Below are 57,671 nucleotides of genomic sequence, written 5' to 3'. Positions count from 1 at the left end.
GTGGATCGGGTCAGCCAGGAGAAGGTCCTGAACCTCGGAGAATTCATTGAGCGTAAGACCAAAGCCGTCAGCAAGAGAAGCAGCATCAAAGCTGATCTCAACCTCTTCGGATGAACCGCTCTCTACGACGATTCCCTTTGCGATAAGCTCGTCAATAAAAGCCTTGAAAGCTGCGTCGATGTCAGCGGGGCACCCGTCAAGCGCCTTTATCGCAGCCAGCACCTTATCGGGATCGGCATTCTTCATAAGGAGATCCAGTACTGCGGATGCCAGGCTGCTGGTGCCGTAGTACATACCGGTCTCGAAATTAATGACGACGGCCTGACCGTCAGCCATGTCATAGAACATCTTCTCTTCATTGAGCTTATACATTTCAAAGTTCCTCACTTATAAATTTTCTTAACGCTTCGCGGTTCTTCTCGAGATCGCGCGAAAGAAGTATCTCATACACGGGAATACCGATAAGCCGCCGGGACATTATACGATAAGGTTCGGGATCACGGAAGACTCCGAGCTGGCTCGCCGTCGAATCGATAAGTTTCACGAGGACGGGCCCGGGAGAAGTCTTTCTGATCTCAGGCTCACCGATATCAGATACCCTGGGGCATATTATAGCATTGACGGGCAGTTCATTGGCATAGGAATATCCTGAAGCATCGAGCATAAGTTTGTCGTTTCTGTCGTGATCAACCCTTACGATGTCCATTCCGGGCTTTAAAAGAGCTGACATGTCCTGATTAAGGCTCACGGTCCTGTATAAAGGCAAAGCCTTCAGAGGTCCTTCGCTGTTAACGAGAACATAGTCGTCAGCAACAAAATCGAACCCGCCCAAGAGGCAGGATACCGCCAAAGTTGACTTTCCGCCGCCGCCCCTGGCCGACAGGAGCACGCCTTTGCCGTCAACACCTACGCATGCGCTGTGCAGGAGCATCAGTCCGTTGTGCTTTGCCCATTGCCCGAAAGCCACGATCATGGCATGTCCGTAGAGCATCGACTCGGGATTGCTCTTCGGCTCCCTGCAGAAATAATATGTGTTTCTCGTATAGTCGACGCCGACCATGCCGTATCCAGGTGTGACCCTTATATATCCTGTCTCATCCTTACTCTGCCAGACCGCAGTTTCCGAAGAAGCCTGAGGCGGTTCATAGACTTTTATGTCCTCAGTCCAGTAATAAAAGACCGCATCGGGCTCTGCATTCTCATCCGCAAGGATGCCGACCATGTATTTCATTACGCTTTCGGCATGTGCCTTAAGCGTGAATCTCTGCTCGATTATCTGTCCTGCGACCGAGATCTTAAAGGACGTCATGCCCTCTTCCCTCTGGTCCGCTATTCTCTTATCCACATAGCGGAAATAATCTGTCAGTGTATGCTTACCCATGAACTTCCCTGCTCTTTTCCATGAATCTCAATACCTTTTCCCTGGCGCTCTTTATCTGCGCCTTCTTAAGAAGCGCCGAAGGACTCTTCGAAGTTATCCTGCCGCCCGGCGCGGGACCGTCTTTTCTCACGTTGCAGAAATCAGTCATGAGGTTTAAGTATTCTTCGTAAGAATCGTCAGCTGCAAAATGCTCTGACCAAACCTCATCGGGTATCAGCCCCGGAACGCAAACATTGATAAGACATAAGTAATACCTTAACGTGTCGTAAGCGCCTGACATCGAAGCAACATTTGCCAGATATCCGTAATCAAAGTCTTTATCGGCCATCAGGATCGCGCAGGCATCGGTCACACGTCTCGTCCTGAGGTTGATATCCTCTTCCAAAACCCACGGACCGTAAGGCACGCACAAAAGGTATATGAGCATGTCTTCTTTTGACGGAACATAGACCTCGTGGCCGAGATATTCAAACTTGGAAGCCCTTGTCCAGAGCGAACGTTCTATAGTGAATCTCTTGTCGGGAACACCTTCAAAGAGCCTTATCACCGTGATGTCCTGCATCGTCCTGTCGAAATTGCTGTCTTTATCGGCATTCTTAACGGCATCCCTTAAAAGCACAAGCGCTTCGTCGTACTTCTCGGATACGACCGTCAGACCATATTGTGAGAACATTCTCGGATTATCGGGCGAATAGTAAGCCCTCATGGCGGTATCGCCTGTAAGCATTACGGGGATCCCGGCTTTTCCCAACCTGTCCAACTGGTTGCGGAACCAGGGCATACCTGCGCCGTTCCTGACCTGATAGTATCTATGAAGGCCCTGAAGCCGCGGCACGGCATTTTCTGGAAACATATCAAAACCCGTGCGGTAACCCAATAAGCTCAAAGAAAGCATGTATATGAGACTCTCGTTATCGGGATCAAGACCTTCCGTGAGCGCATCTATGTCTGTGACTCTGCCCGAACCCATTGAAGATATAAGAGCAAGATCCCTCCTGCCGAAGAGCATGTCCGTGAGTTTCTTTTCCGAAGCAGAGTGGTCCGTCATCTCAGATCCACCCGTTCGACCCACTCCTCGAGACCGAGCTTTTCCATCTCTTCGACATAGGCCCTGACCTGGTCGGGAGATTCTTTATATTCCTTCATGAAGACGTTCACGAGCTTGTGCTTGAAGAAAACGCCTTCAAAAGCCCTGTGTATCCAGCAGAAAGGCAGGAGCACGGGAGCTTTCCTCAGTACCGGATACTTGTACTTCATTATCAGCACCGGCGGAAAGAGCCTGTAAATAAGCGTCTTATTCTTAGATTTGGAACTTAATTCGGACCCGCCCTTGTTCATGCTCGCAGCGATGAAGAAATATTTTCTCTTCTCGTTGAACTCCGCGGAATTTGTGAGCGTGCGGTTTAAGATCATGAGACAGTTCTCATCGAAAGGCCTGTCATTAAGCAAGCAGTCAACTGCCTTTACAGCATATGAATAAAGCTTTTTAAGCCTCAGCCCGTCGAGCATCTCATCGAGCTTCTTCTGATCGACCTTCGGATCTTTGGAAAGGTAGTACATGTCCAAAAGGTTCCTGACATTAGGGCAGATCGACATGTAATGCTTGGTGAAATGCGCCGTCGCATAAACCAGCTGGTCCGTAGCGCCGAACCTGTAACGGTGGGTGTTCCCCACTCTTTCGGCCATCTCAAACCCGTCCTTAAATCTCGAAATGTATATCTGATAAGACGGATCTGTCATGACCTTGTGGAGCTCTAGCTTTAATACTCCCGGTTTTTCCCAGATGTATTCGTGATCTGACTCGCAGTCGAAGACGAAGCCCCTTGCTTCAAGTATCTTCGATATCTCCTGATACTGCTCTTTGCGGAAATATATGTCGGCGTCTGCCATCCACCTGTACTCGGGCTTCGGATAGAGAGCCTTGTAATCAATGCCCTTCAAAGGCAGATAATCAATTTCCTTTGCTTCGAACTCGCCGAACAGAGCATTTATCTCATTTATCTGAAGCCTGTCAGATCTTATAGTAGCAAGCGATTCCGCCTGAAATGTCCTGAGGATCTCTGAAGGCACTGAAATGCCTGACGACTTGATGGCGTTATAGACGACACACATCATGCCCTGATCCAAAGCAATCTGGTGTATCTGGCTCCAATCGGGATCAGCCGGCAACGTACATGCGTTACCGGTCAGGCCTGCCTTAAAAAGGGCAAGCGCAGCCTTTTGTACAGATGACAGCTCATTTCCCACCGGTCCGAAGCACTCCAGATCTTTAAGGCCCCACATAAAACAGAGCCTCGGATTTCCGCACTATATTATAATAATTTATGCTTTACCGCAAATGCGGGCGGTTAATTTTCCGATACGGGTGGTTAAACTTCCGATTCAGGCAGTCAATCGATTGGCGGTATAAAAGAAAGTCCCCAAACAACGTTCGGGGACAAATTCTCATTCATATCATCAATTCACATTATCACGGATTAGTGCATACGCCGTTCGAATCGAAGGTATATTCCCTGTTGCCGATCTTAGCAGTTATCGAACTTACCATTATGCCCGTTGCCGTGCTCAGGTAATACCAGTTGCCGTCTGACTTGACCCATCCGGTCTGCATCACGCCGGACTTGTCGAAATAGTACCATTTACCGCCGGTCTTGGCCCAGCCTGTAGCCATCTCGCCAGAGGACCTGAGGAAATACCACTTGCCGCCGTCTTTGAACCATCCGGTCTTCATGTCACCGTCTTTGGTGAAGTAATACCATTTTCCGGAGATCTCCTTCCAGCCCGTTACCATCGAACCCGAGTTTTCGAAGAAGTACCACTTGCCTGAAACCTTCTTCCAGCCTGTTACCATCGCACCGGAGTCTTCAAAGTAATACCACTTGCCTGAGATCTTCTTCCAGCCTGTACGCATCGAACCGACAGGTCTGATAAATAAGGCGTCACCATCAACATCGTATGACTCTTCTTCGTCAAAGTAGTACCATTTGCCGGAGATCTTCTGCCAGCCTGTTACGATCTGGCCATCCTCATCATAATACATCCAGACATAATCCCTGTTTATCCAGCCGGTCTGAAGCGTGCCGTCAGGTCTGATGTAATAATCTCTGCCGCCGGAAGAGATCCAGATATCCTTTTCCATCCAACCCGTTTCAAAGTAATACCAGTATTTACCGATCTTTAACCATCCGTCAGCAGCTTCTCCGGATTCCTTAAAGTAATACCATTCTCCGTCACGTTTTACCCATCCTGTCATCATCTTTCCGGATGCGGGATCAAAATAATAATGCTTTCCGCGTATATACTGAAAACCTAAGTAACATACGCCATATTTCAAATAGTAGTAGTCATTGCCGAAAAGATGCCATCCGTCCGTCATCTCCGAATTTGGCTTGAATTCGAATTCCACGACTACCTTACTCTTTTTGACAATAACACTGATATCATAAGTTTCAGATACATTTCTCGTTTCTATGAGATGCATCTGGCCATCAACTTTCCAATCGAACAATTTATAACCTTTATTCTGGATAACATCGATACCGAGATTTGTTCCGTACGGCACGGTAATTTTATCAGTACTTGTAAAACCCGGCATATAAACCATTTGACAAGTGGCCTGCGAGTGATCATATACGAGTTCAACTTCGCAGTCGACACCGATAAGCCCTATGTATATGACAACATCCTTGTCAGGCATAATGAACTTCGTATCAGTGGTCTCCACATCGTTTATAAGGATACCACGGACTTTATACCATTCATCCATCGTGATGAATATCTCGACCTCGTCACCATATCCGGCTTTATCCGTTGACAGTGTCGCAGTGCCGTGATCGAAATTCATGACCGTTATCGAGTGCAGGATCTTTTTAAAGGTCACTTCAACCGTTACATCCTCATCAGGCATTTCAAACGACATTCCTTCGATAACATTTCCGTTGACCTTAATGCAGTCAAGTTCATAGTACTTATCCTGTGTGCATGTGACAGTGATCAAATCACCTGTATTGGCATAGAGCGTATTGACTTCGAAAATGCCGTTTGCAGATTCTGCCAATGTTATCTTATGCTCTGCAGGTACGAAACTGACTTCCACGGTAACGTTACCGTTGGGCATGTTAAACTTATTACCTGTTATCTCCTCGCCGTTGACTTTGATATAGTCGAGTTTATACCAGTCATCGGGAACCGCCGTAATAGTGACTTCATCTCCAATACCGGCCGTATCAGCGGAAAAGGTTACGGTGCCGTTCTCGACATCCGCAAGTTCGATGGTATATTGGATCTTCAAAAATACGACCCTGACTACTGCAGCGCCCTTGGGCATTGCGAACGTGTTGCCGGTTATTGCCTGGCCGTTGACGGTGATGGCATTAAGTTCGTAACCTTCATTCGGTGTTGCTGTCACGGTCACTTCTTCGCCTTCATCGGCATACTTGTGCGAAAGCGTAGCGCTTCCGTTGTATACGCCTCCAAGTATGACCTCGTTCTTTCCTTCCGGATTCTCATAAACATAATCGGTTTCCGAAAGCGTCAGCGCTTCTTCACCGTAGAGTGCCGGCATATCGCTGCCGATCTCAAAAAGATGACCTCTTATCGTATATCCTTCGCTTACAGAGCCTGTGCCGCCTCTCAGGAAATAACCGGTGCCGAAATTTCCTTCGCCCTGCGGATCGCTGTTAGTGACATCGACTATATAGTTCTTGCCGTCATCCATATGAACGAAGTTCCACATGTGCGCGCCTTCGCAGCTGCCGCTCACCATGATGGAATAGATCGAATCGTCAGCAAAAGCGGTGTTGTCGCAGAGATAATTAAAGCCCTTTGCATAGCCTTCGCAAACCACTTTTGTCGAAGGATCGCCGTCGAAAAGCCAAACAATCTGCCAGGGATCTCCGTAGCTGATCGTTTCACCTTCGTAGATCTCGAAATTATAATCGGTCAGAAGACACATACGAATGTTGTATTCCAGGAGCTTATGATAATCGTCAAGCCCGGCACATTCGGCAACTATCGCTTTTGCATTTTCACCCGCTTTCTTAAGTCCCTGTCCGAAAGCAGGATCGACCGTAAAGTTGTCATTACCTTTCTGATATTCGTCAACAACGGAAAAATAAAGGCGATAATACTCAACAACGACTTTGTCGCCAACAACATCGTACTTAAAGTCGGGATAGTACCCCTGTGTCTTGTCGAACCAGTAGCATTCATAAGGACAGGCATAAAGTAACACTGTGACAATATTCCTGGGATTTATAGGCATATTTTTATATACGGCAGCATACAGATCCCAACTTGTTCTATCGAGTTCTTCAAGACCTAATTCTTCTGCCGTGAATTCAATCGATAAAATATCCGATGGTATCGAAATTATGGTACTGGTTCTTTCGCCGTCTGCTATCTCGCCGATTGCCGGAACAAGATATTCGAAGATCACCCTGTCTTTACCTTCAAGGCTGTCGGCAAAAGCAAAACTGCCGTAACTCGGCTCCTTGCCGAAAGACATCTTCCGGTCGACATACTTTTCAGCCATTACTTCGTTATCGAAATCGATATCCTCCAAAACGATGGGGTTATCGGCAGACGGAATTTCATCGGTATCTTCTGCTGAATTCTGCGCTTCAGTCTGGTCTTCATTCTGTTCTTCTGTCTGTTCTTCAGTCTGCTGCTCTTCATTCTGTTCTTCAGTCTGCTGCTCTTCTTCCGCACCTGCCTCATCAGTCACATCAGCAAAAACACACATGCCGTAAGACATTACAACAGACATGACTATGCCTGCACAAAGGAGTCTGGTAAAAAACTTTTTCATGATGATTCTCCCCTAATTAATCCCTATTGATCACCATTGATCGCTTTTCAGATTATAACATTAGAGAGTGACTTTAATTGTTTATATCGAAGGGGTTGTATCAAAATGCCGGTACAGCCACTTACTTTTGCTTTTTGGCTGGCATTTGCCCAATGCCTGCTTTTCTGCCGTGTAAAAACGGCGAAAAACTGACCCCTTGAAGTGGATGTGCTAATGACCAGCCATGTCTGCCGGAAGGCCAAAGTATCGAAATGTTTAAAAAACTTCCGTTTCCGATACCTGTCGAGAGTTCAACGTATCGAAATCCGGGGAAATCCTTTGTTTTCGATACCTCGGCTGAACCGCAGATATCGTTATTGAGATTTTTCTTCCGAAAACGATACCTTTGATCTTCCACTGATATCGTTTTAGAAGTTTTTTCCTAAAAACGATATCTTTGATCTCCCGCTGATATCGTTATTGAAGACTTTTTCCTGAAAACGATATCTTTGATCTCCCGCTGATATCGTTTTTGAAGACTTTTTCCTGAAAACGATATCGTAGCTTTCCTTGCAGGCGATTTTATCCCAAACCGTGAATTATTGCCTCCGTGGGATAATTTTCAGAGGTGAATTTATCCCAAAAGCTTAAAAATGCTTCACTTGGGATAATTTGCGGTCCGAATTTTATCCCAAATCGCAAGAAACCCTCATCTTGGGATAATTTCGAGCACAAATTTTATCCCAAATCACAAGAAAACCTCATCTTGGGATAATTTCGATCTCACCTTTCAAAAGTCGAGGTATCGAAACGCAGATAATCACTTCGATTTCGATACCTGTCGAAAAGACAGGTCAGAATTCTGCAATCAACTGCAACTGCCACACTTGCTGAAACAATAAAGGCTGTCTCATTATGTTTTGAGACAGCCCTTTCAAAATTACATAATTCGCGTTTTAGAACTTCTTTTTGCGAAAAAGCAGGTCTGAAATTCAAAAAAGCAGATTTTAAACCTACTTCATCAGATACAGTACACTGGTTACAGTTTGTGCCTCCATCACATGCAGTCCAAACATTTACTTTATCCACGCGCCGTCTTCTCCGAGCTTACACCCGTCAACCGTTGTATTCGAAGCCATCGCGCCTGATGAATAGAAGTAATACCACTTGCCGCTTATTTGGACCCAGCCCGTCTGCATGACGCCCGTGCCGTCCAGATAATACCATCTGTTTCCGAGCTTGAGCCAGCCTTTCTGCATCACGCCGGCCTTAGAAAGGTAATACCAGCTGCTGCCATCCTTGATCCAGCCGGTCGCCATCGAGCCGTTATCCTTAAGGAAATACCAGCTGCCGCCGTCCTTTACCCAGCCAGTCTTCATACTGCCGTACTTCAGGTCGAAGTAATACCATTTGCCGGAGATCTCTTTCCAGCCGGTGGCCATGGCACCTGATTCATCAAGATAATACCAGCTGCCGCCTAAGTCGAGCCAACCCGTGCACATTGTGCCGTCGGACTCGAAATAGTACCACTTGCCTGAAACGATCTGCCAGCCGGTGGCCATAAAGCCCATTTCATCGAGATAGTACCATTTGCCGCTCTGATTAAGCCAGCCGGTATACATTTCGCCAGAACTCTTGAAGTAGAACCAGGTCCCGTCGATCTTCTTCCAGCCGGTGACCATCTTACAGGTGTTGTAATCCATGTAATAAGTCTTATTGCCAAGCAGGAGCCATCCTTTGTGGTATGTATAGGCGCTGATGTAGTAATAGTCGTCGCCCTTCTTGATCCATCCGTTTTTCGCTTCGCTCTTGAGCTTAAACTCAAATTCGACCGTGATCTCGGGCTTATTTACATAAACGCTGAAAGAAAATGAATTCTGGTTGTGATCTATCTGGTAACGCTGCGAGACGCCGTCAACTCTCTGATCGAGGACGACATAACCATCTTTGGGGTTTACGCTTATCCCGAGAAGCGTGCCGTACGGAACCATAAGACTCTCGGTACTCGTCTCACCGGGGCCCAGAGTCAGTTCACAGAATGCCTTTGTCTTATCGTATACGAGATTCACCTTGCAGGGCTTGCCTTCGAACGTGACGGTAACGGTCGTGTCCTTGTTCGGCATTTTGAATGTCGTTCCGGTGATCTCGCTACCGTTTACGGATATGACGGCATAATGCATATCATCGGTCGTAACGGTGACTTCGATCTGATCCCTGTAATTTGCCGTAGTCTTTGACAGAGAAGCCTTTCCGGTACCCGAGGTCTTAAGTGTGATAGTATATTCTATCTTGCGGAACGTGGCCGTGACAGTAACATCCGAAGCGGGCATCACAAACGATTCACCGCTGATCTCTTTCCCGTTTACCATAAGGCTTTCCAGTTCATAACCCGTGTACGCGTAAACACTCAGATAGACCGTGTCGCCCTCATTCGCATAATCGAGATTAGCCATTAAAAATCCGTTCTGAGCATCTTCCACGGTGATCTTATAATCTGCCGGAATGAAGACGACCTCTACCGTAACGTCTTTGTTGGGCATCTCGAAAACAGTGTCGTTCAAAACTTCGCCGTCCAGCTTTATGCAGTCCAGGATATACCAGTCGTCAGCGGCAGCAGAAACATTTACAAAGTCGCCGATCCCTGCGGTTTGTTTGGATATGCTGACATAACCGTTACCCGTCTTTACAAGAGTTATCTTGTGCTGGATCTTCTTGAAGACGACCCTGACCATCGCATCCCTGTCGGGCATTACGAAAGATGTTCCCGTGATATCCTCGCCGTTCACCTTGATGACGTCGAGTTCATATCCCTCGTTCGGCGTAACGGTGATCTCTATCTCCTCGCCTTCAGCGGCTTTTGTCTTCGACAGAGACACTTTGCCGTTATAGAGCGTGCTGATCATGATATCATGCTCGCCGCCGGGCTTGCTGTTGTCGTAATCTTCTTCTGCAAGAGAGAGGACATCATTGCCGTAGAGAGTGATCATGTCCTCGTCGTATGAATAATAGATGTCAGATAATGTATAACCTTCGCTGACGCTTCCCGATGCGCCTCTCATGAAGAGAGCAAGACTGTAATTGCCTTCTCCCTGAGGATCGGAATTCGTGATGTCTACGTGATAGTTCTTGCCGTCATCCATGTGGACGATGTTCCACATGTGGGATTCCTGGCATATACCGCTTACTGATATTGCGTAGATCTCGTCGCTAGTGAATGCCGTGTTGTCGCAAAGGTACTTGAACGCCTTTGCATAACCCTCACAGACGACATTGGTCTCCGGATCTCCGTCAAACACCCACACCATCTGGAAAGGGTCGCCGTATTTATGTGATCCGTGGCCGAAAGCCTCAAAATTATAGTCAGTAAGAAGACATATCCCCTTATGGTATTCCATGAGCTTGTGATAGTCGTCCATGCCTGCGCATTCGCTTATGATGGCCTTTGCATTGGCCGCAGCCTTTTTTAGACCGCTGCCGAAATAAGGATTGATATTAAATTCATTCCCGTTGCGGAAATCCTCATAAACAACAAAGCCCAGTGTCAGACCGCTTACATGAACGTATCCGTTCTTAATTACAGCCTCAAGATGAACACTCAGACCCTGTGTCTTGTCAAACCAATAAAGCTCGTAAGGCGAAGAATGCATAAGCGCATATACGACCTGCATTACGTGTACCGGATTATGCGACATCGAAAGCACATAGAGCTCGAAATCACCCAGCCCGTCAAGGCTTTCTACTTCAAGATCCTCGGCCGCCAGGTCAGCACTGAATACGCTGTCCGGTATCGTGATGACCGTATCGGTCCTCTTTCCATCCGCGATCTCCGCCATTATCGGCATAAGATATTCGAAAACGGGACGGTCGTAACCTTCCAGGCACTCGGCATAATCAAAGCTCGAGTTGCTTACTTCCTTGCCAAGAGACATCTTCCTCGACACATAGCCTTCAGCGAGTTCCTCGTTGGTCTTATCGTCTTCGAAAGTAAACCAGCTGCCTTCTACGTTGTCGGTGTCGGTTACTGTTGCAGTATCAGTGTCGGCATCAGTAGTTGTGGCTGCTTCGGTGTCAGTATCAGCAACAGTTTCCTCTGCTTCATCAACATCAGAACCATCTTCAGTTTCAGTTACTTCAGTATCATTTGGCACTTCAGTCTCATCGTTTTCATCGGCAAATACGCACATACCGTACGAAAGGACGACAGACATGACAATACCTGTACACAAAAGCTTGGATAACAACTTTTTCATATCAGATTCTCCCTATTGAAATCCCTAAAATTCTTTTACAGTCCTGAATCAGTATAACATTAGCGTTTTTTCTATTTGTGGCTGAAAAGCGGAACTTGAACAATCGAGTAGGGGGAATTTAATCCCCCTCTCACACCACCGTACGTGCCGTTCGGCATACGGCGGTTCAACTTAACTTCAAAGCGTGGCGCTCATTGTAGTAATCAAGGCAACTGATAAGACCTGCCCCGCCAAGCACCTCTTTTGAGATTGCCCGTGATACGCAAGTCTTGGTCACGACCCATTGGTATCTGTCTCCACAATACGATGTCAGTCTTGCTAAGTCTTTGGATACTCCGAGTTTTTGGAGTCCCCATTGTCTCTTGCTCGGCACCTTCCATTGTTTCCAGATAATGGTTCTAATCCTTGTCCTTAAATGTGCGTCAATGTCAGATATTGTTGACTTCATATCCCCTAATGCAAAGTAGTTTATCCAACCTCTCGTTACTTGGTTAATCTTCTCAATTCTCAATCCAAATCTCATTGAATTCTTTCTTTGCGTCAAGGCTTTGAGTCTGCGTTTGAACTTGGCGACAGAGTCTTGGTGTGGTCTTGCTTTCCATTCAAGTGTCTTTGGGTCTTTGTAGAATCCGAACCCGAGGTATTTGACTTTCGTCGGTCTGACAATCTTAGTCTTTTCTGCGTTGACCTTGAGTCCGAGTTTCCTTTCTATCCAAGACGTGATGGAGTACATCACACGCTTTGCACTTGCTTCGCTCTTTACTGCGATTATGCAGTCGTCAGCATATCTTGCGAAGTGCAATCCTCTGTTTTCAAGTTCTTTGTCCAGTTCATTCAGCATTATATTGCTAAGTAATGGTGAGAGGTTGCCGCCCTGCGGTGTTCCCATTTCTGTTTGCTCGTATCCTTCCGGGGTCATTACACCTGCCTTGAGATATTTGCGTATCAGAGATTCCGTGTCTCCATCGTTAATCAGTATGTGAACGTAGCTCATTAGTCTGTCTTGTGGTACGTTGTCGAAGAATTTCTCCAAGTCTATATCCACAATCCACGTGTAGTCCTCATTTAAGTATTCAAGGACTTTTCTTATTGCCATCTCACAGCTTCTGTTCGGACGAAAGCCATAACTGAACTCCGAGAAATGCGGGTCACATATCGGTCCTATCACTTGTACTATTGCCTGCTGGATTACTCTGTCCATTGCTGTAGGGATTCCAAGTTTTCTCTTTCCGCCATTAGGTTTGGGTATTTCTACTCGTCTGACGGGTTGAGGCTTGTATTCCCTTCGTAGTATCTGCTCTTTTATCGTAGGCCAATTTGCCTTGATATACTCACCAAGTTCCTCTGTACTGACACCGTCAACTCCGCCTGCGCCCTTGTTGGCACAGACCCGTTTGTAGGCTTCGTTCATATTGTCCTTATGTAAGATTTTGTCGAGCAGTTCTGACATTGCCTTGTGTGCTCTTCTCCTTTCCGCTCCCTTGGTCTTAGCCTTATGTTGTGTGTTCAGATTTCATATACGTTTCATCCTACCACTGTCGGGCATATCCTCAGGACATACATTTGCGTCGCACGGTTAAATTGTTCCACCCTTCCCGATTACTCGGTACTATGGCTTCTGCTGACTTCTCACAGTTCGTTGTTACTACGGATCGTGCTCCGTCTGTGAGACCTCACGGGATAAGCCCCGAACCTTTCCCCGTTTACTCGCCTGATTTACGCATTGAGGTTACGGTTGCCTTTGGGACTTTGATGCCACTAGCCATCTCATCCGCTCAACACGCCTTAATATCAGGTTTCTGTCCGTCAAGCCACGGTTTCGCTATTGCTTCTTCTCGCCTGCACCTCACGGTACAAACCTTGCAAGTCGCTTTAAGGTTCGTCGGCAACTACGCCCCTCAGGACTTTCACCTGAGGTTCGGGACATGCCCGTCATACTAGTAAAGGCCTCCCGAAGGAGGCCTCTAACGTTAATCATTTATCAGATACTGCAGATCAGGGATTGAGACATACGCCGTTCGAATCGAAATTGTATGTCTTGCTGCCGATCTTCTTGGAACCTGTGACCATGACGCCGGAAGATTCAAGATAGTACCACTTACCGGAGAGCTGGAGCCAGCCGGTTGCCATGGAACCGTTGCTGTTCAGGTAATACCATGAGTTGCCGTCCTTAAACCAGCCGGTCTTCATCGCGCCGGAGCTCTCGAAATAGTACCACTTGCCCGAGATCTGCTTCCAGCCTGATACCATCGCACCGGAATTCTCGAAATAATACCACTTGCTTGAGATCTGCTTCCAGCCTGTTACCATTGCGCCGGAATTCTCGAAATAGTACCACTTGCCGGAGATCTGCTGCCAGCTTGTTACCATGACGCCGTTGGACTTCAGGTAATACCACTTGCCGGAAATCTGCTCCCAGCCTGTTGCCATGACACCGGATGTATCGAGATAGTACCAGGAAGAACCGACCTTTACCCAGCCGGTCTGCATTACGCCGCTGGTGCTGAAGTAATACCAGGAACCTTCGATCTTGGTCCAGCCTGTAGCAGCCTTGTCATCAACATAGTAGTACTTGTTGCTGCCTTCGGTTATCCAGCCGTTCTTAGGAACATATACCAAAGTGGCTTCGATAGCGATCTCGATATCTTCTTCAGGCTGAGTTACCGTATATTTTCCGCCAGCAGCGGATATCTCTGTACCGTTTACCTTGACGGAAGCTATCTCATACTTATCTGCAGCTGTTACGGTGAACTCATACTTCGTGCCGACCTTGGAGCTGCCTGTTGCGGAAATACCGCTTACTGTTACGAGATTAGAATCGTAAGTAAGAGTTACTGCGAACGTATCCTTCTTGAAAGTTACCTCGACAGTTGCATCTTCAGCGGGCATCTTAAATGTCAGGCCATCGATAGCCTCGCCGTTGACCTTAACGGTATCAAGCGTATAGCCGTCAGCAGGAGTTGCGGTAACGGTGATCTCATCGCCGTAATTTGCTGTCGTTGCCGAGACAGTTGCCGTACCGTTATTTGTCGACGCAAGAGTTACGTTATAAACGCTCTTCTTGAATGTAACTTCAACAGTCATCTCGCCTGCATCCATTACGAACGTATCGCCGTCTAAAACGGAACCGTTGACCTTGATGGTATCGACTTCGTAGCCAGTGTCAGGTGTAGTGACAACTGTGATCACGTCGTCAAAACCAGCTGTTTCAGGGAGTTCGACAGTACCGTTGACTGTCTCTGCTACAGTGATCGGGAACTGGATCTTAACGAAGTATACATCTACGACAACAGATCCTGCCGGCATTGTAAATGTATTGCCGTTGATCTTTTCGCCGTTTACGCGGATGTAATCGAACTCCGCATAAGCGTCAGGCACGAGTTTTACCGTGATCTTATCACCCATGTTTGCAGGAGATTTGGAGAATCTAGCCGTACCGTTTACAAGTTCGCCGAAGGAAAGCTTATAAGCGATCTTCTTGAATACTACTTCAACTTCAGCATTTGCTGCAGGCATCTGGAACTTCTTAGCATAGAACTTCACACCGTTGACCGAGATGTAGTCGAACTCATAACCGGTCTCAGGAGTTGCCGTGATGGTGATCTCGTCGCCTACATTTGCTGTGTTGACGGATGCTGCTGCAGTACCGCCATTGCCTGCGGTTACTGTGACCGTATAATCGATCTTTCTGCAGTAAACATTAACTGTAACGTTTGCTGCGGGCATCTGGAATGTCGTAGCCGTGTACTTTGTACCGTTTACTTCGATGTAATCGAACTCATAGCCTTCAACAGGCGTAACCGTTACCGTGATCTCGTCGCCGGCATTTGCGCCTGCAACGTTCGTCTCGGCGTCGCAGTCCTTGATGATGCCCATCGTGATCGTATAGTCGATCTTCTTGCAGTAGACGTTTACTATAACGTTCTCAGCGGGCATTACGAATACCTTGGACGTGATCTTCGTGCCGTTTACTTCGAGGTAATCGAATTCATAGCCTTCAACGGGTTCAACATTGATGGTGATCTCATCGCCTTCATTTGCAATCGTTGTGTTGGGAGCAGCTTCACAGTCCTTGATGATGTTCATCGTGATCGTGTAATCGATCTTCTTGCAGACAACATCTACAACAACATCTTTTGCGGGCATAATGAATGTGTAGCCATCGATTACTGTTCCGTTGACCTTAATGTAGTCGAGTTCATAACCTTCGACGGGGTCTACGGTTACAGTGATCTCATCGCCTACATTTGCCGTATCTGTATTCAATGAAGCGTCGCAGTTCTTAACAATGTCGAGCTTGACCGTGTAATCGATCTTCTTGCAGACAACATCTACTGCGACATCGTTTGCGGGCATTGTGAATGTGTAGCCGTCGATTACGGTTCCGTTGACCTTGATGTAGTCGAGCTCATAACCTTCTACGGGTTCAACTGTTACTGTGATCTCGTCACCTACATTTGCAGTATATGAATTAAGTGATGCGTCGCAGTTCTTGATCAGATCAAGCTTTAATCTGTAATCGATCTTCTTGCAGACAACGTCTACTGCGACATCCTTTGCGGGCATAACGAATGTGTAGCCGTCGATCACTTGGTCGTTGACCTTGATGTAGTCGAGTTCATAACCTTCTACGGGGTCTACGGTTACAGTAATCTCATCGCCTACATTTGCCGTATCTGTATTCAATGACGCGTCGCAGTTCTTGACCAGGTTGAGCTTGACCGTGTAATCGATCTTCTTGCAGACAACATCTACTGCGACATCGTTTGCGGGCATTGTGAATGTGTAGCTGTCGATTACGGTTCCGTTGACCTTGATGTAGTCGAGCTCATAACCTTCGACAGGATCGACGGTCACGGTGATCTCGTCTCCGAAGTTTGCAGTAGAAGCACTGAGAGAAGCATCACAGTTCTTTAACAGATCGAGCTTTACTCTGTAATCGGTCTTCTTGCAGAATACATTTATAGTGACGTCACCTAAAGGCATTTCGAACGTGCAACCGTTTATCATGTTTCCGTTGACAGTGATGTAATCGAGTTCGTAGCCTTCGAAAGGTTCCACGGTGACAGTGACATCTTCGAATGCATTAGCAGTATTTTTCTTCACAGACGCATTGCAATTCTCAACAGTATCGAACGTGATATTGTAATTGATCTTGTCGAATTCAACTTCAACAAAAACTTCCGTTGCAGGCATTGTGAAAGAATCATTTGTGACAGTGTAAAAATTGGATTTTTCATCATATACCGAGATTCTGGTGATCTCGTATCCAGCCGGGTAATCGTATGTCAGCGTAATCGTATCGCCATAGTGAGCAGTATTTGCAGAAGCATATGCTTTGCCGCCGCCGGCATAAAATACCCAGATGCGATAATCGCTCTGCTTAAAGAGGACTTCTACTTTGACGTTATAGTAAGGCATCTCGAAAGAATTGCCCGTTATCGCAACGCCGTCGACCTTGATGCAGTCGAGTTCATAACCTGTATCAGGTATAGCCGTGACGGTAACGGTATCACCCATCTGAGCGGTTGTGGCTGAAAGCGTCGCCGTACCGTTCTGAACATCAAGGAGAGTAACGGTAAAGTCCTGCTTTTTGAAAACGAACTCAACCGTAGTATCCTTGGCAGGCATCTTAAAACTGCCGCCTTCTATAAATTCACCGTTGACCTTTATACCATCCAATAAATAACCTTCATCCAGAATAAGCATAGAATTGATCGTCTGACCGGCTCTTGCCCTTGTAGGATCGACAAAACCTGTTCCACCAACATTATTGATTACCGTGATGTTGTATTCAGCCGGAGCAGTATAAGAGTAATCCGACTTAGCGAGCGTGAGAGCGCTCTCGGGGTAGAAATTCGTTACATCAGCATAATATTGGAATTTAGCGCCGTTTACGGTGAATCCGCTGCTTACGGAACCGGTGGAAGAACCTTTGAGAAAATACTTCTGACCGGTCCTTCCGTTTCCGCCCGGATCGGAATTCGTTACGTCGACAAGATAGTTCTTGCCGTCTTCCATGTGTACGATGTTCCACATGTGACCGCCTTCAGGAATGCTTCCGTATACGCAGATCGCATAAATGGAATCACTGTCGAAAGCGGTATTATCGCAAAGATACTGGAAAGCCTTGGAATAACCTTCACAGACAACCTTTGTGGAATCGTTGCCGTCGAAAACCCAGACGAGCTGCCATGGATTGCCGTAAGCCGCACCGTTATTAACAGCATCATGGTTGTAATCAGTCATGAGACAGATCATGTCGTTGTAATAAAGGAGCTTATTGTAGTCGTCATATCCGGCGCTGTCTCTGATTATGTTGCGCACGCTGGTTGCAGCGGCGGTAAGAGCCGTACCGAAAGTGGAATTGACTTTAAACCTATCGCCATCCTGATATTCGCTTGCAACGGAATACTTAAAATGGAAATTCGTGACTTTGATAAAACTACCGGCAGATGACGTTTCGCCCAGGATGCCGTATCCCATAGAACATCCCGCAGACTTATCGTACCAATAAAGCTCGTAAGGATGGGAGAAAAGCAATGCATCTACGAGAGCATCCTGATCGACCGGCATATGCTCTTTTACCTTCTCACGAATATTAGAGTCGCTGAAACCGGTTACACCGAGTTCATCAAATGTAAAAGTGAAACATAATGATTCTTTCGGAATAGTGATATCTGTAGATGTCTGTGTACCGGCAGCAATCTCGCAGATGACGGGACTGAGGTAATTGTATGCGGCAAGGGTGCCATCATCGAGCTGCCCCGCATAATCGTACGCATAAGTCACATCTTTGCCGAGCGACATCTTCTGCCTGATATAGCCCTCAGCCATCTCATCATTGTCGTACCCGGAATCGACTACGACATTCTCTTCTACGGTAGCGATCTCGAACGATTTAGAGTCACTTTCCGTCTTTTCCGTCTCGTCAGCGCAGACGAACATGCCGTACGACAACACGATCGCCCCGGTGACAGCTGTACTCAACAGCTTGGTAAATAACTGTTTCTTCATGTGGATCTCCTTCCAATGCCCGAATAAAAGGATAATGAAATTTTGATATTTAACATTATAACGCAGAAATGTCCAAGAAACTTTTAACAATGAGTTAAAGATTGTGGCAAGAGTGTATGCAGTAAATCTGTTCTGAAGATGACTGGTCGTCTGAATTTGCCGTAAAAACACTGCCTTCCAGTCCCTATTTGCGTGTCATATTTATCAGGGCATTTGTCGATTAATTGTGTGATTCCCTGCCGGTTTACGTAATACATTGTCGGTTTTGTGGATTTTTGTAAGGAAACTTTAGTGTTTTCATGTCGGTTCCTTGTCGTACTTTATCGCCGGGAAACAGAAAAATCTATTTGCAAGATCCGACAAGGCATCTTTGATGCAGGAGGCGGGTACCGACTCTTGCAATCCAATAAAGCACCTGCATAGGGCCCGGGCAGTCAAGGCTGGCGCAAGCCAAGGCGTCAAGCCGCGCCTTTACTGACAGGCCTGCAGGTGCTACCTCAAAGTTCACTTTTGCGGCCAATCCGTTTTTGTGTTTTATCAAAATGCGTAATTTTGTTTGTTCTAAATATGATAGTCCCATTATTGGAAGTGTTTCTATGATATGCTCTTGAAAATCAAATGTTTAAGGAGGTTTCTTTTATGACAGATTACAATGATCAGCACTACCAGGAGATCATGCAGAGGATCAGAGGTTTGAGGCTCATCGACGACGTCTTCATGACTGTCTGCTTCGACGGCAACATCGAGGGCGCGCAGCTCCTCTTGAGCATCATACTCGACAGGGACGACCTCACGGTTACTGAGGTTAAGGCTCAGAAGGTAATGAAGAACCTTAAGGGACGCGATGTTTGGCTTGACATACTTGCAACAGACAAAGAAGGCGCTCTTTACAACGTTGAAGTCCAGCGGGCTGACGCCGGAGCAGACAAAAAACGCGCACGATACCACTCGAGCATGCTCGATTCAAACATGCTGGCGCATGGCGAGGAATGGGCAGATATCAGGGAGAGTTATGTTATCTTCATAACAGAGAATGATGTCCTAGGGTTAAACAAGCCTATCTACCACATTGATAGATACATCTCCGAATGTGACTATTTGCCTTTCAACGACGGAGAGCATATCATATATGTGAACGGTGCAATGAAAGGATCTGACACGGCACTAGCCAAGCTCATGAGCGACTTCTTCTGCACGGAAGCAAAAGACATGAACTACAAGGCACTGTCTGAAAAAGTCAGATACTTCAAGGAGTCCGAGAAAGGAGTTGAGCGTATGTTTGATTCTTTGGAAGATATGAGAAACGAAGTTTGGAACGAATCAAAAAATGCGACTAGAATCGAGACAGCTCTTAAGATGCTCGCAGGTGGAAAACTTTCTTTGGAGGACATTGCTTCTTATTCCGGTCTCCCTCTCGATAAGGTAAGAGAGCTTGCAGAAGCCAAAACCGCATAAGCACTAACTGCAAATAAATGATTACATTCAAAGGATCTCATCAGAGGTCCTTTGTTTTTGAATCTGAACTGTCAAATTGCCTTTCATCGACGGAGAGCATATCATATATGTGAACGGTGCGATGAAAGGATCTGACACGGCACTAGCCAAGCTCATGAGCGACTTCTTCTGCACGGAAGCAAAAGACATGAACTATAAGGCATTGTCTGAAAAGGTCAGATACTTCAAGGAGTCTGAGAAAGGAGTTGAGCGTATGTTTGATTCTTTGGAAGATATGAGAAACGAAGCTATATATGGAAACAAGATAGAGACTGCTCTTAAGATGATTGCAAGAGGAAAACTTTCCCTAGAGGAAATTGCTGAAGATACCGGACTTCCAATTGATAAAGTAAAGGAACTTGCAGAAGCCAAAACCGCATAAGCAATACCTACAATTAACTGATTACTTTCAAAGGATCTCGTCAGAGGTCCTTTGTTTTTGAATCTGACTTCGAATTGCCTTTCAATGATGGAGAGCATATCATATATGTGAATGGTGCGATGAAAGGATCTGACACGGCACTAGCCAAGCTCATGAGCGACTTCTTCTGCACGGAAGCAAAAGACATGAACTACAAGGCACTGTCTGAAAAGGTCAGATACTTCAAGGAGTCCGAGAAAGGAGTTGAGCGTATGTTTGATTCTTTGGAAGATATGAGAAACGAAGTAAGAATCGAGACTGCTCTTAAGATGATTGAATGTGGCAAATTAACGCTTGAAGAGATTTCTCACATTTCCGGTCTCCCTCTCGATAAGGTAAGAGAACTTGCAGAAGCCAAAACCGCATAAGCAATACCTACAATTAACTGATTGCTTTCAAAGGATCTCGTCGGAGGTCCTTTGTTTTTGAATCTGACTTCGAATTGCCTTTCAATGATGGAGAGCATATCATATATGTGAATGGTGCGATGAAAGGATCTGACACGGCACTAGCCAAGCTCATGAGCGACTTCTTCTGCACGGAAGCAAAAGACATGAACTATGCGGCTTTATCTGAAAAGGTCAGATACTTCAAGGAGTCTGAGAAAGGAGTTGAGCGTATGTTTGATTCATTAGAAGATTTGAGAAACCAGGCTATACTAGAAGCAAATACTCAGACTGCTCTTAAGATGATCGCAGATGGTGTTACCCTGGAAAAGATTGCAGAGTACACCGGTCTCCCTCTCGATAAGGTAAGAGAACTTGCAGAAGCCAAAACCGCATAAGCACTAACTACAATTAACTGATTGCTTTCAAAGGATCTCGTTTGAAATCCTTTGTTTTTTTCATCAATATCAAATATTGTGTTTCAGCGCCTTTTTATTTGATCCAGGCTCCGTCGTTGCCAAGCTTATACCCGTCGATCGTGGTGTTTAAAGCCATCGCACCCGATGAATAGAAGTAATACCACTTCCCGCCTGTCTCAAGCCAGCCCGTTGCCATAGAGCCGTCAGATGTCAGGTAGTACCAGGTATTCCCTTCTTTATACCAACCGGTCTTCATGGCACCTGAAGTATCAAAGACATACCATTTGCCGCCGATCTTCTTCCAGCCAGTTACCATCGAACCCGAGACTTCGAAATAATACCACTTCCCTGATATCTGCTTCCATCCACTGACCATAGTGCCTGAAGATTCGAGATAATACCACTTGCCGGAGATCTTATTCCATCCGGTCGCCATGACACCGGAAGACTTTAAGTAGTACCACTTGCCATCCAGATCAAACCATCCCGTAGCCATAACACCCGAACCGTCGAGATAGTACCAGGAAGAGCCGTCCTTTACCCAGCCGGTCTGCATGATACCGTCAGCATTAAAGAAATACCATGAACCGGCGATCCTGTACCATCCCTTGACGGGGTTGTCGTCTTCGAAATAATACTTGTTACCGTCTTCCGTGATCCAGCCGGACTTAGGAACATAGATCTCAGACAACTCAATAACGATCTCAATGTCCTCATCAGGCTGCGTTACAGTATAGATATCATCAAACGCCGATATCTCAGCACCGTTCACCTTGACTGACAAAATCTCATAGCCTTCGACAGGAGTTACTTTGAACTCATATTTGTCGCCAAACCTGGAACTGTCTGTGGCAGCTATGCCCTCAACAGCGACCAATTCCGCGTCGTATGTCAGAGTAACAGTATAAGTTATCGCCTTGAAAGCAACTTCAACAGTTACATCTGCTGCAGGCATTGTAAATGAGTTACCGCTGATCTTCATACCATTGACTTTAATCGAATCAAGCTCATAGCCTATTGCGGGACTGACTATTACAGTGATGGCATCGCCCATATTCGCAACAGACGCCGACAGCGAAGCCGTTCCGTTCTGGACTGAGGCCAGAGTTACTTTGTATTCTGCCTTAACAAATGATGCGCTTACTTCAACGTTTTCCGCTGGCATACTGAACGATTTGCCTGAAATTGCAGTTCCATTCATCTTCAGAGTATTGAGCGTATAGCCTTCATTGGGAGTGACAGTGACAGTAATTACGTCACCGAAATTAGCCGATGTTTTTGATACTCCAATCGTTCCGCCAGATGACTGTACAACCGATATTGTATATAAGATCTTCTTGAACGTGACTTCAACAGATGTGTCGGCTGCAGGCATTGTAAATGATTTACCGCTGATCTTCGTACTATTGACCTTGATCGAATCAAGCTCATATCCGGTTGCCGGGCTGACAGTTACAGTAATAGTATCGCCCATATTGGCAACCAAAGCAGACAGTGTGGCTGTTCCGTTCTGAACTTCAGACAATGTTACGTTGTAATCAGCCTTAACGAACGTAGCGCTTACCTCAACATTATCTGCCGGCATACTGAACGAATTGCCTGAGATCGTCTCACCATTCACCTTGATGGCACTAAGCTTATAACCTTCTTCAGGTGTGGTCGTAACTGTGATCGTATCACCGTAATTTGCCGATGTCTTTGATACTCCGACAGTTCCGCCGTCTGCCTGAGCAACAGTTATCGCATAACTTATCTTTTTGAATGTGACTTCAACCGTAGTATCGGAAGCAGGCATGGTGAACGTCTTGCCACTGATCTTTGTTCCGTTTACCTTGATAGAATCAAGTTCATAACCGGTTGCAGGACTGGCGGTAACAGTAACGGTATCACCCATTTGAGCAACTGAAGCAGACAGCGTGGCTGTACCATTCTGAGCCTCAGCAAGAGTAACGTTGTAATCTGCCTTAACGAAAGTAGCATAAACAGTAACATCAGATTCAGGCATGGTAAAAGCATTATTCTTAACGCTGATCGGATTGTAGTCATGATCGTAGACTGAAATACTGTCCAGTTTATAACCTTCATCAGGAATTGACGTGATGGTGACAACATCACCGGGGTTGGCTTTGTTATCAGAGGTCTCTATAGAACCAGGACCTGTAATGCCAACGTATATACTATAAGACGCCTTTTTGAACGCAACATACACATTAACATCGTGTGCAGGCATCGTGAAAGTATTTCCCGTAATGATCTCGTCATCCACTTTAATATAGTCCAACACATACCCGTTTCTCGGGATAGCATTGATCGTAGCTGTGGCTCCCTCAGGCAACTTGCCCGGATACGATACTCCACCACCGTAAGGATCAAAGTCGACACTTATCCAATATCGGATCTTTGCACAAACGACATTAATAAAGACATTTTCAGAAGGCATCGTAAATGTGTTTCCATAAATAACCGTATCGTTTACGGTTATATAATTTAATTCATATCCTTCTTTAGGAGTTACTGTTACAGTTATCTCTTCACCTTCAAGAGCAGAATCCTTGGATAAGACCGCGCTCCCGTTACTTACGGAAGAAAGCACCACGCTGTGTTTTCCGTCAGGATCGACATACACATAATCTGATGACGCAAGAGAAACGGTATCTTCTCCGTAATAATCCACCAGAGCAGGATTATACTTATACAGTTTATTGTTAACTGTATATCCTGAACTGGCAGAACCTGAAGTTGCACCCTTCAAAAAATTCTTTATACCGAAATTTCCGTCTCCGCCGGGATCACTATGGGTAACGTCTACCAGGTAATTACTCCCGTCATCCATATGGACGAGATTCCACATGTGTCCTCCATCATTACAGGAACCATATAAAGAAAGAACATATAAGGAATCGTCACGGAAAGCGGAATTGTCGCACAGATATTGGAAAGCTTTCGCATAACCTTCGCAAACGACCTTGGTGGAATCATCTCCGTCAAAAACCCAGATTAACTGCCAGGGATTGCCATAAGGAGTATCTGTGTTCTCGTATGCCGGGTAATTATAGTCTGTCAAAAGACATATCTTATTGTTATAAGCCAGGAGTTTATGGTAATCGTCAAGACCGGCATATTCATTGATTATACTCCTGACATTAGCAGCAGCACTGTTAACCGCTTCTCCAAAAACTGAATTCACAGTCTTATCGTCACCGTCCTGATATTCTTCAGAAACACAAAAAGTAACTTTATAGTTATACAAATGTATATACGATGAGCCTTTCCGAGAAAGTTTATAAGCTGTAGAACAACCCTTTGTCTTATCATACCAATACATCTCATAAGGGCATGTTTCAATAAAAGAAAGCCAAAGCTTTGTTGTATCCACCGGGAAATGATTTTTTACTGCAGCAGTTATCTCCTGATTTGTAGCTGTAGTAAGATCTTCAAGTCCAAGATCTTCTGCAGTTAGATCAATAGACAAAACATCTTCCGGAATCGTAATTACAGTACTCGTGCGTTCCCCGTTGGCGATCTCTGAAATAAACGGCAAAAGATAGTTGTACACTACAAGTTCATAACCGGAAAGATTTGCCTCATAATCGAATTTGTTATAGCAGACTGGTTTACCTAGCGAAAGTTTCTGATATATGAACCCTTCAGCCAACTCGTAATCGTCATAATCGACATCGACCGAGACGGGATCTTCAACAACAATTATATCCGAATTTTCTTCTGCGAACTCCTGATCATCTGTCTCAACGGCAAATACACACATGCCATAGGACAACACAACCGATAAAGAAATCAATGAACTCAAGGATCTGAGCAAAAATCGTTTCTTCATAAGGATCCTCCTTCGAGCAAATAGTCAAAAAGGATAACTGAAAACATTTAATATGAGTATTTTACTCCTAGACAGAAGCATAAGAACAGACAAGAAAAGTGAACAATTCTTTACCTGGCAGTAAAACATCAGGGGTTGGGCATCACACAAAACATGTCAAAACACATAAGAAAAACCATATTCTCATTAAAATATTAAGAAAATAGTAAGGTTTAAGCGTTTGCGCCATAATAACAATAATGTTAATATCTCTTTATCCTAAATATAAGTCTTATGGAGGGTAATATAATGTTTTGTACTAATTGCGGATCACAGTTTGAAGACGGCAATGTTTTCTGCCCCAACTGCGGAACAAAGGTAGAATCCGTTGCTCAACCTATCGCAGAACCCGCTCCTGTAGCTCAGCCTATCGCAGAGCCCGTACCTGTTGCAGCTCCCGTCGAGGCAGCACCCGTTGCTGCTATTCCTGTTGCAGCAGCAGCTCCCGTTGAGCCTGCTTACCAGGCAGCACCCGCTCCCGCACCTGCTCCTCAGGCAGTTCCCGTAGCTCCGGTTCAGCCGGTTTATGCTCAGCCTGCTACACCCGTTGCACCTGTCGGCATGGGCATGGGAGCAAACAATCCCGAGCTTGCAAAGAACATCCTCATCCTCGGCATCGTAGCAGTAGCTCTTGCCTGCTCATTCTACTTCAGCATCGGCGGTATCATCTGCGGCGCTATCGGTCTTTCCAAGTCCAAGAAGTTCATTGAGGAATGCGGACAGCTCTTTGGTAAAGCAAAGATCGGTAAGTATCTCTCACTCGGCGGACTCATCGGTGGCTGCGTACTCGGAGCTATCGCCGTATTCTATATCGGATTGATCGTCCTCGCTGCAATTGCAGAGGGAATCGGTTAAGCAACAAGCAAGACAAGAAAAAGTTCGGGGCTGTTCCATACGGAGCAGCCCTTATTAATTTTATGCAATTTTCCTTCCGCGCTTCGCTTGGAGCGCCGGCCGCGTCCTGAAGAGACGTTACCCTTCATGCCGCGCCCGGCATGAAAAACATCCTGATCAAAGGGATCTTAAAGACTCAGCCTATTACTTCTCTAAGGATCTGAACAGTATGAGCCAGACCTTCTTCTGTCGTGAAACACGGTTCGAAGCCCAGTGCAAAAAGCTTTTCGCCATCAAGAGAGGAATTGTTCATGGGGTTATCCTGAGCCCGCTCTTCATCAGTCGGTTCCTGATAGGATAACGATGTGCCCGCCGCCTTTGTAACAATGGCAGCCATCTCTCTTATAGATGTCGTCTCTTTGCCGCAGACATTATATGCCTCGCCTGAATTACCCTTACCGAGTATCGTAAGGAGTGCCACAGCACAGTCGATGCTGTACATGTTGGATCTTATCTGGCTCCCGGAACTTGTTAAGATGAGGGATTTTCCCCTTGCAACCTCATATGGGAAGAACGAAGATACGCGCCTGTCCTTGACGGAAGCGCCGGGGCCGAATATGTGACCCGGACGTGCGATCATTGTCCTGACGCCGTATTCTTCGGCATATGAACAGCAAAGTGTCTCTGCTGCCCTCTTTGAATTTGAATACGAAGATCTTACCTTTAAAAGGTCGACAAACCCGTAATCTGTTTCTTTATAAGGCTTTGACGTCTCTTTTACGCCGTAGACTTCACTCGATGACAGATAAAGAACACCTGAAACTTCATGGTCCTTTGCATATGACAGAAGGTTATTGATACCTTCAAAATTCATAAGCATGGTCTCCACTGCCTTATTTACATAGAGTTCGGGGCTGGCGTTGCCCGCACAGTGGATGATGTAATCGACGGGAACGTCAAAAGATATAGGCTCAAGTGCATCGTAGTATAACCACTTCACATATTCGGAACCGCCGAAACGCTCAGTTACCTTGACTTCATCTCTTGATGCAACATAAATGACAGTACCGGCTGAATTGACCTCATTGTTCATGAGGATCAGGTCAACGACTGCAGAACCGATAAGGCCCGTGCCGCCCGTGATAAGCAGCTTTTTGCCGTTAAGGAAACTGAGATCAGCGGCAGATGCAGCCTTTTTCAGGTCTTCGATGTAGATGGACGATTCCAGGATCCTCATGTCAATCCTTGATCCATTCTTCGTTCTTGGCAGCGAGAAGCGCCTTGAAGATCTCTATGTCTTCCGTGGTCGTGATCTTGATGTTCTTCTCGGAACCTTTGGAGAAATAAGTCTTCTTGCCGAGCATTGCCATGAGCTGGCAGGAAGCAGCCATGTTGGTGATGCCTCGCTTCTTTGCTTCCTCATGAGCCGCGATAAGCTCGCCAAGACGGTATGTATGCGGCGTCTGTGTCCTCCAGAGTTCTTCTCTGGGGATCGTCTTGTCGGATTCGCTGCCGTCAGGTGATACGAAAACGACTTCCGTACAAGGGATCGCAGCGACGGCGGAACCGTATTCTTTGAACTTTACGAAACTGTCGGTGATGATGTCGAGTCCCAGCATCGGACGGTTGCCGTCGTGAACAAGGACGATATCGTCATCAGCAGAATTCTCTTTGATCGCCATAAGACCGTTATAGATGGATTCCTGACCGGAATCGCCGCCTACGGTGACATATTTGAGCTTGGTGATGTTGAACTGCTTGGCATATGCCCAGAGCACTTCTTCCCAGCCCTTTAAGATGACGACGCAGATCTCGTCGACATTAGGATGCTGCTGGAACACTTCCATCGTATATATGATGATAGGCTTGTTATTAACATGCAGAAACTGCTTCGGGATATCCTGATGAGTCCTTGAACCCACACCGCCGGCAGTAAGTAAAGCTACGCTCTTCATTAATTAAAGACCTCTCAAAAGGTAATTTCACAAAAAATCTTATATCAAAAGGGATAATCTTTCAAATCTGAGGGAATAGTTCGGGTCAGGCATGCATAACGCCTATTACAAATTCAAATTCTTCCTTGTTCATACGGCACCTACAGCCTTTGTTGCAACAACAGGAATACCAGTTTCCGCACAGTCTTCGATCAGCACGTCACCGATATTTACGGGTGCTGAACATGAAGCGGCATTAACGGCTGCCATCACTTCAAATATCTTATCCTTCGGAACGGGAGACTTTGTCTTGCAGCTGACTCTGTCAGATACACCGCCTGTAACCTTGATCGTTGTGGTAACAGTCCTTACGGGAGATGTCACTTCGGCACGGGCATATATTTCACCGCGCTTGCAGGTGTTGCCTTTAACCTCAACAACTTCGGTGCCTTCCATGGAAACGGTAATCCTGCAGCCCATCGGGCAGTTTATGCATGTAAGTTCTCTGATCTCCATATCAGTTCTCCGTTATCTCAACAAGGATCTCACCGGTCGACGCGCTGAGATCGGTCTTTTTCAGGATAACCTGTTCCATCTCTCCGGGAGTTATTATCTGTTTCTTTCTGTGAAGGATACGGTTACCGTCAACCACAACATCTATATATGAATCCTTATAGACATTGCCCGATCTGAACCTTATCGTCAGATTGTCTTCCAGAAGATCTGGCCTTACGAATGAAGGCACCGTATATCTGACGCCGTTTCCGTTTCTTATCTGTATGACGGCTCCTGACGGATCAACAGAAGATCTCACAAATCTAGCTGCACTCCGCCCTGCCCTTGCCGATTCTTCGGAAACGTAATCGACCAGGTCGTGAACGTGAAGGACATTGCCGCAGGCAAAGACTCCGGGAACGGAAGTCTCAAAGGATTCATTGACGACAGGGCCGTTCGTTGCGGGATTGATCTTTACGTCACAGGCACGTGACAGTTCATTCTCAGGTATGAGGCCGCACGAGAGGAGAAGCGTATCACAGGAGATCTCTTCTTCGCTCCCCGGTATCGGCTTCAGATCTGGACCGACTTCGGCTATGACGACCGAAGTCACTCTTTCTTTGCCTTTTATATCAACTACCGTATGTGACAAAAGGAGCGGTATGCCAAAATCATCAAGACACTGGACGATGTTGCGCTTTAAGCCGCCCGAATAAGGCATAAGCTCACAGACCGCCTTTACCTTTGCACCTTCCAATGTCATGCGGCGCGCCATGATGAGGCCAATGTCGCCCGAACCCAGGATAACGACTTCCTTACCGGGCATATAACCTTCGATGTTAACCAGACGCTGGGCAGTTCCTGCCGTAAACACGCCAGCCGGCCTTAGGCCAGGAATATTAAGAGCTCCTCTCGGACGCTCACGGCAGCCCATGCAGAGCACTATTGCTCCGCACTCCACATCAAAGACCCCTTCAGTGCTGTTAACCGCTGTAACAAGATCCGATGAAACGTTTAGGACCATGGTATCCAGCATATATCTGATGTTGAGTTCCGAAAGACGCGATTCGAATCTTGCGGCATATTCCGGACCTGTTAGTTCTTCCTTGAAAGTATGCAGGCCGAAGCCGTTATGTATGCACTGATTTAGGATGCCTCCTAATTCCCTGTCACGCTCAAGTATAAGGACATCAAGTGAACTGTCTGCTTCTGCAGCGGCTATCGCAGCCGCAAGACCAGCGGGACCGCCGCCGACGATTACTATATCAGCTTTCATCTTTAGTCCTCCCCGTTACGATCTTTGAAGAACCGCCGCTCTTGGTAAGCTTATCCAGAGGAGTACCGAGTTCACGGCTTAATATCTCCATTACTCTGGGCGAACAGAATCCGCCCTGGCATCTTCCCATTCCCGCTCTCGTTCTGCGTTTTACACCGTCCAATGACCGTGCGCCCAGCGGTCGGCGGATGGCATCTATTATCTCGCCTTCGGTTATGGTCTCGCATCTGCAAATTATGCGTCCGTACTCGGGATGAGCGCTGATAAGCGCGTCTCTTTCAGCATCAGGAAGTTCAAAAGGTTTTACAACATCACGGCAGGTTCCGTACCAGGAACTCTTCAATGACAGTCCTAGTTTGGCGGATACAAGTGATGCCATGTATTCACCTATGGCAGGACATGCGGTAAGTCCCGGTGATTCTATGCCTGCGCAGTCAAAGAACCCGGGACAGTCAGATACTTCTTCAAGTATGAATTCACCGCCGTCCTCATGTGCACGCAGACCTGAAAAGCCCGTGATAACCTGTTTAATCGGAAGACCCGTGACATTCTTCATGGCCCCTGCCATGACCTTGTCTATGCCTTCAGCGGTAACCGGAGCTTCATCCTTGCTGTAATTCTCAATGGCGGTAGGCCCTGCAAGTATATTGCCGTGAACGGTGGGCGTTACGAGTATTCCCTTTCCCAAAGCTGTCGGTTGCGGGAATATGACGTGGTTTACAAAACCGGAGCACGACCGGTCCAGAAGGACGTAGTCTCCTCTTCTAGGAGTTATATGGAGTTTTTCAGATGAGACCATGTTATGGATCTCGTCGGAATGACATCCTGCAGCGTTTATAACCGCAGAACATTCATATGTAGTAATCGAAGTCTCTATAGTAAAGCCTGAATCTGAAGGCTGAACTGAAAGAACGGGACTGTCAAAGACAAAATCGACTCCGTTCTGGCAGGCGCACTCCGCAAGAGCTATGTTGAGCCTGAACGGACAGATGATGCCTGCCGTAGGAGCATAGAGCGCACAGACAATAGAATCGGAGATATTGGGTTCCAATTCGATGACTTCCTCGCGGGAGAGTATCTTCATGTCCGGCACACCGTTGGCAAGTCCTCTTTGATACAGTTCTTCAATGCCTGATCTTTGAGATTCATCGGTACATACGACGAGAGAACCTATACGTTTAAATGGAATGTCCAGGTCGGAGCAAAGATCCGTCATGAGGTCATTTCCTCTTATGTTCATCTTTGCTTTGAGAGTACCGGGCTTTGCATCGTATCCGGCATGAACTATACCGCTGTTGGCTTTGGAAGTGCCGCAGCATACGTCTTCATCCTTCTCGATGACAAGGACCCTACAGTTGAACTTTGATAGTTCACGGGCGACCGCGCATCCTGTGACGCCGGCGCCGATGATTATGATGTCATAAGATGTATTCACGGTAAGCCACCTCTGAATACAAGTATAAACTTAAGTGAGCAGTATTTCTTACAAACTGCTTAAATAATTCATGAAGTTTTGCTTATTCTCCAGAGCGGTAGTCGTAGGTCTGCCGAGATCGTCCCTTGCTCCTATGGAGCACTTAACTTCGATAAGCGAGAGACATCCGCGTGTTTTGGCGGATTCAAGCTCAGCGTCAAGAGAATCAAAAGAGTCAACGGATACCGCATAAGGATAACCGCATGCCTTCGCAACGCCTACAATGTCTATCTGCCCTGCGACCGTCGGCATTCCGCCTACAGTCTCATGTGCGCTGTTGTTGATGACGACATGGATTAGATTTGAAGGCTTGTTGGCGCCTATGACCGCCATTGAGCCCATGTGCATGAGTGCGGCGCCGTCACCGTCCACACACCAGATGCGTGTATCAGGCTTGTTGAATGCAATGCCGAGAGCTATGGAAGATGAATGCCCCATTGATCCGACGGTAAGGAAATCGTACTGATGTCCCTGTCCGTTGGCTTCCCTGATCTCGAAAAGCTCTCTTGAAGCCTTTCCGGTCGTGGATACGATAGGGTCCGAACCGGAAGCAGAGACTATATGTCTTATGATCTCTTCACGGACCATCTTATTGTCATTGCTGTAATCTACAGAAGGAGCATCGGAAAGAGCGCCCTTGCGGATAACAAAAGCCACACTCTTGCCTGCTGCGAGAACACTACGGAAATCTTCCATTGCAGAAGAAAGCTCTTCTTCTGTCGTTTCCTTGCCAACGATAAAGCTCTTTATATCCATATCTTCAAGGAGCTTAACGGTGACTTCACCCTGATAGATGTGCTGCGGTTCATCGTGGATGCCGGGCTCGCCCCTCCAGCCAACGACGAAGATGACCGGGATCGCATAGACCTTGTCGTTTAAAAGGCTCGCAACGGGATTGATTATGTTGCCCTCGCCCGAGTTCTGCATATATACGACAGGGACCTTGCCCGTTGCCAGGTGATAGCCAGCTGCAAGAGCCGTGCAGTTTCCCTCATTTGCCGCGATAACGTGATGCGCGGAATCGATGCCGTACTCGGCCATGAGATAATTGCATAAAGCCTTGAGCTGGGAATCGGGTACTCCCGTATAAAAATCAGCGCCTAATATATCTACAAAACTTTTTACCTTCATATAAAAACTCCTATAGGTCAGACATTTAATATCTTACGGTAAAGATCCTTTATCTTATCTGTATCGAGCTTAACGGGGTGATTTTTAAGCCTTACGGGATTTACGCCCGAACAGAGAATATCGATCTCTTCGGGATTTGATTCGGGAATGGCAAGCTCGAGCTTATCGAATATCTCCTTGAGTTTATTGCACGCGTCTTCAACGCTCTTTTCACCCATAGCAGCTGCTATCTCTGAAAAGACTCCCTTCAGATATTCCGTGCCTCTTGGATCGATGCACTCGAGAGAATCAATGTTCTCGACCATCCACGGGAAGAGTATCCTGTCACACAATACGGCCGCATGTCCGTGCGCTACACCGTATAGGGATGTGATCTTATAACACATAGCGTGTCCTGCTGTAGTCTGTGTTATGTTTATTGCCTTGCCGGCATCGTAAGCGGCATTGAGCATACCGGCCATACATCCGATATCACCTTTTAAGTAACCGTCGAGATTCGTTATGACGCCTTCAATCGCGGCATCGGAATAGACCTTGCTCTCGTCATTGCTGTTGACGCTCCAGAAAGACTCTATCGCATGGCACAGAGCGTCCATCGCCGTTGCTTTCTTCTGATAAGCAGGCAGAGTCATGAGGCATGAAGGATCGTGCAGTATGAACGAAGGAATAATCGACTCGCTCGTAATGCTCTGCTTTGCACCTTTATAGTATATGACCGCATATCTCGTCGCTTCCGAACCCGTGCCTGCGGTGGTCGGCATCGCAAGGAAAGGAATATCATTCGGAACAATGGTCTGGTTCAGGAATGACCCGTCTTCCCCGTCGCCTTCCATGTTCGAATAGAGCTTGATGCACTTGGCAACGTCCATGGACGAGCCTCCGCCTATGGCGAAAATCGCATCACAGCCGTTGCCGCGGAAGGCCTTCACGCCTTCAACAACACTGTCGTATACGGGATTAGGGACGAAATCAGAGAAACGGACAAAGTTGACTCCGTTCTTCTCGAGCTCCGATATCTTGGCACTTATCGAAGGCAGATACTTGATGGAATCGTCGCACACCAAAAGGATGCAGGACTTATCCTTAACCCACTCTTCGAGTTCTGAATAGTTGTCTGCAGCTGAGATTATCTTCTGTGTCATATCAAAGTTCTTCCGGTATAAGATTGATTATCTCTTTGATGCTCATGCACTTCTCATCGCACTCTTTTGCACGGTGATTCTCAAGTATAGTCCTTGCCGCATCGAGCATTGCAGGGAAACCTGTTCTGGTGAGCTGATTGGCGTAGATGATGATGTTCGCGCCCATCTCCTTCCACTCTTCCTCATAGACCGTATTGAATGAAGTCGGAACAAGTACGATGGGGGTCTTCTGATCCTTTGCCCTAAACTCTCGGATGAACTCCATGATCTCGTCAGGCTCTTTCTTGCGGCTGTGGATCATGATGGCATCGGCTCCTGCCTCGACAAAGGCAAAAGCACGCGTAAGAGCGTCTTCCATGCCGCGCTCTAATATAAGGCTCTCGATACGTGCGCAGATCATGAAGTCCTTTGTCTTCTGCGCTGCCTTTCCGGCCCTGATCTTTGCAGAGAAATTCTCGATGGTATCCTGAGTCTGCTTGACCTCGGTACCAAACAGGGAATTCTTCTTAAGACCTGTCTTATCCTCGATGATTATCATCGAGACGCCCATTCTCTCAAGAGTCCTTACCGTATATACAAAGTGTTCTGTAAGTCCGCCGGTATCGCCGTCGAAGATGATGGGCTTGGTCGTAACTTCCATTATGTCGTCTATCGTGCGGAAACGTGATGTCATGTCGACCAGTTCGATATCGGGCTTACCCTTTGCGGTCGAATCACAAAGAGACGATAACCACATACCGTCGAACTGATGCATTCCGCCGTCGGCATATACACAAGTCTTCTCGACAATAAGTCCGGTAATGCCGCTGTGGGCTTCCATGATGGTGACAAAACCCTTCATGTCAAGGAGCTTTCTGAGCCTTGACCTTCTCATGTCAGGCAGAGACAGCTGCGCCCTGAAGGATTCTTCTATCTGCTTATACTTGGGATCTGAAGCATAAGGGAACTCTATGAGTTTTCCGCCGTAAGTATCAAGAAGGCTTATTACTTCTTTACGAACGGAAGACTGTATTCCGGTTATCCAGTTATCGCCGTGAACGACAAAATCAGGCTTGTAGAGCTCGATGTTGTCCTTATAAGACAGAGTCTTCTGGTCTACAACCTTATAGACTCCCGTGATGCTCTCAAACATTGCTTTTCTCTCGGAAGCCGGGATCAGAGGATATCTCTTATAATTTGATACAGCCTCATCTGAAAGCACGCCTACGATGAGCTTTCCGAGTCTTGAAGCCTTCTTTATTAGCGCAATATGTGCACCGTGTATGATATCCGTAGAGAAACATACATATACGGTGCGTGATTCGATCTTTCTGAGCTCTTCTTTGACTCTTTCAAGATCTTCCGGATTATCGATCTCTGAGCAGAGAAGGTCCTCGACGTCCAGAGCTTCTATATTGCATGCGCCGTTCAGTTCATTAAGAGCATTTTCAGCATATACATTGGTGTTGCCCTCTGAGCAGAACTCCGATATCTTATCGAGCCAGAGTTTCCAGTCAGACTTCTGGAGCTTATAAAGTGCCTGGGCTGCCATCGCATCGTCGAAAATATCGATCCCGACCTGCATGATCTTCCCGTCAGCTATACGGGCCTTGAAGTCCTTGTCGGGCAGCGGTAGCGTTGAAGATACCGTCATGCAGCTGCCTTCGGCATTAAGCACCTTGTCAAGAACCGTGTTCTCGAATACGAGATCGCCGTGCATCAGTACGATGTCATCGTCCAAATGGTCTTTCGCGCAGAATATGCTGTAGATATAGTTAGTCGAAGCGTATAAGGGATTATTTACGAAAGTGAAAGTAATAGGAAGATCCAGAGAATTGCAGTAATCAATCAGGATCTGGTCAAAATAGCCGGTCGTCATGACGACTTCTTTGATGCCGCAGTCACTGAGCTGCTTTAACTGTCTGGAAAGGATCGTCTCCGTTGCGGAGATCTCTGTCATGCATTTAGGATGATCTGATGTAAGAACTCCCATTCGGTGGCCAAGGCCGGAATTCAAGATAAGTGCTTTCACTTTTGTCCCTCACTGTAAATAATATTTGTATATTATAATTCAAAGCGTGCTTTAAAACCAAATTTTCCGAATTCGTGTACAATTATGTTACAAAATAAGGGAAATAAACAATCGGAGGGTAAAAGGCCATAGACGGTTATCTGCTGAATGCATTGTCTAAAATAACACTTCCGGCTGTTATTGTATGGATCTGTCTGGCTCTGGCAGCCGGACTTGTGACATATGTGCTCTACAGGAACGGAAAAGCAGGCCTCAACACATTGATATCCCTTCCCCTCCTGGTGTTCTATATCTCATTCATGCTGACGATAACGCTGATAGCAAGAAACATCTCGCCTCAGGCACAATATGAACTCATACCCTTCTGGTCTTACCGTGCCATAGCAGATGGCTCAAGACCCGACCTTGTATCTGAATGCTTCTGGAACGTGATCCTCTTTATTCCTACAGGAATACTGACAACGGTACTTCTAAAAGGAAAGCGCAAATGGCTTGTTATCTTATCAGGACTGATACTTACAGTGATAATTGAGCTTTCACAGCTATTCCTTCATAGAGGTCTATTCGAGTTCGATGACATCATACATAATACGCTTGGAACAGTAATAGGACTGTTGTTGGTAATGGCGATCAGAAAAATGTTGACCAGGAAAAGATGTTATTAGGATAGTCTTGATGTAAATTATTGGTTTATATCAGAAAGCAATTGCTGAACGACATCCAATGTTTCACCAAAAGATATACCATCAGCATACGGCATCTGCTTTTGATATCCATTCCATCTTTGATTCATAACCGCGTCATTGCGTATATTCTCTAAGACAGAATAATAATCCTTAATTTTGTCATAACTGCCTCTGTGTTTTGCGGTTGCCTTAAAAGCAAGACAAAGATCAGTTTTATTGTAATCAGTTGCTGAAAGCATATAGATATCGTAGAAATCTCTTGGCCTTGTGTTTTCAACTCCTCTGCTTAATACTGTTTCTAGTTTTTCAGCTAATATCGTTTCAATTGGATACGAGAGAAGCTGTATCGTTTGATTTGGATCAAACATATCCGAAAAGCAATGTATCTTTGCATCAGGTGTTATTACATCTCCAGTAGAGATATCCATCGACATCGGAGCGTTAATTTTGCCCATAATAGCGCTGTACGAAATCCTGTATCCGCCATATTCATCATCTTCTCTTATCGGTGAGATAGAATTGAATTTGAATTGGATTCCATCTTCATCAGGAATAGAACATATCGCCAAAAACGCATCGCAAAGGTTGCTTTCTTCTAACTTCATAAATCTCAATGTTGCATCCAGATCCATAGTTGACCGCTGTTCAATTCCGATTATCGATGAAATAAGCATTCCGCCTTTAATGATAAATTTGTCTTTATAATCAGATTTGGCAAGACGGAAAAGGAATCGTCTGATCAAATAATTCTGAAGCACAGCAGAAGCTGAAACTCTTTTATCACAAGCAATATTCCTGATTTTTGCTTTCAAACTCATATCATTCATAAAAGAACCTCCAAATATCTTCTTACCTTCGGTTCCACTAACAATTGTCTTGAATATGCAATCAGTTTATTGATATCCTTTTGTTTGTCTGAAGTATACTTTTTGAATGCAAAATGAACTATCTGGATATCGTCACCTTGTCCTCTTAATACATCGCAAAGACTTCTCTCAAGATCATAGACCTTGACCTCGTTTCCATAAGGTGACAAAACAGACGTTAACCCCAAATCATAGTTAGCTTTGGATACTCTTGTAACGGTTAACAGTTCCGATTTTAATGATTTGCAGTTATAGCCGACAGGAAAAGTCATGTGCAGCAATAAAGGTACGCGATCGGAGTAACCGTGCAAATAAAGCGCTGAAGCATGAGAATATATACCTCTGCCATATCTTTTTTGAAGCATCAAATATTCATCTTCAAACTCATCCGCAAGCAAATACACGCCTCGGGAACTTGGTATCAACAAACCTTCAGATACCAACTCAGAAATAGCACTTCTGCGTATTCCGGCACTTGTTACTGCAGACGATAACAAAACTCCATTATTAGCAAGCGATAAGACCTTTTCATGCACATTAGAGCTGATGGAAAACACCTCCTATCCATTAACAAGAACACATCTTTTTATAGCAAAACAATGTGTGCTTGTCAACAAGCATAATGAGCGGAAGCAAATACAATAGGTATAGCAAAATCAAATAAATAATCCTGTATTCAACTTGTTTGTGTACTGATATTATTCTGCTTTTAGACTTGACACAACTATACTACAAAACAATAATAGTATCAATTGATACCGCTCAAAAAAACATTTACTTCAGTTATTTTTCCATATAAATAGAAAGGATTATAACTATGAAAAAAGAAAAACAAATTTGTCCATGTTGTATGGAAGAACATATCCCTCAGATCATTAAGGCTAAAGAAGAGTGCTTATTCAAGGGCGTTTTAGTCGAATATACTGCTGAATATTATTATTGTGAAAATGCAGATGAAACATATGCCGATGAAGAACAGATCAGTACCAACGATATAGCTATGAAAGATGCATATCGGAAAATGCTCGGTTTGCTTAGTTCTGATCAGATTTTAGAGATTCGAACAAGATACGGTATCAGTCAAAGTGATCTGTGCATCATTTTAGGCTGGGGACAAAAAACTGTAACCCGTTATGAAAGTCATCAGGTACAAGATAAAGCTCACGACACGATTCTCAGAAAACTTGATACAGATCCTGAATGGTTCATAGATTTATTGAAAAGTGCAAAAAACGATTTGTCAGAAACATCATATTCAAAATACCTTGAAACCTGTACTGCTCTATTTGAGAAGAATCATGACGCTTATTTACAAAGCGCCATATTTGCAATGTATGTAAGATTAAAGCAGAATTCCAAAATTACAGGAAACAAAGAACTGTCATTGGATGTTGTATCCGACATGGTCAGATATTATGCAAACTCACCTTTTGTAACAAATCTATATCTTGTTAAACTGATGAAAATGTTATGGTACGCAGATGCCCTTTCCTATAAACATTATAATCATTCCATATCCGGACTGATATATCGAGCTCTTCCAATGGGCGCCGTACCAATAGCTTATGAAACAATAATCGATCTTAGCACAATCCAATATGAAGAAATTGACATCGGGGATGGAATCGCATATAGATTCCCTTCAACAAAAAACAAGAAATACACCAATCTATCAAAAGAAGACAAAAATATATTGGATGAGATAATACTAAAATTCGGAAAATCAACAAAAAACGAGATTGTTGATGCTATGCATCGAGAAAAAGCTTATACCGAAACTGCGTTATACGATGTTATATCATTCGAATATACAAAATCATTGAGTATAGACTGAGAAGATACAATCTCAGCCTAAGAAGAAACGTTCCCTTCCGCGCTTCGCTTGGAGCGCCGGCCGCGGAATGAGGAGACGTTACCCCTCATACCGCAGCCGGCAAGGAAAGACAAAATTATAAAGACAAAAGATATTCTTCAACGTTCAGATAATGAATGTCTCCAACATCTGCTGACTCCCCACGGTATATGACATATTTGCCTGAAATATCCCCAAATCTATGAGCTGTCATCGAACATTTTTCATCGTCATCCAAGTGCCGATGTTGATCCGGAACACACTCACAGCTGTGTTTTATCTCATAGATATTACAGGTCAAATCTGAAGGATCACAGACAACCATATCAAACTCGCCGATCGGGAACTGAAGTTTAAAAACCTTTTTATCCGGATTTGCAAGTTTAGTTTCCAAAATGACTATTTCTTCCATCATCCGGCCGCGGATCTCAGTTAAGATCCTGTTCAAGATGCGTTTCCTGTCACGTGCTGACAACTGTTGCAATTTTGAATCCAAGATAATGTTTTCAACAATAGCTTCTGCCTGTGCGTATCTTAAACCCGGCTGAGTAATAACCGTTATACTTCCCTTCTTATTGACTTCAGGTAAAGACTCAAGATCTATCTCCATTATCAGATCCAGGATCTTCAGATACTCCTTTATCTGAACCATATGATCCTCTTCTATCTCAATACTCTGCTCTTCCTTATTCAGAATATCCAGCATAGACATTATACCGAAGGTAATCTTATCAATATCCATATGTTCTTTAATATTCACAGGCGCTTCTCTGTCTTTAAGAAGATTTGCAGCGGTCAATGATATATCGTGAGATTCGAAAGTTCTCTCGATTACTCCTTTGGTAAAACTGTGATTGATATTCTCCACCACTCTGTTGATAACATTAGTCAATTCGCCTCTCTCATACAGTTCAGAAAGCAGCCTGAAATGACTTCCATATTGATAGACAGAAAGCGAATGCTGTATATTTCTGGCTATCGCGGTATCAATATACTCCTCTGCATGTTTAGAATCGGAAAATGGTGCAGGTTCATTGTAGTTGACACCGCCAAGACTCATAGTACCGCCATAACGGATATATTCGTCTATGCCATGTATGCCCAAGACTTCATCAAATTCACGATATGGAATAAAAGTTGTGTGAACCGATATACATCTGTCATAGAGCTGATCTTCTCTCGTAAAAGCAAAACCTAAAGAATCCGTTCCGGACAGAACGATCTTCATGCCGCTGCTGGCATAGATATCAGAGAAAAGCGCCGCTCCTTCAACGAAATCATCGATGAGAGTTATTTCATCAATAAATACATATTTGATTCCATTCTTTTCCAAAAGTCTCATGTCCGAGTCAACATCAGCAAGAGTATCGCTATTCTTGATCTGAATAAACGCCGCCTTATTGAATTCCGATACTGAAAACTCATTAAGAATCTGTCTGATAATAGTTGTCTTTCCTGTCCTTCTTAGACCATAAAGAATCAGGACTTTATCACTGCGCGGACCAAAAACATAATCGCGAACAATATTGAAACATTCTCTTTTCTTGAAATCCTTAACAGATGAAATCTGGTTTTTTAACTGAATGCCGTACCTGACAGATGTTTTAAAAGGCATATCCATTAATCCGTCACTAGCCTCTTCGTTCTCATCTATAACAGAAAGCTTCAATTCCTTAAGAATCTTCTCCAAACCTTTCCTCTTATCGATCATATCCTTTATTACGGGCAACTCATCAAAACTTATATACTTCTCAGTACGCTTACCATTGTGAGTATTCCTGAGATAATAATATTCTTTCCCGCGGATCTTTTTTCTGGTTATGCTTCCCGCAGGCAACAACGCTATCTGACGTTCTAAATCAGAAATCTGTTCTCTCAAACTTTTATTATCCATAAATCTGTACCTCAATCTGTTGTTATACCCATTATACCCCACAGCGGTGAAATAACAAGGGTATAACTGGGTATAACAACAAAATGCACCGGCCGCGGCACAAGGAGAAGTTACCCCTTAATACCGCGGCCGGCTCTTACACGAACGACTGCTGTCGATTATCTTATCCAGTCAACTGATATCTCTTTTACATCAAGGTTATCCCTCTTTTTTTATGAATTCAGGAGCTACCTGAGGGAACATTGCACAGCTTAATATATCCTCGTCTGATCTTGCTATGGAACTGAACTGTTCCCTGATGGTATCAAGTTCAGGCTTCAAAAGATCCGCAGGACGGCAGGATACGACTTCATCGTCTCCTATGGCCATCTTACGGACTTCCTCATTTACAACACCTGGAAGTTCACCATATTCACCGCGGAGAAGTCCCTTTGATTCCTTGGTAAATGTCTTATATCGACCCATAAGGGTATTAAAGACCGCCTGTGTTCCAACGATCTGGCTCGTAGGTGTTACGAGCGGCGGGTAACCGAAATCTTCCCTGACTCTCGGCACCTCTGCAAGGACCTCATATAAACGGTTCTCGGCATTAGCCTGCTTGAGCTGGGATATAAGGTTCGAGAGCATTCCGCCGGGGACCTGATAGATGAGGGTGTTCGGATCAACACGGAGGACCTTCGAACTGATAAGTCCCTCCTTCTCCATCTTAGCGGCTACTCCTCTGAAATGAACAGCAGCATCGTTGAGCTTGTTAAGGTCAAGACCTGTGTCGCGGTCAGTTCCGGAAAGCGTAGCGACCAAAGACTCGGTTGCAGGCTGGGATGTGCCGTTAGCAAATGGTGACAGAGCACAGTCAACGATATCTACACCTGCCATGGCAGCCATGAGATATACCATCGAGCCCGTACCTGTCGTGTTATGTGTGTGGAGATGGATCGGTATTGATACCTTCTCCTTTAGTTTCTTTACAAGGCTGTATGCATCTGCAGGAAGCAGGAGATTTGCCATATCCTTGATGCAGATCGTATCTGCGCCCATCTGCTCCAAGATAACAGCCTTATCGACAAAGTAATCCTCATTATGAACGGGACTTGTCGTATAGCTCATGGCAGCTTCTACCATACCGCCGTATTTCTTAACGGCCTTGATCGATGCTTCCATGTTGCGCACGTCATTGAGCGCATCAAAGATTCGTACTACATCAATACCGTTCTCTATGGACTTGGCGCAGAAAGCGTCTACCATATCGTCAGCATAGTGACGATATCCCAGAAGGTTCTGTCCTCTAAGGAGCATCTGAAGCTTAGTATGAGGCAGCGCCTTGCGGAGAGTCCTTAATCTCTCCCACGGATCTTCGCCTAAGAAACGCATGCAGGAGTCGAAAGTGGCTCCTCCCCAGCATTCAATGGACCAGTATCCGATGCTGTCTAATATCTCACAGGCTGGAAGCATATCCTCCAGCCTCATCCTGGTCGCTGCCTGGGACTGATGCGCATCACGGAGGATAGTATCAGTTATAAGGAGCGGTTTATTTACAGAAAAAAGTTCACTCATCAAGGAAACCTCACTTAACCTCAAACAGTACATCTCCGCCTGCTACGGTGCCGCCCTCGGCACAGCCGATAGAAGCTAAGGTTCCGCTCACGGGTGCTGATATCTCATTTTCCATCTTCATTGCTTCAAGGATGAGTACTACATCACCTGCCTTTACAGCATCACCGGCAGCTTTGAGGATCTTAATGACAGTTCCGGGCATCGGTGCAACGACAGAGCCGCTTCCGGCTTCTGCCTTCGGTGCAGCAGCTGCGGGAGCTGAAGGTGCAGCGGGTGCACTTACTGCGGGAGCAGCCTTCTTAACGGGCTGCTGAACGGCTCCGTTCTCTCCGATAAGCTCGATATCCATCTCATATGTCTTGCCTTCAAGTGTTATACGATACTTACTCATTATCTTTAGTCCTCCAATTGATATTTACGGTAATTGATGTGGTTTTCCTCGATATACTGCTCAAGGCTGCTCTTCGGCACTTCCCTGAAAGATCTTACGACCACATGCTTGGGATCCACACCGGATTCTTCGGCAACGCATGCTACTGCCATCGCCAATACTTTCTCTATCTCCATCTTTTACTCCAATCTTTAAAGCGGGATATTGCCGTGCTTCTTATAAGGCAGCTCACGCTCTTTGTTCTTCAGCATCTTAAATGCGCCTGCGATCTTTGTCCTTGTCTCTTCAGGCAGTATTACCTCATCGACATAGCCGTGCTCGGCTGCGATATATGGATTCATGAACTTCTCGTTATATTCATTAAGAAGTTCTTCCCTCTTGGCTGCTGGATCTTCAGAAGCTTCGATAGCTTTCTTGCCGATAATGCTTACAGCTCCGGAAGCGCCCATAACGGCGATCTCTGCGATAGGCCATGCATAGACGATATCGGCACCCGTGCCCTTGCTGTTCATGGCGATATAGGCTCCGCCGTAAGCCTTTCTCATGATGAGACTTACCTTCGGAACAGTTGCCTCTGAATAAGCATAGAGGAGCTTAGCACCGTGGCGTATGATGCCGCCGTGCTCCTGCTGGGATCCCGGAAGGAATGCCGGAACGTCAACAAGTGTCAACAACGGTATATTGAAGCAGTCACAAAAGCGGATGAACCTTGAGCCCTTATCTGATGCATTGATCTCAAGAGATCCTGCCATGAACTGGCTCTGGTTTGCTACGATACCTATCGTCTCGCCGTCAAGACGTGCAAAGCCGATTACGATATTTCTTGCAAAATCCTTCTGGATCTCAAAAAAGCTTCCCAGATCGACAAAAGAATTGATAACGCTTCTGACATCGTAAGGTCTCTTGGAATCAACCGGAACGATATCACTCAAAGAAGCTGACTCATCTACCTTTGTTCCTTCTACTACGAGCGATTCCTCAAGATTGTTCTGAGGCAGATATCCCAAAAGCTGACGCACGCCGTTAAGGCATGAAAGATCATCGGGATATACAAAGTGAGCAACACCTGATGTCGAGCTGTGTACAGATGCACCGCCTAGGTCAGCTGATGAGATGACCTCACCAGTAACGGACTTAACGACTGCAGGGCCCGTGATATACATCTGACTGTTATTCTCGGTCATGAAGATATAGTCTGTAATAGCCGGAGAATAGCATGCGCCGCCTGCGCAAGGTCCCATAATAACAGATATCTGAGGGATAACGCCTGAAGCGATCGTATTCCTGTAGAAGATATCAGCATAGCCTGAAAGGCTGTCGATGCCTTCTTCGATCCTTGCTCCACCTGAGTCATTGATGGAAATAAAAGGAGCTTTCATCTCCATAGCCATGTCCATTGCACGGCATATCTTCATGGCATGAGCTTCACCCAAAGAGCCTCCGCCGACGGTAAAATCCTGTGAAGATGCAAATGCCAGACGTCCGTGGATATATCCGTAACCGGTAACAACACCGTCACCGGGCTTTTTCTTCTTATCCATACCGAAGTCAGAACAGCGAGAAGCTATCTGATCGTTGATCTCAACAAATGTCTCATCGTCAAAAAGAGCTTCCATTCGCTCTCTTGCCGTAAGCTTGCCCGAAGCATGCTGCTTGGCGATACGCTCCTGTCCGCCTGCGGCTGCAACAGAGGCTCTTCTGGCGTTAAGCTGATCTATGCGATCCTGCCAAATCTGATCCATAAATATTCCTCCAATAGTTCTATACGAACACAGTATACACAAAATGCTTTGATAGTCAAAGTATTTTAGAGATTTTTTATTGAAACTTTCTGTATTGCCAGTTCCTCTAAAGTGCTATTTTTGCACTTTGATCATTATCCGTTGCTCTTTGGATTGCTCTTTGTTCTATATATTGGAAAATGCGGAAATTATATAAGGGTGCCACCCGCAATCTCATCTGCTTCTTTCAAAATGGCATTTTGTGTCTTTTTCTGAAGATAGGTCGGATTCAATGAACGTTTACTATACGCCAAATAGGTATCCTTGGTATCTTCAATAAGCAATGCTGTAAAGAATTGTTCCCAACTCATATACATCCCACTTTCAACAAAATCCGAAGGATGCGCAAGAATATTCTTAAGTTCATTACCATCTATCAAGCCAGAACGTAAGATAAGCCACTCAAATGATTCCGGAAGAAAATAGACTACATTCCTTAACTTGTTCAAAAACATAGCCCGTTCTATCTCTGGTCCAAATGCAGCGCCGTCAGCTATTACCAAAATCTTATCGCCTGTAGATTCTAGAACAGACCTATATATATTTGACTTTCCGTTTGCAGTAATACAATCTATTTTCTCTTTCTTGCAAACAGATTTCCAAAACTCATATGCAGAATTGGAATCTTCAACAATTACCAGATCTGGTCTTCCGACAAAAGCGTCAGAGTTATATAAACGATACAATTCACTGTATAATCTCTTTGTCCCCTGATAGCGGTTACCAGATTTATTCCTTATTCCATATATCTCATGAATGCTGTATGGAAGACTAAACAAAGATTCACGGGTAGCAATGACATAATAATTAGTACTGTTCTTTACCATTTCGGCAAATGTTTTTGAACTCACAAAACCATTTCCCTCATCTATAAAAACAATACAATTATCAAAGTCACTCAGATCTCGCTCCCAATTACCTCGTTCCAACACGACACACCTGACATCACTCAAGATCTCCACGCCGCTTTCAGGACCATTTTTGCAATTATCATTGATCATTTCAATAAGAGTGGTCTTACCTGTAGCGCTGTCCCCTCTTAATATGGTTAAATTCCTTTGAATCGTAAACTTGTAACAAAGGCGATTATTCCTGACTACAATATCATGACTGCCCTTCATATCTTCCACCTATAAATAACCCGGCGTACTGAACATATTCACTCATGCTGTGAACAACAACTCCATTGTTGAGTATCTTTATATCAAATGCCTTGTCGCCAAAATCCATAACATGACGCAGATTGACAATAATATCTTTATCAGACCTTTGAGCAATCTTAAGTATCCATTTTGAGCAATTATCGCCACATGTGGAAGCATTAAAAATCTTTTCAGGATTGTTATATATAAGCAATAAAGTCTTAAGTCCACCGGACATCTTGGTTACAGGGATAACTCCAAGAGCCTTGCTTTCAATGGCATGATTACTAAGCACCGTAGCTTTATCAATATCCTTGATCATCTTACGTGCAAATTCATCATCAAGCCAACCATCATAATACGTATTGTCAAAATATACAGAAGTATTATAAATGGCAGTTGCTGTCTCGCCAAAAATAATGTTCAGCATTAAAGACCTCTTATATAATCTAATTTTTCAAACTAATTTTATCACACATCAAACATGATATGGGCAGCTTCATCACTTAGCGTGCGAGTAAATATTCACTGGAATTTCGACTATCAATTTGGTCACAGTTTTAGAAAATCAACCATTCTAACCTTCCGCGCTTCGCTTGGAGCGCCGGTCGCGTCATGATGAGACGTGACCCATCAAGCCGCGACCGGCATCAGTTAAGCCTGTCGTCAACACCTTTGATCTTACGGCCCAACTGATTGATGTGATATGCAAAAAACTTGGAGACACCATTATCAGACCTTGCTAGGAACAGCATCAGGTTATAGACCTTAGGATATCCTTTAACTCCGAATGTACCGTAATGAGTCTTAACAAACGATGAGACTTCAGAAGTCAGTTCATCGACAGCCGGTTTATCCACTTTTCTTAACCCGTAAGCCCAGCGCCAGGTGCGTGAGACAGCAGAGGCGCAGCCTTTGAGCAGAAGCGCTTCCACTTCCCTGTCGCCCGAATATTCGGGATAACTCATTACGTCAGTATATCTGGTATGGAAAGCGTGCCAGTAATCTATAAGGTTCTTTACAGTGTGGTCATGGCATATGGAAGAATTTCTTATAAGATGAATATATAAAGGATCGGTTATAACGACCGCCTTGTTCATACGAGCAACAAACCTGTACAGCGTTAATACATCTTCAAAATCGTATCCTTCAGGAAACAGAGCAGAAACAACATATTCCCTTCTGTATATCTTATTCCATACAGTGCCTTCTCCGAGTTTGTCATCAAGCATTGCTTTTAAGATATCCCGGTCTTTATATATACCAGCCTCTATTCGTATCGGCACGGAAACATCAGCATAAGCATCCATCCTTCCGCATGCAGCAAGATCGGCATCTTCTGAGACTGCAGCAGCTATAAGCTTCTGATACATATCAGGTTCTATCCTGTCATCACTGTCGACAAAACCGATATATTCGCCGGTTGCGACGGCGATTCCTGTATTCCTTGCTGCCGAAAGCCCGCCGTTGGCTCTATGGATCACCTTTATCCTTGGATCGGACTCTGCATATCTGTCGCATATATCTCCGCACTTATCCGGCGATCCGTCATCAACAAGTACGATCTCCAGGTTCTTATAAGTTTGAGAACAGATACTGTCCAGACAAGAAGGCAGATACTCTTCAACCTTATATATGGGAACGATTACACTGATCAGCGGTTTATCCATCTTTTATCTTCTCCTGACGAAGCTGAGCAACTTTGTACATATTTGCTTGATATTACCGAAGTTCAGGATAAAGAACAGGATCACAGCAGATATGCTGACTAAAAGGATATTCAGGTTTAAAGAGACGAACACAGAATGGACGAGCATAATAAGGCAGTTTATAACAAACCTCAGCACATCGACATCGAATCTCATCTGACGCCTGATGTCTATAACCCTTATTAGTGCAATAACCAGATAAGCCGAGACAGTTCCAAGAACGGCTCCCCATATGCCCCAGGCCTTGATGCCGAAATAATTCACGGCAAGATTAATAACCGCACTGAGCACTGCAGTCCACATGTCGTTCTTTGTCTTCTGGAGCGCCATGTACACAGAGCCTATAAAAGCAGAAATCGAGAAAAATACTGCAGCAGACAGCAGCAGCGGCGTATACTGCCATGCTTCGCGGAACTCAGCACCTACATAAACGCTCATGAAGGGCTTGATCACCGAAGTTAAGACTATACACACGCCAAAAAGAAATGTGCTGAACAGGTTAAAGACAGAAGAAAAGAACCCGGCATCCTTATCAGTCTCTATCTCTTTAATAGATGAAAGTCCCCATGCCTGATTAAAGATCCCTGTCACAACATTTATCAATGACGGTATCTTAGTAGCTGCCGTATACACGCCAAGTAACGAAGCACCGACCATAAGTTCGAGCATAAGCTTATCAGACGACTGTATTACCCACCAGGAAACCGTACTGAAAATCAGTGGGAATGAGAAACGGACCATCTCACGGAGTAATGTCCTGTCAAGCTTACCAGCCTTAAGTCCTGCGGGTATCTTTCCGGCAAAGAACGCAGCTATGGTCGTAAAAGCAAGTGCAGCGATATTTGCAAACAGATAACCGGATATACCGAGATGACAGAATGTCAGAAGGACGATATTAGTAACAGCGAGCACCAGAGTCTGGAATATGCTGATTACTGCAAAGGTCCTGTTCCTCTCCTTTACCTTCAGATAGTTCTTCTCCGTTTCCGAGATATTAGTAAGCACGATCAGAGCGTAGAAATACCACTTCCAGGGTTCCATCGGCTTATAAAGACTGATCAGGGGCACAAAGACCAGTGAGACTAAAACAGACAGAGCAAGAACAAAGAAAGATGCTTTAAGTACATCTTCGGCCCTCCTGTCCTTCTTCATGCCGAATCTGAGAACGGCCTGATTTATTACAACAGCAGCGAAAGGAACGAATAACTGGACCAGAGTGGTAACGAGATCTGAAATGCCGTACTCCTCACGTGTCAGGAAATTCGTATATAAAGGCACAAGGAAGAAGAGGATCACTTTTGATCCCAGACTTCCCAACGCGAATATCAGCGTATCCTTTGCCAGTGTCTTATACTTGCCGTTCATCTGTATTTCCTGCTCCAAACTTTATACATGATCCATCCGGCAGGATAGCTTAATATAAATAAGCCTTTTCTGCAGCACTTATCGTACAAGGAAGATACTTTAAACCCGGCGGTCTTGCCGAAGCATATATAAAGCATCATCTGTTTTAAAAGAAGTTTAGGCTTAAGCTTAGGAGCAGACATATAAAGATTTGCGGTCTCCATTCCTCCCATGGGAGATTTAATCCGCAACTTACGGCCCGAAGACGTAAGTCCACCCTCAAGATACTCACAGATATAGATCACTTTATTGATATAGACTGTCTTATACTTAAGTCCGATGTTGAACCACAGATATCCTTCACTCATGAACTTCTCACCGGGAAACTCAGGGAACGGGAACTCCACGAAGACGGTCGTCTTCTCTACCTCGCAGCAGTCCCCGGGACGGTTGCCGTTAAGCCTGTAATCTATGTGATTCGATACGACTGGCTCATCAGGGATATTCTTGACCAAAGGCTCACCTGACCTTAAACCTTTCTGGAATGAATAACACACTATTCCGGAATCTTGATCAAACTGTGAGATAAGAGACAGCATCGATTCGACAGCATCAGGCACAAGATAGTCATCACTGTCGACTATACATACATACTCACCTTTGATATAAGGATGCGAATAGTTAAGCGCAGTATGTTTGCCTCCGTTGGTCTTGTAACGGTATTCGACAGAAAAGCCTGACGGATCAAGGTCAAGGACATAATCCTTTGTGCCGTCAGTGCTGCCGTCATCAATGACGAGCCATTGGAAGCCTTTGACGGTCTGTTGAGAAAGACTGTCGAATAAACGGGGCAGCTTATCAGCCCTGTTATATGTAGGAGTAAGTATTGTTATCTTGCAGGAGGCATCACTCATATCAGAATCCCCCGTAATTATAGAAGATAAGGATCTCATAGCGCATCGTCAAAAGAGCACTTAAGCCGACAGCTGAAAGCAAAAGGACATTGTAGTTATTCTTCAGTCTGAGATTGCGAAGAACTCTTATAAAGAATATTGCTGCAGGAAGATACATAAAGTATGTAAGCCTTATCAGCCAGCTGTTATAGAACGAAGCAAGGTAGATCATCGAAATGGCTGAGCTTAAGATCAGGTAGTTATCATAATTTGCAAGTTTTGACCTGAGAGTCCCTCTCTTATACCATCCGACAAAGGTAATGATGTAAAAGGGGATTCCCTTCAATACGCTCATGGGGCCTGCCGCCTCCAGAGCAGAATTGGCTGCATCGCCGAAGTATTCATAGATCTTGACTGAAAGAGACGGAATAAAACGTGACAGGATCTGGGCAAACTTTAAGAGCAAAGGTTCAAAGAATAAGACTGATACCATCATGAGAAGGAAGAACAGAACAGTAGTCCATCTGCCCTTCTTAATACGCAGCAGGATATAAAGAGGGATAAGGAAAAATCCCGCCGGATGGAACCAAATGGCAAGACCTATCAGTATGATAGAAAAGACAGTATCCTTTATCCCTTCATTACGGAGAGCGAAGATAATGCAAAGAGAAGCAAATGCATTCGCAAAGCACTGTTTGATGCCGGTAAAGGTAAAAAAGACAAACTGGGTGGTAAGAAGGAAGAATAAAGCTTCCGGTTCGGCATCAGCACTTATCCTGTATGCAAATAATGTTATCAGGACAGTAAAGAATGTCGCAAAGCAGAATAATATCCGGTAATCGGAACAAACCAATCTTAATATGCTGATAACAACATTCAGTCCGGCGCTTGAAGACGGTCTGTATCCTGTGTAATTAAGATAGTAGTTGAGCCTGTCCCCGCCAAGTTCCTCCTTCATTAACGTTACCAACAGATTAAAAAGGCCGAACATTAAAGATATTATCAGAGCCATAACAACAGGCATCTTATATGTTGTCTTCACCGGAGCCGCATCTGAACGGTTGATCAATAACATCTTCTTAAACCGCTGATCAGCCAGTATGACCGCCACAACGACTATAAAGTTATATGAAAAGACAGCTAAGAGCATATCCATACTATCTGCTGCCTCCCGGTGGAACAGACTTATAAAAGTCAGAAAGCCAGGCAGCAGTAGACCTAATGTCATATCCTGCACGGGTTACTTCAGCAGATGCCGACGGATTGCGGACAAATTCACGGTACTCAAGGACCGCATCAGCCCATAAAGATGCAGAGTCAATATCAAGGAATCTGCAATATTCGGTTATCTTCACTTCCGAAGACACCCGGTCGCTGCAGAGCATCGGAACGCCAGCCGCCTGTACTTCTACACCGATAACGGGAAGACCTTCATACTTGGAAGGCAGCAAAAACACATTAAGGGCGGAAAGGATCCTGTCGATATCAGAACGCACGCCCAGCAGACGCACCTTGGAAGACAGTCCTCGTGAAGAGATCTCAGACTCGATCTCAGACTTCATCTCCCCTGTTCCCGCCCACAGGAACACATAATCAACACCGCGCTTATCCAGTTCAGTAAGGATATCAATGATAAACAGAGGATTCTTCTGGTCTGTCATACGTCCTACTGTACCTAAAACCAAAGCAGAAGAGTCGATCCCAAGTTCGGATAAAACAGAAGAACGTACAGAAGATGAATAAGCATACTTACCAACATCGATACCGTTCTTAAGCACTGTGCTTATTCCCGTATCAGACGCAACACGCGATCCGTAACGTGCAACCAGTGCAGCATTTGAACAACCGATAAAATAATCCGCGATATTCCTGGTCGGGTAAGAATATAGCCGATATAAAAGTCCGTGCAATCCTGCGCCCTCGCTCGCGTTATGGCTGTGGGCTATCGTATAGCAGCCGAAAGACTTTGATATCTTCAGATATATGGCTGCTGTACTGCCTATGTGTCCGTGTATTATTCGGTATTCAGGATGGGAAGAAAAGAAGTCCTTCCACCACTTCTTATATGCAAAGTGATTTGTACCCTTATACAAAGGATAATGAATAATACGTCCGCCTATGGATATGATCTCATCGTCAAAGTCACAGTGACGGGTTGCAGATACGGCAAAATCAAACTGTATCTCAGAACGGTCTATCGTACGGTAGAGATTCATCAGCATCGTCTCGGTACCGGCACGGTCCATGGCTGTAAGAACATGAAGTATCCTAATCATGAGAGCACCTCATCCATCAGGATATCGCAGCACTTTGAAGCGCCGTTCCCGTATTCAGTTACATATTTAGACTGAAACTCCGCACAACGGGCAGACAGAGCGGAACGCTCAGATGAAAAGCACATTAAAGAATCGATAAGAGAAGACTCGAAAAAATGTATCTCACACGGCAGTTCAGACTTAAGATCCAGATACATGCCTCTGTTCTTCTTATAATCGTCGTAGTCATATGCAAAGCAGTACATAGGCTTGTGCATGACGGAATAATCGAAGTATATGCTCGAATAATCAGATATCAGAGCATCCGATGCCAGCATCAATTCGTTAAGATCAGGATAGGACGATACGTCAATGAACATCGGATATCCCGATATATTCATGTGACGAGCAACTTCATAGTGGGCTCTGAAAAGGACTACGAATCTGTCACCCAGAGAAGACTGCCACTTTGAAAGTGTCATGGGAATATCCAATACTATTTCATTTGAATCCCCCTTCGTATACTCCCTGAATGTCGGAGCATAGAGCAAGACAGTCTTATCCGAAGGTATTCCAAGTGAAGAACGTATAGAAGAAACGGAAGAACATGAAGCTAGAGCATCATTACGCGGAAGTCCCGTTATCCTCAGCGAAGATACAGGAAGACAAAAGCATCGGGAGAATGTATCGACATCGTACTGTCCCTGTGCACACATGACATCAGCCCTGACAAGGACTTTGCTCTTAAAGGATTTATTGTCAGACTTGATATCTGCTCCCATTACCTTAATGGCAGTACCGTGCCAGGTATTAAGACAGAATGTCTTTTTCTTCTTGATATCAAGTCCCCTCTCCATCGAAGAGTTAGTAACCCAGACACGCGCCTTCTGAGTCATTAGGAAATACTTGAATGAATCGGAACGCACAATAGAAGCAGGACCCGGAACAGAAACTGAAGACGGAGACTGAAGCGCCCAGCAGAACCTATACCCTGCAAACCGCTCATCACGAAGCATCTCCTCATATATAGCCTTGGGACTGTCATCGTATTTCTTGCCGCCATAGCAGTTAAAGAGAATGAGCTTATCATCAATCCGTACAAACAGACCAAGAAATCTGATCAGACCTGACATCAGATAAAAATATACCGCATATAGGAATCTGGAAGTCTTGAGCAGATAACTTAACTTATTCATGATTCACGGCTTCCGTATAATATGACTTCATCAGAGCAAGTGAATTGCTGATATCAAAAGACTTGATGCGTTCAAGGTTGCGTTCAACTTCTGAACTCAAGTCAGATGAAAGCGCAAGTTCAAGCTTAGAGATTAGTCCGGCTTTATCTGATGCATCGAACAACAGAGAACTTCCTGACATCAGATCATCCGTTCCCCGGTTCTTCGAAGCAACACAAGGCAACCCGGATGCCATTGCCTCCATCAGCGCTACAGGAAGGCCCTCTCGGAACGAAGGGAAAACAAAGACGTCAGCCATACTGTAGAATGCTTCGACATCGTCACGATATCCTACAAACATCGTGCGGTTAGAAACGCCAAGACGTACAGCAAGAGCCTTCAACGATTCCATAAGTTCTCCCCTGCCGCATAAGACATAATACACAGAAGGAAGCGAAGGCAGCGCCTCGATAACCAAACGCTGATTCTTATTGGCAGTAAACTCACCTACAGATAACAAGACCTTACTGTCAGCAGGAATACCGAGAGAAGACTTCAACTCTAGCCCAACGGTTTCATCAATACCACAAAAGCGGGATGTATCAACGCCAATACCAGGCAGATATACAACCTTCCCTGCCTTGAACTTGGCAAACGCACGGACAAAGTCTTCTTTGGTAATGGTAACAAGCACATCCGTCTTCCTGGCAAAATGCTTCTCCACAGGATAGTAGACAAGCCAGTTAAGCAACGGAGCACCTTTATAAAAATGGAAACCGTGAGCCGTATAAAAGACCTTAGTTCCCTTCTTGCGTGCATCCTTTGATGCCATCCTGCCAAGCACTGCTCCCACAGGTGTATGGCAATGCACGATATCGTAGTCACCTGAATCTATAATGTTCTTAAGTGCTTTAACAGCCTTAACATTACCGAGCTTAAAAGGATTCCTCTCAAAAGCTATATCGTAGTACTTATCGCAATAAGGGATCACACAATCTTTTGGATCCTCATAATCGTTACGGGCTGCAACAGCCGTCTCCCAGCCTGCTTCTTTGAGCATCTTCAGGTAAGGTATATGGAATTCCATTATGTGCGTCTTAACTACCGTAGCTACGAATAAGATCTTCATCCTCAGCCTTCCTGCTGTTTCTGTCTGTTATCCATAGCGGTCGTCTGCCCTTCAGCTATGCCTTCTGTACTGTCGGGAGTAAATAAGATCTTGATAGTGGCAAAGCAGATCCTTATATCCTCAATGATGCTGGGATTGGCTATATACATGAGATCCATGTGAAGCTTGTCGTAAGGTGTCGTATTATACTTGCCATAGACCTGGGCATAACCTGTAAGACCGGCTTTGCACTGGAGTCTTAACTGGAACTCAGGCATAGACTTCATATATTCTTCCGCGATCTCGGGTCTCTCAGGACGTGGTCCTACCAAAGAAAGATTACCGGCCAATACATCAATGAGCTGAGGTAATTCATCAATGCGGAGTTTTCTTATTACCCTGCCGACAGGAGTAACCCTAGAATCACTGTCACCGGAAGACAGCCTTGCCACTCCGTCACCTTCAGCATCCACTCTCATACTCCTGAACTTATGGATATAGAATCTCTTGCCGTTCTTTGTAAGGCGCAGCTGCTTATAGAAAACAGGTCCCTTATCTGAAGTCTTTACAGCAATTGCAGTAACAATAAATACCGGTATCAACAGAATGAGAGCAACTAATGAGAAAACGATATCAAAACATCTCTTGATCACCAGATAAAGAGGATTGGGCGAATATCTGTTGACCCTTAGGATCGGGAGATTGAACATATGCATCGTCCTTGCAGATCTCATAAGGACATCGCCGATCCTAGGGATCATGTAGACCTGTTTATTCCTATAAAGGCAGTACTTAAGTATCACATTGCGGTCATGACTGTGGATGCCGCTTAAGAACACAACATCCATCTCATCTATTACAGAAAGATCGGCAAGGCATTCTTCAGCTGACATAGTCTTTCTTACATCGAACTTTTTTGAAAGCCCGTATTTATCGATAAGCTCACGCATACCCTTACGGACATCATATACGATTATCGATTTCTTTGCCGGAAACCACTTAAAGTAGATCCACTGCGCTATGGTAGTCCACACCATTGATATGGCCACCTGATCTGCAAAGACCAATATCAGAGGCATCGGATTAACAAGCCTCTTTGCAAGGAAGAACATAACGGCATAGAACAGTCCGTCAGAAAGGAACAAAGACAGAGCCTGGGAAGAAACAATATCAGTAGTACGGAAATGCGATATCAGGAAAGCATCATATGTCTTGCCGAAGTAAAAATAGAGTAAGGCAAAGAACACAATGATAGCTACATCGCCCTTCCAGTAATATCTTACAGCTGTAAGTCCGTCATAATATAGGAACCAAGACACGGCAAACGGAACCACCATAAGCAACAGATTAACAAGCTTAAGCAACCTTAAGCCAATCTCATGCTTAAATGTATTTATAGTCTGCTGTTCGTACATAAGACCCCAAAATGAAGCACACCGTCAAAAATGACAGCAATATAACACGAATATTAATTATAATATAAAAGAGCTTATTTGTAAGGTCAGTCTTCAGGTTTATCAGATAAATCAATATCTTTTGTCTTTAAAAGAGCCGTCTTCCTTATCTCTGTACTGCTCGTACCTTCTGTATAAAGGAAACAAGCAATCTCTATCAAAAATGTCTTATTCATTCGGCTTAAAAATTATATATGCATAAGGCTTATTATCTGGCTAGATATATTTACACCGCCTTATTATATGGCTTAATTAACTCCAGATCCTTATGCAGTTCAATTTTGAGTTCCCTCAGATCGATATCGTTCTGTATGTCTAAGAAATATTTATCGGAAACTCCAAAAAAACGAGCAAGTCTAAGAGAAGTATCTGCGGTTATCTTACGTCTGTCATGTATAATATCTTGAATCCGAGATACAGGAACATGAATCTCCCGAGCAAGCTTATATGCCGATATATCAAAAGGCTTCATAAATTCTTCTAAAAGTATTTCACCCATTTTGGGAGTCTTAATAAATGAATCCATATAACACCTACCTTTCATGCTAATGATAATCTACTATTTCAACATCCTTAAAATCAGAACCGTTCCATATAAAACAGATACGATATTGGTCATTAATACGAATACTATACTGACCTTCTCTATCACCCGTAAGGGCTTCCAATCTATTACCGGGAGGAACTTTCAAATCATCCAGACTAGCCGCATTATCTATTAAAATCAGTTTTCTTAAAGCTACATACTGAATGCTTTGAGGAAGTTTCTTAGAGAATACTTGATTAAATACTTTTTCTGTCTCTTTATCTGCAAAGTGCTTTATTATAGCAATATTATACACGCTCAACGTGTACACAGCAGCCATGCATATTTTTAGGACCTGCCCAGTCGAAAGCAAAAACACAATAAAAAGGTCAGTCTTCAGTCTTATCAGCTAAATCAATATCTTTTGTCTTTAAAAGAACCGTCTTCCTTATCTCAGTGCTGCTCGTACCTTCTGTATACGGGAAATAAACTATCTCCACACCTTTATCCTTAAAAAACTCCTCATATCGCTGAAAGCGCTCAGAGCCTTTATAATCAGATCCGACAAAGAGCTTATCAAAATGCCAGAGCGCCCAGGCATCAGAATCTTCTGTACAGGACTTAACGACTTTATCCACATATTTGCAGGCTCCTACTACAGCCATGCGTTCCTCAAACGGGATAAAGGTCTCCTTCCCTTTCCATGCCCCGCTCTCATGAACACCCACGATCAGATAATCGCACTCTGCCTTTGCCCTGCGCAGCAGATTAAGGTGACCCACATGGAACAGATCGAACGTTCCAGACAGATAACCGACCTTAACAGGACTGGTATGATTTATTCTTCCGGATGAACACTTATAATCATAACTGTGAAGACCATATTCGTGCGGATAGTCTTGATACCACTTAATTGTCTCCTTAACTTTGTAATAGTTAGGTATGAACAGAGACGAATGCGAAAACATATGTGACATGATCTCATCAGCCAACGGAGAAAGAGAGGAAAGATCATTTTCTCCCCCATAGAACTTCGAACCACTGAATGAAGTTGGTGCCACGCACAAAATACGGTTCGATGTTCCAAACACCTCTAATTCGATATCAACGCTTTCAATAAACCGGCATACAGCAGCCTTCGACGCGGCATATAAAGCACAACAAGGAGAAGATATTAATCCGGCAATAGACCCCATTACACCACAGTAGAACTCATCCTTAGAAAGTATCCGTTCATAGAAAAGACGAAGTATCTCAATAGTAGAGGTTGCGTTAACAGTCATCATATTCCTTATCTCAACAGGCAGGAAATATTCAAAATCAGCTACTCGGCCAAAACCTGCGGTGATCATTAGAACACCGACGGACGGATCTGAAGCCAACGACGAGATCATCTCATGATCAAGATCGAGCAGATTACAATACTGATACTCAAACTTACCTGAAGTTAAAGAAACTGATTCAGGCTCACATTTGTCAAGGATAACCGCATAGTATCCCTTATCTATCAGTTTATTTGCCAAGGCAAGTCCTATTCCGTTGCTTCCGCCGATAATTACCGCTTTCTTATCCATATATCAACCGTTCCAATATATTATGCTTCAAGGTTTAATGTCGATGAAACATAGTAATAATAACCCTTTTTATCACAATAGTCTTTAACATCAGCTATTAAATCTTCATCCTTGCTGTATTCGAGAAGATAGACATCTAC

46 protein-coding genes (2 of these 46 running past the window's edge) are annotated in these 57,671 nt (G+C 44.8%); 7 read left to right on the top strand and 39 right to left on the bottom strand.

Annotation, left to right across the window (positions count from 1 at the left end; all coding sequences use genetic code 11):
* The 9 genes from BO18_RS00965 to BO18_RS00930 all read right to left on the bottom strand — a co-directional run.
* A protein-coding gene (locus BO18_RS00965) for a PqqD family protein (RefSeq protein WP_051688397.1) crosses the window boundary here: on the bottom strand, positions 1-372 show its 5' portion. It extends 57 nt beyond the left edge of the window; 372 of the gene's 429 nt are visible here — the first part of the coding sequence; it begins with the start codon at positions 370-372; the stop codon falls past the left edge of the window.
* Between the two features lies 1 nt (position 373).
* Positions 374-1,381: a hypothetical protein gene (locus BO18_RS00960; protein ID WP_034442465.1), complete on the bottom strand. Its 1,008-nt coding sequence runs from the start codon at positions 1,379-1,381 to the stop codon at positions 374-376.
* Complete coding sequence (locus BO18_RS00955) at positions 1,374-2,429, bottom strand: hypothetical protein (protein ID WP_034442463.1); 1,056 nt, start codon at positions 2,427-2,429, stop codon at positions 1,374-1,376. Before BO18_RS00955 ends, BO18_RS00960 begins: the two co-directional genes overlap by 8 nt.
* On the bottom strand, positions 2,426-3,664 hold the full coding sequence (locus BO18_RS00950) for a nucleotidyltransferase domain-containing protein (RefSeq protein ID WP_034442459.1): 1,239 nt from the start codon (positions 3,662-3,664) through the stop codon (positions 2,426-2,428). The genes BO18_RS00955 and BO18_RS00950 overlap by 4 nt, the downstream gene beginning before the upstream one ends.
* Before the next feature lie 187 nt (positions 3,665-3,851).
* Positions 3,852-7,190 (bottom strand): InlB B-repeat-containing protein, encoded by a 3,339-nt coding sequence (locus tag BO18_RS32215; RefSeq protein ID WP_051688396.1) that lies wholly within the window; start codon positions 7,188-7,190, stop codon positions 3,852-3,854.
* 762 nt (positions 7,191-7,952) lie between these two features.
* Entirely contained in the window at positions 7,953-8,258 is a 306-nt protein-coding gene (locus BO18_RS34655) for a hypothetical protein (protein ID WP_185752308.1), read from the bottom strand.
* A complete protein-coding gene (locus BO18_RS32210) occupies positions 8,246-11,419 on the bottom strand; it encodes an InlB B-repeat-containing protein (RefSeq protein WP_051688395.1) in 3,174 nt (1,057 codons plus the stop codon). Before BO18_RS32210 ends, BO18_RS34655 begins: the two co-directional genes overlap by 13 nt.
* A 166-nt stretch (positions 11,420-11,585) precedes the next feature.
* Complete coding sequence (gene ltrA / locus BO18_RS00935; RefSeq protein ID WP_034442455.1) at positions 11,586-12,869, bottom strand: group II intron reverse transcriptase/maturase; 1,284 nt, start codon at positions 12,867-12,869, stop codon at positions 11,586-11,588.
* 545 nt (positions 12,870-13,414) lie between these two features.
* The gene (locus BO18_RS00930) at positions 13,415-18,436 is read right to left on the bottom strand and encodes an InlB B-repeat-containing protein (protein WP_034442452.1); all 5,022 of its coding nucleotides are present in this window, start codon (positions 18,434-18,436) and stop codon (positions 13,415-13,417) included.
* 639 nt (positions 18,437-19,075) lie between these two features.
* Here BO18_RS00930 and BO18_RS00925 point away from each other — a divergent pair.
* The 4 genes from BO18_RS00925 (at position 19,076) to BO18_RS00910 (ending at position 21,135) form a co-directional block, all read left to right on the top strand.
* On the top strand, positions 19,076-19,891 hold the full coding sequence (locus tag BO18_RS00925) for a PD-(D/E)XK nuclease family transposase (RefSeq protein WP_051688394.1): 816 nt from the start codon (positions 19,076-19,078) through the stop codon (positions 19,889-19,891).
* Between the two features lie 121 nt (positions 19,892-20,012).
* Complete coding sequence (locus tag BO18_RS00920; RefSeq protein ID WP_242856499.1) at positions 20,013-20,312, top strand: hypothetical protein; 300 nt, start codon at positions 20,013-20,015, stop codon at positions 20,310-20,312.
* Positions 20,313-20,431: 119 nt separating this feature from the next.
* Entirely contained in the window at positions 20,432-20,719 is a 288-nt protein-coding gene (locus BO18_RS00915; RefSeq protein WP_185752307.1) for a hypothetical protein, read from the top strand.
* A 119-nt stretch (positions 20,720-20,838) separates the two neighbouring features.
* On the top strand, positions 20,839-21,135 hold the full coding sequence (locus BO18_RS00910; RefSeq protein ID WP_185752306.1) for a hypothetical protein: 297 nt from the start codon (positions 20,839-20,841) through the stop codon (positions 21,133-21,135).
* A 94-nt stretch (positions 21,136-21,229) separates the two neighbouring features.
* On the opposite strand, the gene BO18_RS32205 is transcribed toward BO18_RS00910, so the two are convergent.
* On the bottom strand, positions 21,230-24,991 hold the full coding sequence (locus tag BO18_RS32205) for an InlB B-repeat-containing protein (RefSeq protein ID WP_051688390.1): 3,762 nt from the start codon (positions 24,989-24,991) through the stop codon (positions 21,230-21,232).
* Between the two features lie 288 nt (positions 24,992-25,279).
* On the opposite strand from BO18_RS32205, the gene BO18_RS00900 reads away from it, so the two are divergent.
* Positions 25,280-25,885: a zinc-ribbon domain-containing protein gene (locus BO18_RS00900; RefSeq protein ID WP_034442446.1), complete on the top strand. Its 606-nt coding sequence runs from the start codon at positions 25,280-25,282 to the stop codon at positions 25,883-25,885.
* Positions 25,886-26,060: 175 nt separating this feature from the next.
* Here BO18_RS00900 and BO18_RS00895 read toward each other — a convergent pair whose 3' ends face one another.
* The 8 genes from BO18_RS00895 to aepX all read right to left on the bottom strand — a co-directional run bounded on the left by BO18_RS00895 (position 26,061) and on the right by aepX (position 35,327).
* The gene (locus BO18_RS00895) at positions 26,061-27,101 is read right to left on the bottom strand and encodes an NAD-dependent epimerase/dehydratase family protein (RefSeq protein ID WP_051688389.1); all 1,041 of its coding nucleotides are present in this window, start codon (positions 27,099-27,101) and stop codon (positions 26,061-26,063) included.
* Position 27,102: 1 nt separating this feature from the next.
* Positions 27,103-27,819, bottom strand: coding sequence for an IspD/TarI family cytidylyltransferase (locus BO18_RS00890; protein WP_034442443.1), 717 nt, complete (start codon positions 27,817-27,819; stop codon positions 27,103-27,105).
* Positions 27,820-27,948: 129 nt separating this feature from the next.
* On the bottom strand, positions 27,949-28,314 hold the full coding sequence (locus tag BO18_RS00885) for a DUF1667 domain-containing protein (protein ID WP_034442440.1): 366 nt from the start codon (positions 28,312-28,314) through the stop codon (positions 27,949-27,951).
* 1 nt (position 28,315) lies between these two features.
* Positions 28,316-29,569 carry an NAD(P)/FAD-dependent oxidoreductase gene (locus tag BO18_RS00880; RefSeq protein WP_034442438.1) on the bottom strand — a complete coding sequence of 418 codons (1,254 nt, stop codon included), beginning with the start codon at positions 29,567-29,569 and terminating at the stop codon, positions 28,316-28,318.
* Positions 29,559-31,004 (bottom strand): NAD(P)/FAD-dependent oxidoreductase, encoded by a 1,446-nt coding sequence (locus BO18_RS00875; RefSeq protein WP_034442435.1) that lies wholly within the window; start codon positions 31,002-31,004, stop codon positions 29,559-29,561. The genes BO18_RS00880 and BO18_RS00875 overlap by 11 nt, the downstream gene beginning before the upstream one ends.
* A 48-nt stretch (positions 31,005-31,052) precedes the next feature.
* Positions 31,053-32,174: a phosphonopyruvate decarboxylase gene (gene aepY, locus BO18_RS00870; RefSeq protein ID WP_034442431.1), complete on the bottom strand. Its 1,122-nt coding sequence runs from the start codon at positions 32,172-32,174 to the stop codon at positions 31,053-31,055.
* 17 nt (positions 32,175-32,191) lie between these two features.
* Entirely contained in the window at positions 32,192-33,316 is a 1,125-nt protein-coding gene (locus tag BO18_RS00865) for a phosphonoacetaldehyde reductase (protein ID WP_034442428.1), read from the bottom strand.
* Between the two features lies 1 nt (position 33,317).
* Positions 33,318-35,327, bottom strand: a complete 2,010-nt coding sequence (aepX, locus tag BO18_RS00860) for a phosphoenolpyruvate mutase (RefSeq protein WP_034442425.1) — start codon at positions 35,325-35,327, stop codon at positions 33,318-33,320.
* A 152-nt stretch (positions 35,328-35,479) separates the two neighbouring features.
* Here aepX and BO18_RS00855 point away from each other — a divergent pair, with 152 nt between their 5' ends.
* Positions 35,480-35,992: a VanZ family protein gene (locus BO18_RS00855; protein WP_051688388.1), complete on the top strand. Its 513-nt coding sequence runs from the start codon at positions 35,480-35,482 to the stop codon at positions 35,990-35,992.
* Between the two features lie 17 nt (positions 35,993-36,009).
* Here the strand turns inward: BO18_RS00855 and BO18_RS00850 are convergent, their stop codons facing one another.
* Positions 36,010-36,840 carry a nucleotidyl transferase AbiEii/AbiGii toxin family protein gene (locus BO18_RS00850; protein WP_034442423.1) on the bottom strand — a complete coding sequence of 277 codons (831 nt, stop codon included), beginning with the start codon at positions 36,838-36,840 and terminating at the stop codon, positions 36,010-36,012.
* The gene (locus tag BO18_RS00845) at positions 36,837-37,436 is read right to left on the bottom strand and encodes a type IV toxin-antitoxin system AbiEi family antitoxin domain-containing protein (protein ID WP_242856498.1); all 600 of its coding nucleotides are present in this window, start codon (positions 37,434-37,436) and stop codon (positions 36,837-36,839) included. Before BO18_RS00845 ends, BO18_RS00850 begins: the two co-directional genes overlap by 4 nt.
* Positions 37,437-37,696: 260 nt before the next feature.
* Here BO18_RS00845 and BO18_RS00840 point away from each other — a divergent pair, with 260 nt between their 5' ends.
* Positions 37,697-38,713 (top strand): type II TA system antitoxin MqsA family protein, encoded by a 1,017-nt coding sequence (locus BO18_RS00840; protein WP_034442421.1) that lies wholly within the window; start codon positions 37,697-37,699, stop codon positions 38,711-38,713.
* A gap of 115 nt (positions 38,714-38,828) precedes the next feature.
* Here the strand turns inward: BO18_RS00840 and BO18_RS00835 are convergent, their stop codons facing one another.
* The 19 genes from BO18_RS00835 to BO18_RS00750 all read right to left on the bottom strand — a co-directional run.
* Positions 38,829-40,625 (bottom strand): AAA family ATPase, encoded by a 1,797-nt coding sequence (locus BO18_RS00835; RefSeq protein WP_034442418.1) that lies wholly within the window; start codon positions 40,623-40,625, stop codon positions 38,829-38,831.
* Between the two features lie 198 nt (positions 40,626-40,823).
* Positions 40,824-42,179 (bottom strand): pyruvate carboxylase subunit B, encoded by a 1,356-nt coding sequence (locus BO18_RS00830; RefSeq protein ID WP_034442415.1) that lies wholly within the window; start codon positions 42,177-42,179, stop codon positions 40,824-40,826.
* A gap of 10 nt (positions 42,180-42,189) precedes the next feature.
* Positions 42,190-42,570, bottom strand: a complete 381-nt coding sequence (locus tag BO18_RS00825) for a biotin/lipoyl-containing protein (RefSeq protein ID WP_034442413.1) — start codon at positions 42,568-42,570, stop codon at positions 42,190-42,192.
* A gap of 5 nt (positions 42,571-42,575) precedes the next feature.
* Positions 42,576-42,746, bottom strand: a complete 171-nt coding sequence (locus BO18_RS34650; protein WP_185752305.1) for a hypothetical protein — start codon at positions 42,744-42,746, stop codon at positions 42,576-42,578.
* A 15-nt stretch (positions 42,747-42,761) separates the two neighbouring features.
* Positions 42,762-44,312: an acyl-CoA carboxylase subunit beta gene (locus tag BO18_RS00820; RefSeq protein WP_034442410.1), complete on the bottom strand. Its 1,551-nt coding sequence runs from the start codon at positions 44,310-44,312 to the stop codon at positions 42,762-42,764.
* 188 nt (positions 44,313-44,500) lie between these two features.
* A complete protein-coding gene (locus BO18_RS00815) occupies positions 44,501-45,472 on the bottom strand; it encodes a hypothetical protein (protein ID WP_034442407.1) in 972 nt (323 codons plus the stop codon).
* Positions 45,456-45,923, bottom strand: a complete 468-nt coding sequence (locus BO18_RS00810; protein ID WP_034442404.1) for a DUF4869 domain-containing protein — start codon at positions 45,921-45,923, stop codon at positions 45,456-45,458. Before BO18_RS00810 ends, BO18_RS00815 begins: the two co-directional genes overlap by 17 nt.
* Positions 45,924-46,143: 220 nt before the next feature.
* Complete coding sequence (locus BO18_RS00805) at positions 46,144-47,163, bottom strand: glycosyltransferase (RefSeq protein ID WP_051688387.1); 1,020 nt, start codon at positions 47,161-47,163, stop codon at positions 46,144-46,146.
* A 3-nt stretch (positions 47,164-47,166) separates the two neighbouring features.
* Positions 47,167-48,567 (bottom strand): lipopolysaccharide biosynthesis protein, encoded by a 1,401-nt coding sequence (locus BO18_RS00800; RefSeq protein ID WP_034442401.1) that lies wholly within the window; start codon positions 48,565-48,567, stop codon positions 47,167-47,169.
* Positions 48,564-49,460: a glycosyltransferase family 2 protein gene (locus BO18_RS00795; protein ID WP_034442399.1), complete on the bottom strand. Its 897-nt coding sequence runs from the start codon at positions 49,458-49,460 to the stop codon at positions 48,564-48,566. Before BO18_RS00795 ends, BO18_RS00800 begins: the two co-directional genes overlap by 4 nt.
* Position 49,461: 1 nt before the next feature.
* Positions 49,462-50,595, bottom strand: coding sequence for an EpsG family protein (locus BO18_RS00790; RefSeq protein WP_034442396.1), 1,134 nt, complete (start codon positions 50,593-50,595; stop codon positions 49,462-49,464).
* Between the two features lies 1 nt (position 50,596).
* On the bottom strand, positions 50,597-51,715 hold the full coding sequence (locus BO18_RS00785; protein ID WP_034442393.1) for a glycosyltransferase: 1,119 nt from the start codon (positions 51,713-51,715) through the stop codon (positions 50,597-50,599).
* Positions 51,712-52,890, bottom strand: coding sequence for a CDP-glycerol glycerophosphotransferase family protein (locus BO18_RS00780; RefSeq protein WP_034442390.1), 1,179 nt, complete (start codon positions 52,888-52,890; stop codon positions 51,712-51,714). The genes BO18_RS00785 and BO18_RS00780 overlap by 4 nt, the downstream gene beginning before the upstream one ends.
* A complete protein-coding gene (locus tag BO18_RS00775) occupies positions 52,883-53,998 on the bottom strand; it encodes a glycosyltransferase (protein WP_034442387.1) in 1,116 nt (371 codons plus the stop codon). The genes BO18_RS00780 and BO18_RS00775 overlap by 8 nt, the downstream gene beginning before the upstream one ends.
* A gap of 2 nt (positions 53,999-54,000) precedes the next feature.
* Positions 54,001-55,392, bottom strand: coding sequence for a sugar transferase (locus BO18_RS00770; RefSeq protein WP_034442384.1), 1,392 nt, complete (start codon positions 55,390-55,392; stop codon positions 54,001-54,003).
* Positions 55,393-55,657: 265 nt separating this feature from the next.
* The gene (locus BO18_RS00765) at positions 55,658-55,957 is read right to left on the bottom strand and encodes a HigA family addiction module antitoxin (protein ID WP_034442382.1); all 300 of its coding nucleotides are present in this window, start codon (positions 55,955-55,957) and stop codon (positions 55,658-55,660) included.
* A 19-nt stretch (positions 55,958-55,976) separates the two neighbouring features.
* Positions 55,977-56,297, bottom strand: coding sequence for a type II toxin-antitoxin system RelE/ParE family toxin (locus BO18_RS00760; RefSeq protein ID WP_242856497.1), 321 nt, complete (start codon positions 56,295-56,297; stop codon positions 55,977-55,979).
* Positions 56,298-56,346: 49 nt separating this feature from the next.
* Positions 56,347-57,531, bottom strand: a complete 1,185-nt coding sequence (locus BO18_RS00755; protein WP_034442380.1) for an SDR family NAD(P)-dependent oxidoreductase — start codon at positions 57,529-57,531, stop codon at positions 56,347-56,349.
* Positions 57,532-57,551: 20 nt separating this feature from the next.
* A protein-coding gene (locus BO18_RS00750) for an endo alpha-1,4 polygalactosaminidase (protein WP_185752304.1) crosses the window boundary here: on the bottom strand, positions 57,552-57,671 show its end. The gene runs 693 nt beyond the window's last position; 120 of the gene's 813 nt are visible here — the last part of the coding sequence; the start codon falls outside the window, past its right edge — the gene reads right to left on this strand; its stop codon occupies positions 57,552-57,554.

The sequence above is a fragment of the Butyrivibrio sp. AE2032 genome, from assembly GCF_000702965.1.
Note: the sequence above shows the minus strand (reverse complement) of the source record. Positions and strands in the feature narration are given on the sequence as shown.

Bases quoted from the DNA above. Each gene is read 5' to 3' on its own strand.
- BO18_RS00960 (WP_034442465.1), bottom strand. From the start codon at position 1,381: ATGGGTAAGCATACACTGACAGATTATTTCCGCTATGTGGATAAGAGA.
- BO18_RS00955 (WP_034442463.1), bottom strand. From the start codon at position 2,429: ATGACGGACCACTCTGCTTCGGAAAAGAAACTCACGGACATGCTCTTC.
- BO18_RS00950 (WP_034442459.1), bottom strand. From the start codon at position 3,664: ATGTGGGGCCTTAAAGATCTGGAGTGCTTCGGACCGGTGGGAAATGAG.
- BO18_RS32215 (WP_051688396.1), bottom strand. From the start codon at position 7,190: ATGAAAAAGTTTTTTACCAGACTCCTTTGTGCAGGCATAGTCATGTCT.
- BO18_RS32210 (WP_051688395.1), bottom strand. From the start codon at position 11,419: ATGAAAAAGTTGTTATCCAAGCTTTTGTGTACAGGTATTGTCATGTCT.
- ltrA (WP_034442455.1), bottom strand. From the start codon at position 12,869: ATGTCAGAACTGCTCGACAAAATCTTACATAAGGACAATATGAACGAA.
- BO18_RS00930 (WP_034442452.1), bottom strand. From the start codon at position 18,436: ATGAAGAAACAGTTATTTACCAAGCTGTTGAGTACAGCTGTCACCGGG.
- BO18_RS00925 (WP_051688394.1), top strand. From the start codon at position 19,076: ATGACAGATTACAATGATCAGCACTACCAGGAGATCATGCAGAGGATC.
- BO18_RS00920 (WP_242856499.1), top strand. From the start codon at position 20,013: ATGAAAGGATCTGACACGGCACTAGCCAAGCTCATGAGCGACTTCTTC.
- BO18_RS00915 (WP_185752307.1), top strand. From the start codon at position 20,432: ATGAAAGGATCTGACACGGCACTAGCCAAGCTCATGAGCGACTTCTTC.
- BO18_RS00910 (WP_185752306.1), top strand. From the start codon at position 20,839: ATGAAAGGATCTGACACGGCACTAGCCAAGCTCATGAGCGACTTCTTC.
- BO18_RS32205 (WP_051688390.1), bottom strand. From the start codon at position 24,991: ATGAAGAAACGATTTTTGCTCAGATCCTTGAGTTCATTGATTTCTTTA.
- BO18_RS00900 (WP_034442446.1), top strand. From the start codon at position 25,280: ATGTTTTGTACTAATTGCGGATCACAGTTTGAAGACGGCAATGTTTTC.
- BO18_RS00895 (WP_051688389.1), bottom strand. From the start codon at position 27,101: ATGAGGATCCTGGAATCGTCCATCTACATCGAAGACCTGAAAAAGGCT.
- BO18_RS00890 (WP_034442443.1), bottom strand. From the start codon at position 27,819: ATGAAGAGCGTAGCTTTACTTACTGCCGGCGGTGTGGGTTCAAGGACT.
- BO18_RS00885 (WP_034442440.1), bottom strand. From the start codon at position 28,314: ATGGAGATCAGAGAACTTACATGCATAAACTGCCCGATGGGCTGCAGG.
- BO18_RS00880 (WP_034442438.1), bottom strand. From the start codon at position 29,569: ATGAAAGCTGATATAGTAATCGTCGGCGGCGGTCCCGCTGGTCTTGCG.
- aepY (WP_034442431.1), bottom strand. From the start codon at position 32,174: ATGAAGGTAAAAAGTTTTGTAGATATATTAGGCGCTGATTTTTATACG.
- BO18_RS00865 (WP_034442428.1), bottom strand. From the start codon at position 33,316: ATGACACAGAAGATAATCTCAGCTGCAGACAACTATTCAGAACTCGAA.
- BO18_RS00850 (WP_034442423.1), bottom strand. From the start codon at position 36,840: ATGAATGATATGAGTTTGAAAGCAAAAATCAGGAATATTGCTTGTGAT.
- BO18_RS00840 (WP_034442421.1), top strand. From the start codon at position 37,697: ATGAAAAAAGAAAAACAAATTTGTCCATGTTGTATGGAAGAACATATC.
- BO18_RS00835 (WP_034442418.1), bottom strand. From the start codon at position 40,625: ATGGATAATAAAAGTTTGAGAGAACAGATTTCTGATTTAGAACGTCAG.
- BO18_RS00830 (WP_034442415.1), bottom strand. From the start codon at position 42,179: ATGAGTGAACTTTTTTCTGTAAATAAACCGCTCCTTATAACTGATACT.
- BO18_RS00825 (WP_034442413.1), bottom strand. From the start codon at position 42,570: ATGAGTAAGTATCGTATAACACTTGAAGGCAAGACATATGAGATGGAT.
- BO18_RS34650 (WP_185752305.1), bottom strand. From the start codon at position 42,746: ATGGAGATAGAGAAAGTATTGGCGATGGCAGTAGCATGCGTTGCCGAA.
- BO18_RS00820 (WP_034442410.1), bottom strand. From the start codon at position 44,312: ATGGATCAGATTTGGCAGGATCGCATAGATCAGCTTAACGCCAGAAGA.
- BO18_RS00815 (WP_034442407.1), bottom strand. From the start codon at position 45,472: ATGAAGGGCAGTCATGATATTGTAGTCAGGAATAATCGCCTTTGTTAC.
- BO18_RS00810 (WP_034442404.1), bottom strand. From the start codon at position 45,923: ATGCTGAACATTATTTTTGGCGAGACAGCAACTGCCATTTATAATACT.
- BO18_RS00805 (WP_051688387.1), bottom strand. From the start codon at position 47,163: ATGGATAAACCGCTGATCAGTGTAATCGTTCCCATATATAAGGTTGAA.
- BO18_RS00800 (WP_034442401.1), bottom strand. From the start codon at position 48,567: ATGAACGGCAAGTATAAGACACTGGCAAAGGATACGCTGATATTCGCG.
- BO18_RS00795 (WP_034442399.1), bottom strand. From the start codon at position 49,460: ATGAGTGATGCCTCCTGCAAGATAACAATACTTACTCCTACATATAAC.
- BO18_RS00790 (WP_034442396.1), bottom strand. From the start codon at position 50,595: ATGGATATGCTCTTAGCTGTCTTTTCATATAACTTTATAGTCGTTGTG.
- BO18_RS00785 (WP_034442393.1), bottom strand. From the start codon at position 51,715: ATGATTAGGATACTTCATGTTCTTACAGCCATGGACCGTGCCGGTACC.
- BO18_RS00780 (WP_034442390.1), bottom strand. From the start codon at position 52,890: ATGAATAAGTTAAGTTATCTGCTCAAGACTTCCAGATTCCTATATGCG.
- BO18_RS00775 (WP_034442387.1), bottom strand. From the start codon at position 53,998: ATGAAGATCTTATTCGTAGCTACGGTAGTTAAGACGCACATAATGGAA.
- BO18_RS00770 (WP_034442384.1), bottom strand. From the start codon at position 55,392: ATGTACGAACAGCAGACTATAAATACATTTAAGCATGAGATTGGCTTA.
- BO18_RS00765 (WP_034442382.1), bottom strand. From the start codon at position 55,957: ATGGATTCATTTATTAAGACTCCCAAAATGGGTGAAATACTTTTAGAA.
- BO18_RS00760 (WP_242856497.1), bottom strand. From the start codon at position 56,297: ATGGCTGCTGTGTACACGTTGAGCGTGTATAATATTGCTATAATAAAG.
- BO18_RS00755 (WP_034442380.1), bottom strand. From the start codon at position 57,531: ATGGATAAGAAAGCGGTAATTATCGGCGGAAGCAACGGAATAGGACTT.